Below are 56103 nucleotides of genomic sequence, written 5' to 3'. Positions count from 1 at the left end.
GCCATCCAGAACAGGGCCAGTGACACGGCAGCGATGAAGACAGACGTCAGCAAACAGATCCCCCCAGATCCCAGAACCCCCAGTGGTGACAGTGGGCCTGTGTGGCCCCATCCGTCACATCACTGTGCAGAGATTAAGGGGGAACTGTGAAGCTCGGGGGCCGTTCAGATAAAGAGCACGTTTCCGTTGATTCGCGACTTCAGCTGCTCAACACCGCACGCAACCTTTCAACTTCGGTCGTCGGGGCGTCACATGTGAAGTTACGGCAGACATACGCGGCCGGTTCACCGCCAACCAGCGGACGGCCCGTGAGCAGCGGGAACTCGTCGCTCTCCGGAGCGCCGACGGCGACGACCGCGCCCGGCGCGGTGCCCAGAAGCGCCGTGCGGTGCAAGGTCCTCGTGCCCTCGTGATCGAGGGACGGCCCCACGATCGCGACCTCGCGCGGCCCGTCCAGCGCGGCCTCCGCCGCGGCGAGCCCCCAGCCGACGAAGCGGGGCACGCGCGGCCCGAGTGCCTTGACGACACCGAGGGCCTTCTCGGCGGCGGTGCGGTGGGGCTCGGATCCGGTGTGCGCCGCATAGCCCAGCAGGGCGTTCGCCGCCGCGGTCCAGCCGGACGGTGCGGCGTTGTCGGTCGGGTCCTGCGGGCGGCGGATCAGCTGCTCGGCGTCGGCGGCCGTGTCGTACAGCGAGCCCGACTCCGGGTCGGTGAAGCGGACCAGGACGTGGTCGAGGAGGAACCCGGCGAACTCCAGCCAGACGCCCTCACCCGTGACGGACGCGAGCGCGAGGAAGCCCTCCGCCACGTCGGCGTAGTCCTCCAGCACGCCCGCGTTGGCGCCGGCGTGGCCGTCCTTGCTGGTGCGGGTGAGCCGGGCCTGTTCGTCGAGGTGCAGCCGCACCAGGAGATCGGCGGCGGCCCCGGCGGCCTCGACGAGGTCCGGCCGGTCGAAGTAGGCGCCGGTCTCGGCGAGCGCGGCGATCGCGAGCCCGTTCCAGGCGGCCACGACCTTGTCGTCCCGGCCGGGCGCGGACCGCTCGGCCCGCGCCGCGAGCAGCCGCTCCCGCACCGAGGCGATCTTCCCGGCGTCGACCAGCCCCTCCTGCTGCTGGGGCAGCTGGAGGACGGAGGCGCCCGCTTCGAAGGTGCCCTCCTCGGTCACGCCGAAGTACTGCGCGGCGAGCTCGGCGTCCTGCTCACCGAGCACCTCACGGAGCTGCTCGGGCGTCCACACGTAGTACGCGCCCTCGACGTGCTTGCCGGTCCCGTCGTCACTGTCGGCATCGAGGGCGGAGGAGAACCCGCCCTCGTTCGTGCGCAGTTCGCGCACCATGAAGTCGGCGGTCTCCAGGGCGACCCGGCGCGCGAGCTCCGAGCCGGTGGCACGCCACAGGTGGGCGTACACCCGGCACAGCAGGGCGTTGTCGTACAGCATCTTCTCGAAGTGCGGCACGACCCAGTCGCGGTCGACGGAGTAACGGGCGAAGCCGCCGCCGAGCTGGTCGTAGATGCCTCCCCGGGCCATGCGCTCGCAGGTGTCGGACGCCATCTGCAGGGCACCTTCGGCGCCGGTCCGCGCGTGGTGCCGCAGCAGGAACTCCAGCACCATGGACGGCGGGAACTTCGGCGCCCCGCCGAAACCGCCGCGCTGCGGGTCGTACTCCCGGGTCAGCCCGAGCAGCGCCTGCGCGAGCTCCTCCTCACCGGGGGTCTGCGCGTCGCCGTAGGAGATCTCCCGGCCCGCCAGATCCCGGACGATCTTCCCGGCGACCTCGGTGACCTCGTCCCGCCGCTCCTCCCAGGCCTGGTGCACGCCCTGGAGCACCTGCCGGAAGGACGGCATGCCCTGGCGGGGGGCGGGCGGGAAGTAGGTGCCGAAGTAGAACGGCTCGGCGTCCGGGGTGAGAAACACGGTCATGGGCCAGCCGCCCTGCCCGGTCGCCGCCTGCACGGCCTCCATGTAGACGGCGTCCACGTCGGGGCGCTCTTCGCGGTCGACCTTGATGCTCACGTAGTGCGCGTTGAGGTCGTCGGCGGTCTGCTGGTCCTCGAAGGACTCGTGCGCCATGACGTGACACCAGTGACAGCTGCTGTAGCCGACGCTGAGCAGTACGGGCACGTTCCGCTCGCGGGCCTCCTCGAAGGCCTCCGCCGACCAGGGCCACCAGTCGACGGGGTTGTCGGCGTGCTGAAGGAGGTAGGGGGACGTCTCGTGCGCCAGTCGGTTCGGCATGGTGTCCATCCTGCCGCAGTACCCCGCTGGCCACGCGTCAGGCGCTGCCCGGGCGACGCTCCCGCCGCACGCCCGCCGAGCACGCGGCGCGCCGCCGGGCCCGTGTCTTCACACAATCGGGCGGGGCACGCCCCCTCGCAACGATGCGCCGTCCGCAGCACACTTGACCAAGAAACGACCGAGCACACGACCGAGGTGACCGCGGAGAACGCCGTTGCCGCCGGAGGGGGACGTGACATGCGGGACAGTCATCGGGCGGAGGCCGAGGGGCTGTTGGCGCGGGCCGTGGAGGAGGAGGTCCGGCGGACGGGCGGGCGCGGCGACGGGAAGGTGCTGCTCGCGCGGGCGCGCGGCGGCCTCGACGGGATGGCGCGGAGCGCGGCCGAGGAGTACGAGGCCTACACACGCGCCCTGGACGAGGCGGCGGCCGGGCAGCTCACCTTCGGGCAGCGGTACGCCCGTGAGGGCGCCGGGACTCCGCTGCTGGTGGCCGGGGTCGCGGCGGTCGCGGCCGTCGTCGCCGACATGGCCCTCGGTACGGGCACCGGGACGGCATTGGGCGCGGGCGTGGCCGTCGGGGCCGTGGGCGCCGCGGCGACGGTCGTGAAGGTGGTCGGCTCGCATCTGCCGGCCGCGAGCCGCCGCGCCGGGGCCGTGAGCCAGCCGGGCGGCCCTGAACAGCTGCGGCTGCAGTGGCTGACGGCGCTGGAGGTACGGGGCATCCGGCCGTTCCTGGACCAGCAGCGGGTGCTCGCCGCCTCCACCGGGCCGAAGAAGACCGGGCCGCGGCTGCGGGGCGCCGACAAGAGCGCGGCGGCGCGCGGGCGCAATGTGCTGGAGCAGTCCTTCGCGCAGCTCCCGGATCCGGCGGAGCCGTTCGCGGGACGGCGGCCGGAGCTGGCGCAGATCCGGCAGTGGGTGCAGGCGGCCCGCGCGAGCACGGAGACCCAGCCGACGGTGGTCGTGCTGCACGGCACGCCCGGCAGTGGCCGTACGACGCTCGCGGTACAGGCCACCCACGATCTGCGGGACTACTTCCGCGGCGCCTGCGTCGTCGATCTGCGCGCCGAGGGCCCGGCCGGGTCCCCGCTGTCCGTCCGCGACGCCCTGCTGCATCTGCTCAACCGGCTCGGCGCGCCCCGTGAGCAACTGCTGTTCCGTGAGCGCTCCTCCCCCGACCAGCAGGTCAAGCGGCTGAGCGAGCTGTACCACCAGCATCTGACCGGCCTGCCCGTCACGATCGTCCTGGACGACGCCTCGGACGCCGAACAGGTCCGCGCCCTGGTCCCGGAGCGGTCCGACAGCCTGGTGCTGGTGACCGCGCGGGGCCCGCTGGAGCCGGCCGAGCTGCCCGCGCGGGTGCATCAGCTCGCGGTGGAGCCGCTGGACGCGGCAGGGGCGGAGGAGCTGCTGGGCGCGGCGGCCCAGGACCGTTCCGGGCCGTACGACGCGGAGTCCGCCGACCGGGTGCGGGAGCTGTGCGGCGGGCTGCCGCTCGCGCTGCGCATCGTCGGCTCGTGCCTCGGCCCGCGCTCCCCGCGCGCGCTGGCCACGGACCTCGGCGCGTACGGCCCCGTCGAGCCGGTCGAGCGCGCCCTGTGGCTGCGCTACACCGACCAGTCCGACACCGTACGGCGGCTGCTGCGCCGGCTGGCCCTGGCCGGCCGGGCCTCGCTCGGCGCCGCCGCGGCCGCCGCGCTGCTGGCGACGGACGAGGCGGAGGCCAAACGCCACCTCCAAGCCCTGACCCGCGCGGGCCTGATCGACCACGTCCGGGGCGACCGCTACCGGCTGCACGACCTGGTCCGCGCCTTCGCCCAGGCCCGGCTCCTCGACGAGGAGGAACCCGCCGAGCGCACCGCGGCGCAGGAGCGGCTGATCGTGAACTACGCCGAGCTGGCGGACTCGGTACTGCGCATGGTCGACGGCAACATGTCGACCCGCACCAACCGCTTCAGCCCGTACGGCTTCACCTCCCTCGACGAGGCGCTGCGCTGGCTGGACGACGAGTCGAGCTTCATCACGGCGGCGCTGCGGCACGCCGAGGGCGTGAACCAGGCGGCGGTGCTGAACCTCCTGGGCGCCCTGTGCGACTACTGCCTGCTGCGCGGCGACCTCTACCGGCTGGGCGAGATCAGCGAGCTGGCGCAGGCGGTGGACGAGGGGCTGCTGGTCCGCTCGGTGCAGTGGCGCACCGGCATCGCGGCTCGGCAGCTCGGCGAACTCGACAAGGCCCGCACCACCCTCGCCTCGGTCGTCGACCTGTACCGGGAGGCCCATCACGACGCGGGTGCCGCCCGCGCCCTGTGCTCCCTCGGCATCACCCTGCACCATCAGGGCAATCTGACGGAGGCGTCGGCGAAGCTCCGTGAGGCCCTGGCCCTGCAGTCGTCCGCCGAGCTGGCGACGGACCGGGCGTGGACGATGCACGCCCTGGCGGCGGTGGAGCGGGACCGGGCCCGGGTCGCGGAGGCCCTGGAGCTGCTGACCGAGTCCCTGGTCCTGCACCGCGCCGGCGAGTCCGTGCACGGCCAGGCCTGGGCCCACTTCCAGCTCGGCCAGCTGGGCCTGCGCATGGGCGACGTCCCGCGCGCCGAGTCCGAACTGCGCGCTGCCCTCGACCTCTACGGCCGTACCCGCGACGCCCGAGGCGAGGCCTGGGCCCTGACCCAGCTGGCCCGGGCCCTGCTGGTCGCCGGCGACGCGTCCCCGGCCGTGGAGGAGCTGCGCGGCGCCGCGGCCCGGCACCGCGACAACGAGGACGCGCGAGGTGAGGCCTGGACCCTCTACTACCTGGGCCAGGCCCTGGAGGAGACGGGCAACCTGGACCAGGCGGTCCGCGAACTCGAACGCTCCCGCACGATGTTCTCCCGTATGCGCGACGTCTACGGCCTGGCCTGCGCCCGCCACCACTCGGCCCGCGTCACCCGCGACCAGCGCGCCGCCCAGACGGGCTCCCTGCGCAACTCCGGCTTCGCCCGCCAGCTCCTGGTGGACGCCCGCGCCGACTTCCAGCGCATCGGCGTCGCCCACGGCGAGGCGTGGACCTGCCTGGAACTGGCGGTCGTGGACGCGGGCAACGCCCGCACCCAGCAGGCGCTCGCCCTGTGCGACGAGGCGGCGGACCTCTTCACGTCCTACGGCGACCGCCGGGGCGAGGACTGGGCCCGCTTCCTGCGCTGCACCCTCCTGCCGTACGCGGCCCCGGGCGGCGCGGAGGTCGGCACGGCCGTCGCCCAGGAGGAGCTGTCCCAGCTCTCCCGCGCACGCCATCCCCTCCGGGACGACAAGCTCGACGAGTACATCGACGCCTGGGCCCTGCTGCTGGAACGGGGCGCGAGCCTGGAGGCGGGGTGGCAGGCGTGGGGTCTGGGGATGACGCCGAGCCGGCATGCGCGGGAGGTGATGGGGGTGGTGGTCTCGACGGAACGGGGGTGAGGCGGGCCCGGAGGGGTCATTGTCGGACGTTTCGCTGACGGCGGGACCTGGGGACTGCAACCGTTGACGGACAGTGCCGAGGGGCGGGCCGACGGGGGGAAGCCATTGGTACAGGACCCGCGCGATCCGACACCGCCGCCGATGTTCGGGGAGTTCTTCGGGCGGGCGGAGGAACTCGGCCGCATCGGGACGTGGCTGGAGCTGCGCACAGCCCCGCCCCCGCCGTCCGGCCGCAGCCTCCCCACCCTGATGGTGCTGCACGGCCCGGCAGGCGTCGGCAAGTCCGCCCTGGCCGCCCAGGCCGCCCAGCGGTGCGCCGTGCGCACGCACTGGATCTCCCTCCACGACGCCACGCTCGCTGACGCGGAACCCGCGCTGTTACGGCTGCTCGGCGAGAGCGGCGGGTCACGCGCGGCCATCGTGGATGCGGCCCTGGGCGGCGACCGTGCTTTCCGGCGCACCCTGCGCGGCGAGCTCACCCGGCAACTGCGCGACCGCCTCGTCGTACTGGACGGTCCCGCGCACCAGGTGGTGCGGGCCCTGCTGCCCTTCCTGCGTGACTGCCGCGGCCTGGCGGTGCTCGTCACCTCACGGAAGGAGTCCGGCTGGCGGCGCATCGGGGCGCGGCTGCTCGCCGTCGATCCCCTGGGCCTCGAGGCGAGCAGGGATCTCGTCGCCTGGATGGTCGCCGGAGCGCCCTGGAGGGACCACGGCACCTGGTACGGGACCGCGTCCTGGCCGGCCTCCTTGGTGGACGCGACGCAGGGGCTGCCCGCACTCGCCCGGATCGCGCGCTTCCTCATCGCCCAGAGGGCGGCGCCGCGGTCGGAGCCGCGGCCGGGCGAATCAGGGCCCGGGCTGCTCGTGCGGCTGGCCCTGGAGGACTGTACGGCCGAGCAGCGGGCATTGCTGAGACTCCTGGCGGCGCGGAACTCCGGGGCGCCGTTCACCCCGCGCACCGCGGAGTTGCTCTGCTCGCCGGACGGCGACACCAGCGACGTGCGATCCGTGCTGAGCGGTCTGCTGGCCAAGGACCTGGTGCAGCGGTGGGACGGGATCTACTGCCTGCCCCAGCCGGTGGCGGACGTCGTACGGGCGGCGGAGCCGGTGGCTTCGGCAGAGGTGGAGACGGTCACGGCCCGGTGGGCGGAGCGCGCCTTGCAGGGCGCCGCCGCCGCACTGGACGGCCGCCCCCTGCCCGAGCACCAGGTCGGCCCTACACCCGAAGGACTCGACCCTCGGGAACTCGTCCCCCACCTGGACGAGTTCCTGTCCCTGCTCACCCACAGCGCGCACCGGGGACGACAGCAGGACGCCATCGCGGACGGCCTGGCCCTGCTGCTGGCCGTCCTCGGTGACACGCACCGGCTCGTGGCGCTGCACCGGCTGTGGCCCATCCTCTCCGTACGCCGGGCGCTCAGCTCGCTCGCCGCCGACCTGGGCCTGCCGGCGCAGGCCGGAGCACTGTACGACACCGACAAGTGGAGCAACCCGGACGCCGTCCACCACGCCGCCGCCCTCTGCCACCGCTCGGGGCAGCTGTCCGCCGCGCTGAGAGTGCTGGACGGACTGCTCGGCGACGATGCCCGCCCCGACGACCGGCACACGGCCTGGGCACTGCTGGTCCTCGGGGCCGTCCGGTGCGACCAGGGCGAGGTGGCGGAGGCCGAGCGGGCGCTCCTGCGGGCAGCCGCCCTGCACCGGGCCTCAGGGTGCCGGCGCGGGCTCGGCTGGACGCTGCTGCACGGTGCCCGGGTGTGCCTGCTGAGCGGCCGGGACACCGAAGCCGGCCGCCTGCTCGACGAGGCCGACGAGTTGCTGCTGTCCGTGGCGGACACCCGCGGCGGGAACTGGGTCACGACGGGGCGGCTCCGGCTCGCGCTGCGGCGCGGGGAACTGGAGACCGCCGATGAACTGGGCCGGCAGGCACATGCACAGCACCACCGCGCCGAGGACGTCCGCGGAGTGGCGTGGACGACTCTGTACAGGGCCCTCCCGAGTGTGGAGCAGGGCGACCTCCGCCATGCCCGTGGGGCGCTGGCGAGAGCCGCGCAGCTCTTCCAGGCGTGCGGAGACGACCTCGGCAGCGCCTGGACGGAGCACCGGGAGGTTCTCCTGCCCTCCGTCGGCGACGGTGCTCACTCGGCACCCGTACTGGTGTCGCTGGGGCCCGTCTGGGCGCGGTTCGGGGAGATCGGATGCCCGCTCGGGACGGCGTGGACCGAGCTGGAGATGGCGGCCCGCCGCAGGCCCAGCGACGTCAACGTGCCTCTCCTGGACTCGGCGGAGGAACGCTTCCGGGCCCTGGGAGACGCGTACGGCCTGGCGTGGACGGCCACCGTCAGGGCCGCACACCGGAACCACCTGCACGGGGACGGTCCGCGCACGGTCGGGGCCCTCGTCGCCTCCCTCCGGCACGACATCCCGGTCCCGGACCCGGAGCGACTGGTTCGGGACATCACGCTGTTCTGGGAGGCCGGGGGCGTGCTGGGAGGCCGGACCATCCCCTCCCACGCTCGCGACACCGTCGCCGTCCGTCACACCGGCCCCTGGTTCCTGGAAGTGCCCGGCCGGACCGGCCCCCACTGCCGCGTCCGCGTCACCCTCCTCGACGACAACCCCGCCGAGGACACCACCGCCCGCCTGCTCCTGCGGGTCTCCCCGGAGGACGGCCACCCCTGGGGAGCCTCAGGGGCGGACCGGCCCTGGCTGACGGTGACCGCCTCGCCCCTCACCGCCGCGTCCGTCGACCCCGCAAGCGCCCTGCTGCGCCCCTCGGAACAGGCCGCGCACGGCGCCGAGTTCACCTTCACCGCGCACCGCACCGGCACCCACCGCATCCGCTTCACCATCGCCCTCGAACGCACCGGGACGGTCCTGCAACAGGTGGAAACAGAACTCGACATCCTGGATCACGACGAGCACGGCGGCCTGTCCTCGCCCGAAGCCGTCACACACCGAGGCCGCTAGGAACGCCCCGCGCATGCCAAGAGAGCTTCACGTACGCATCGTCCAGGACCCCAGCCGCGGCTTCACGACCCTGCCCGACGCGCTGACCGAGGGGCCGGACATCACGGTGTCCCTGGACGTGCTGGGCGACGACCGTCTCAGGGCACGCCTGTACGGCCCCGCCGTGCCGTCGTTGCACGGCACCGAGCACAAGGTGGACCTGGCGGTGCATCCGGCCGAGGTGCGGTCCGCCGCGGCCCGGCTGTGCCGGATGTGGAAGGAGGTCCTCGTCGACCACCGTCCCCTGACGGCCGACGGCCGGCCGGTGCCGGGCGAGCCGGAGACGCCGTACGCGTCCCTGGTCGACCTGCGCTCCCGCCCGGTGGACGAGCTGACCACGCTCGTGGAGGAGCTCGCCCTGGTCGGCTCGGAGTTGCTGTACGGCACCCTGCTGGGCGGCACCGACCCGCGGATCGACCGGTTCCGCAGCTATCTGACGGAGGCACTGGCCGGGGGCGAGGGCCTGCGGGTCCGTTTCGACTCGGACCTGCATCTGCCCTGGCCCATGGTGTGCCTGGCGGCGGAGGACCTGCCGCCGGGCACCGGGCACCCGGCGGAGACCCTCCCCGCGCTCTTCCGCCGCTTCCTCGGCCACCGCCATCAGATCGAGCAGACCGGCGGTGCCTATCCCTGGCTCGACGGACTCCGTGACGCCCCCGAGGTGCCGGCCGTGAGCCTCAACCACGACACCCGCGTCGACCGGGCCGGCCGCACCCGGGCCGCCGACGTGGCGGCCCTCCTCGCCAAGGGCACCCGGTTCGTCGAGCGGTCCACCTGGCGGGAACTGGTGAGCGCGCTGGCCCGATCCGATCTGTGCGAGCAGTTGATGTACTTCTGGTGCCATGGCCGCTTCGCCTCCGACGGGCCCCAGCCGCCGTCCCTGGTGCTCAGCCTGACGGACCAGAAGAGCATCGACGCGCACACGATCCGCGACCGGCGGCGCCGCTTCGGCGTCGACCACCCGTTCCAGCCGTTCGTCGTCCTCAACGCCTGCTACGCGGGGCTGCCCGAGGGAAGCACGGACGCCAAGTTCCTGAGCCGGGCGTTCGTCGACGCGGGGGCGCGGGGTGTGCTGGGCCCGCAGATAGAGATACCCCAGGTCTTCGCGGCCGAGTACGCGCTGGAGTTCCTGACCCGCTATCTGGACGGGGCACAGACCGCGGGCAGCATCGCCCTCGCGGTGACCAGGCACTTCGCCGACGAACTGCACAACCCCCTGGGCCTGGCCTACGCCCTCCACCACGGCATGGACACCCGGCTGGAACGGGCCGCCGCGCCCGACGCGGACGCCGAGCGGGAGGTGCCCGTATGAGTCTTCTGGATGTGCCGGTGCGCATCGTCGACCTGGGGCCGGACGGCTGGCTGCTGGAGGAGACGCACCGCGGCCCGCGTCCGGTACCCGCCGACCGGCTGGCCGACCACTTCCACGAGGAGCTGTCCCCGCCCGCCTGGGCGACGGACCTCCTGGTCTATGTCCACGGCTGGCAGACCGACCCCGAATCGGCCCTGGTGGCGGTCCGCCGCCTGCTGGCCCTCGCCACGGCCGAGTACGAGCGCCGCCCGGTCATGTACCGGGGGCTGCGGCCGTGGCGGCCGTGGACCGTCCTGGTGCGCTGGCCCTCCCGCTCGCTGCCCTCGCTCGGGGGCTACCGGCGCATCCGCGACCGGGCGCACGCCATGAGCACACGGGGCCACGCCGCCCATGTCATCGGCCGGCTGCTCGGCTATCTCGACGGCCGGCGCGGGGACCCGGCCGCCCCGCCCGTCCTCGCCAACCGCGAGGGCCAGTATCTGCATCTGATCGGCCACTCCTTCGGCTGCCGATTCCTGTGCGAGGCCGTGCAGTGGGCCGCCGACGAGCCGCTCACCCTGGGCTGGAGCACACCGGAGCCGCCCGGCCGGCCCTTCACCGTCGACTCGATGCTGCTGTTGCAGATGGCGGCTCCGCGCGACGCCTTCGCGACCGGCTTCCCGGCCCTTTCCGAGGCGCCGCTGCGCGGCCCCGTGGTGGCGACGTACTCCCAGCACGACCGCGCCACCGGCTTCTGGCACCTGCGGGCCGAGAAGCGGGCGGGTCTCGGCCACGCGGGCATCGGAACCGCGCCCGCCCCCGTCTCGGCGGTCCGGATGCTGCCGCCCGCCGAGCCCTATCCCCTCAGCGCGCTCGACCATCGCTTCGTCAGCGTGGACGCGAGCGACGTCTTCGTCCGGGGGCACGGCCCGGCGGGCGCCCACTCCGACCATCTGCGGCCGGAGACGGCGCACCTGCTGCTCTCACTGGCCGATCACAGCCGGTGACAGCGCGCTGCCGCCGAGCGGCCGCCGGGTGGTCAGCCGTTCGCGGACGGCTTCTTCGCGGACCCGGCGGCGCTCTCGGCGGACTCCTTCGACTCGGACTCCGAGGCCGGCTCCGCACCCGCCTCCGCCTGCTCGGCCTTGGGGTCCGGGACCTGGGTGAAGTCGACCCTGTTCATGTGCCGGCTCATGGACTTCATCAGGGCCCACACCGCCAGGGCCATCGCCGCGAAGACGATGAAGCCGAGGACGCCGGGGGTGACCTTGTCCTCGTCGACCTCCTTGGCGAAGGAGACGAGGTGCGTCATTGCCAGGCTTGCGCTTCCGCTCATGTCAGGCATTGTCGCGGACGCCCGCGAAGAGGTCGTCCTCGGGGAGGGAGGTATCGGCGAGAGACTTCGCCAGCTCGTACTCCTCCGTCGGCCAGACCTCCTTCTGGATGTCCATCGGCACCCGGAACCAGCCCCCGTCCGGATCGATCTGCGTGGCGTGCGCGATCAGCGCCTTGTCGCGGATCTCGTAGAAGTCGGCGCAGGGCACGTGCGTGGTGAGTGTGCGCTGCTTCATACCGAACTCGTCCCAGCGCTTGAGCCAGTCCCCGTACGGCGACTCCAGGCCCCGGTCCAGCATCGCCTGGTGCAGCGCCTCGGTGCGGGGGCGGTTGAAGCCCTGGTTGTAGTACATCTTCAGCGGCTGGTACGCCGGGCCGTACTCGTCCTCCGGGTACTTCTCGGTGTCCGCCGCCCCCTCGAACGCGACCATCGAGATCTTGTGGGTCATGATGTGGTCGGGGTGCGGATAGCCGCCGTTCTCGTCGTACGTGGTGATCACCTGCGGGCGGAAGGCGCGGATCTTCCGCACCAGCTCCCCGGCCGCCACGTCGACGTCCTCCAGGGCGAAGCAGCCCTCCGGCAGCGGCGGCAGCGGGTCCCCCTCGGGCAGCCCCGAGTCGACGAAGCCGAGCCACTCCTGCTTCACCCCGAGGATCTCCCGGGCCTCGTCCATCTCCTTCTTGCGTACCTCGTGGATGTGCTCCTCGATGTACTTGTCGCCCTGAAGCTTGGGATTGAGGATGGAGCCGCGCTCCCCGCCCGTGCAGGTCACGACCAGCACGTCCACCCCCTCGGACACGTACTTCGCCATGGTCGCCGCGCCCTTGCTCGACTCGTCGTCGGGGTGGGCGTGCACGGCCATCAGTCGCAACTGGTCAGTCAAGACTCAATCCTCAGTAAGTCGGCGCCCTGTGTGCGTCGGCGCAATCAGCGGCTTCTATAGTGACCGAACCGGGAGGCGAATAATTCCGGGACCGGGTCACGGGGCCCCTGCCGGGACCCTCGCCCGGGCCTTGTCTGGAGGACGATCATGAGTACGGCGAGCACGCGACCGCCCGAGGGCCGTTACGGCCGTACCTCGGACCAGCGCGCCGACCGCAAGCTCAAGATCATCGGTGCCGTCCTCTCGGTCGCGCTGCTGGGCCTGGTCGGCTGGTTCGGCTATCACTACGTCGTCCAGAACGAGATCAGCGCCGAAGTGATCACCTTCGAGCCCGGCAAGGAATCCGTGAAGGTGCATCTGGAGGTCCGCAAGGACGCCGATGTCACCGGCTACTGCACCGTGCGCTCGCAGGCCGAGGACGGTTCCGTGGTGGGCCGGGCCGAAGTGCGCTTCGACGGGGACGCCACCGTCATCGACAAGGTCTTCACCCTGCGCACGACCGCGCCCGGGACGACCGCCGAGCTGCAGGGCTGCCAGGCCGACTGAGGCCGCTCGGACGTCACCAGCAATACGCAGCGTCTGACCTGCGTTGACATGAATCTGGTGGCTTATGTCCTCCCCCTTCTGCCCCTGAATTGTTAGGCTCGTGGTTTCGCCCATCCGTGAAGGAACATTCTTCTGGGTAGGGCGATGCTTTGTATTCCCAGTACCTACGAGGAGCACCTGTGACCCAGACCAGCGAGAACGTCACCTGGCTGACCCAGGAGGCGTACAACAAGCTCAAGGCTGAGCTTGCGCACCTTACTGGTCCCGCGCGAACGGAGATCTCCGCGAAGATCGCCGCTGCGCGCGAGGAGGGCGACCTGCGTGAGAACGGCGGGTACCACGCGGCCAAGGAGGAACAGGGCAAGCAGGAACTCCGTGTGCGCCAGCTCACCCAGCTCCTCGAGAGCGCGAAGGTCGGTGAGGCGCCCGCGGCGGACGGTGCGGTGGCGCCCGGCATGGTCGTGACGATCGCGTTCGACGGCGACGAGGACGACACGCTGACGTTCCTGCTCGCCTCGCGCGAATACGCGAGCTCCGACATCGAGACGTACTCGCCGCAGTCCCCGCTGGGCACCGGCGTGCTCGGCCACAAGGTCGGCGAGGACGCCGAGTACGAGCTGCCGAACGGCAAGAAGGCCTCGGTGAAGATCATCAAGGCCGAGCCGTACGACGGCTGAACCAACCGTCGAGCCCTGACCTGCCCCCGGCGTCGCTGCGGCGCCGGGGGCACTGTCATGCCGTCGCGGAGCGGTACTTGCGCACCGCCAGCGTCCGGAAGACGACCAGGATGAGGATCGAGTAGATCAGCGAGGCCCAGACGGGGTGCTGCATGGGCCAGGCGTCCGACGGTGACTGGCCCGGGTTGGCGAAGAGCACACGGCAGGCCTGGACCGTGGCACTGAAGGGGTTCCACTCGGCGATGTGGCGCAGCCATGGGGTCATGTGGCTGGTGTCCACGAACGCGTTCGAGATGAACGTGACCGGGAAGAGCCAGATGAGCCCGCTGGACGTGGCCGCCTCGGGGGTTTTGACGGACATGCCGATCAAGGCGCCGATCCAGGTGAACGCATACCCCAGCAGGAGCAGCAGGCCGAAGGCCCCGAGCACCTTGCCCGCGTTCGTGCTGCCGTCCGACCCGACGCGCCAGCCCACCAGGAGGGCGACCACCGCGAGCACCACCAGGGTCAGGGCCGTCTGCACCGAGTCGGCGAGGGTGCGTCCGGTGAGCACCGCGCCGCGCGCCATGGGCAGGGAGCGGAAGCGGTCGATGAGGCCCTTGTGCATGTCGTCGGCGATGCCCGCGCCGGAGCTGGCCGTGGCGAACGTGACGGTCTGCGCGAAGATGCCGGCCATCAGGAAGTTCTTGTAGTCGACGGCGCTGGTGCTGCTGCCGATCTGCATGGAACCGCCGAAGACATAGGTGAACAGCACCACAAACATGATGGGCTGGATCAGCCCATAGATAATCATCTCGGGAATGCGGGACATTCTGATCAAATTGCGTTTCGCAACGACCATCGAGTCCCGGATCGACTGACTGACCGGGTTCGCGGCCGGCGCGACCCGCACGGTGTCGGTGACGGCGCTCACTTGGCGGCCTCCTTGTCGATCTTCTTGTCGATCTTCTCGTCGATCGCTTCGTCGCTCTCCTCGTCCTTGACCTCGGCCACATGTCCCGTCAGGGACAGGAAGACATCGTCGAGGGTCGGCCGGCGAAGGCCGATGTCGTCGATCTCGATGCCGCGGGTGTCCAGTTCACGGATGACCTCGGCGAGGAGCTTGGCGCCGCCTGTCACGGGCGCGGTCAGCTTGCGCATGTGCTCCTCGACCGTGGTCTCCCCCTTGCCGAAGCCGGCGAGGACCTCGACGGCGGCCTGGATGTGCTCGCGCTCGTGCACCACGACCTCGACGCGCTCGCCGCCGGTGCGGGCCTTGAGCTGGTCGGAGGTGCCCTGGGCGATGACCCGGCCCTGGTCGACCACCGCGATGTCGTGCGCCAGATGGTCGGCCTCTTCCAGGTACTGGGTGGTCAGCAGCAGCGTCGTACCGCCCGAGACCAGTTGCTTGATCACCTCCCACAGCTGCTGGCGGTTGCGGGGGTCGAGGCCGGTCGTCGGCTCGTCCATGAACATCACGGGCGGCGAGACGACCAGGGCCGCCGCGAGGTCCAGCCGACGGCGCATGCCTCCGGAGTAGGTCTTGGTGGGCCGGTCGGCGGCGTCCGTGAGGTGGAACTGCTCCAGCAGTTCGACCGCGCGCTCCTTCGCCGCCTTCGCCCTCATCTGGTAGAGCTGGCCGACCATCTGGAGGTTCTCGCGGCCGGTCAGGTATTCGTCGACGGCCGCGAACTGGCCGGACAGGCCGATCGAGCGGCGGACGGCGTCGGGCTGCTTGAGCACGTCGATGCCCGCGACGACCGCCCGTCCGCTGTCGGGTCGCAGCAGGGTGGTCAGACAGCGGACGGTGGTCGTCTTGCCCGCGCCGTTCGGCCCGAGCAGGCCCAGGACCGTGCCCTCGGGCACATCGAGGTCGACACCGTCCAAGGCTTTGACGTCACCGAAGGTCTTGACCAGACCTTCGGCATAGATGGCGCCTGGCATATGAGTCTCCACGTCTTCGGGGATCGCCGGACAGATGGCTGATGCTTCGCACGAACTCACCATAACGCGATGTATCGCGTCTCACAATAAGTTTTCTCGGTGTCGCGTTCCGTGAGAAGAAGGGATCTTGGCCGGCTCCGGCGGCGGCTCAGCTCATGACCGTGTAGCCCGCCTCGCGGAGCGCCTGGCCGACCTCGACGCAGTGCGCCGGGCCCTTCGTCTCCAGGTGCAGCTCGACCTCCGCCTCCGTGAGCCCGAGCCGTGGGTCGGTCCGTACATGGCTCACATCGAGGACGTTAGCGTCCACCACTGACAACGCGCCCAGAAGTGTGGCGAGAGCGCCGGGACGGTCGGTCAGCCGCAGCCGGACGGCCAGGTAGCGGCCCTGCGCGGCCATGCCGTGCCGCAGCACCCGCTCCATCAGCACCGGGTCGACGTTGCCGCCCGACAGCACCGCGACGACCGGCCCCTCGAACGCGCCGGGCTCGCTCAGCAGCGCCGCGACCGGACTCGCCCCGGCGGGCTCCACGACCAGCTTGGCCCGCTCCAGACACAGCAGCAGCGCGGCGGACAGCTCGTCCTCGCTGACCGTGCGCACCTCGTCGACCAGCTCGCCGACCAGCCCGAACGGCACGTCGCCGGGCCGCCCGACCTTGATGCCGTCGGCCATCGTCGCCGGGTTCTCGACCGTCACGGGCCGTCCCGCCGCCAGTGAAGGCGGGTAGGCCGCCGCGCCCTCCGCCTGGACGCCCACGATCCTGAGGTCGGGCCGCAGGGCCTTCACCGCCACCGCGATCCCGGCGGCGAGACCGCCCCCGCCGATGCCGACGACGATCGTGCGCGCCTCGGGGCACTGCTCGAGGATCTCCAGACCCACCGTGCCCTGGCCCGCGATGATGTCGGGGTGGTCGAAGGGGTGGATGAACACCGCGCCCGTCTCGGCCGCGTGCTCCTGCGCGGCGGCCAGCGTCTCGTCGACCACCTGGCCGTGCAGCCTCACCTCGGCCCCGTAGTCCCGGGTGGCGCTGACCTTGGGCAGCGGGGCGCCCTTCGGCATGAACACCGTGGAGCGCACACCGAGCAGCGAGGACGCCAGGGCGACGCCCTGCGCGTGGTTTCCGGCGCTCGCGGCGACGACACCGGCGGCGCGCTCCTCGGGCAGCAGACCGGCGATCCGGACGTACGCGCCGCGCAGCTTGAAGGAACCGGTCCGCTGGAGGTTCTCGCACTTGAGGTGCACCGGCGCGCCGACCATCTGGGAGAGATGCCTGCTGCCTTCCATCGCGGTCACCCGCGCCACACCCGACAGCATCTTCTGGGCGCCGCGCACATCGTCGAGGGTGACGGGTCGCAAGGAGTCAGCCGTGCTGTAGCTCATGACACCAGCATCGCAGTTCACAGGCGGGAACGACGGTTGTGACCAACCTCCGAGACCCGCTTTGTGAAGCGCCGGTACGACCCGCCTCCCGGCCGCGTACCCTGTCCCCCAATCAGCCAGCCCTCCACGAAGTGAGCCCCCGGCGATGCCCACAACACCTGAAATGTCGATGGACATGACGACCGTCGGTGACACCGGTCTTCTCGACACGCTGCAGCACGAGGTGGCGCTGTTCGCACGCCGTGCCGAACAGACCCGGCTCGGCGGAGTCGGGCAGGTGCGCAACTCCATGGACCGCGCCGCGTACCTGCTGCTCAACCGTCTCGACAAGGAAGGCCCGATGGGCGTCAAGGCGCTCGCCGCGAGCATGGGGATCGACTCGTCGACGGTCACCCGGCAGGTGGCTCCGCTGGTCGACACCGGCCTGGTCAAGCGCACCTCGCACCCCGAGGACGGACGTGCGGTGGTGCTCCAGCTGTCCCCGCGCGGGCAGGCCCGGCTGGAGGAAGTGCGCTCGTCGCGGCGGCAGTTGATGGCCGAGCTGACCGAGGAGTGGGAGCCGGAGGAGCGCGAGGCGTTCTGCTCGCTCCTCACGCGCTTCAACAGCGCGCTGTCCGCCAGGATGGCGGTGCCGGGGGTGCCGGGGCCGGAGACACAGCCGCAGTCCTGAGCGCCGACCGTGCGCGGCTCTTGACCTCGGGGCCGACCCTGGCCTGATATGAGACCGGGTCCTGTCGTACATGCGTACGCGGCCGGGCCCGCATCCTCGGGGTCGCCGGCGGGCGGGAGGCGTGATGCGACAACGGCATGCGTCCCAGGCGACCCGTCGGGCCCGGGAGTTCGAGGCGTTCGTCGCGGGCGCGGCGGGGCGGCTGCTCCAGACCGCCACCCTGCTCACCGCCGAGTCCCCGGACGACAACCCCCGCGCGCGGCGCCTGCTGACCCTGTCCCTGGCGCACACGTACGCGTGCTGGGACCGGCTGCGCGGTGAGGATCCGTACGACCGCACCCGCCAGTACCTCGCCACCCGCTTCGCGCGCGGCACCTGGCACCACTACGGCGGCCTCGGCCGCGCCCGCCCGCACCCCGCCAGCCCCCTGGCTCCGCTCACCCCGCAGGAACGCCTGATCCTGGTCCTCAGGCTCTACGAGGGCGTCGCCGAGGAGCAGACCGCGGCCCTGCTCGGCCTGTCCGTGGAACGCGTTCGGGCCATCTGCCACCGGGCGACATCGACCCTGCTGCACCGGCCGCGCGGCCCCGCACCGGCGGTGACGGCCGCGAAGGCGGTGCCGTCATGAGCCTTCCGGCGACCGGAGGCCGACACGAGCGGCAACGACGGGGAGGCGGCCGTGCGGCAGCCAGCGGAGCCGGTATGAGGTCTTCCGGCGACCGGAGGCCGACGCGGCAACGACCGCGAGACGGCCGTGCGGCAGCCGAGGGCGGTGCCGGGATGAGCCCTTCCGGCGACCGGAGGCCGTCATGAGAGGGAACGACCGCGAGGCGACCGTGCGGCGGCTGATGGAGCGGGCGCCGCGGCCCGTGCCGCCCGAGATCCACACGGAGGCGGTGCGCAGGGGCGGCCGTATGCTGCGGCGCAGGGCACTGGCCCGCCGACTGCTGTGGCTGCTGCTGCTCACAGCGGCCGTGGCGTTCACGGTGTGGGCGCTGACGGCCCGCCCCTGGGTGGAGCCGCCGTCGCACACGACTCCACCCCTCACCGGCTGGTGACCCCCGGAGGGCCGTGCCGTCCGAGGCCGTGTCCGCGAAGTCCCGCCTGCCTCGCGAGGGGCCCCGCCCGGCACGCCGGGCACGCACCGGCCGCCGGTCCGCCCTCCGGGGCGGACCGGCGGACTGTGCGAACACGACCTAGCCGAGCGCCTGCTGAAGGTCTTCCAGCAGGTCGTCGGCGTTCTCGATGCCGACGGACAGGCGCACCAGGTCGGCCGGGACCTCGAGGGCCGAGCCGGCGGCGGACGCGTGCGTCATGCGCCCGGGGTGCTCGATGAGCGACTCGACGCCGCCCAGGGACTCGCCAAGCGTGAACACCTTGGCGCGGTTGCAGACCTCGACGGCCGCCTCCTCGCCGCCCTCGACACGGAACGAGACCATGCCGCCGAACGACTTCATCTGCTTGGCGGCGATCTCGTGGCCGGGGTGCTCCGGCAGGCCCGGGTACAGCACGCTCGTCACGCGCGCGTGCCGGGTGAGCATGTCGGCGACCTTGACGGCGTTCTCGCTGTGCCGGTCCATGCGGACCGAGAGCGTCTTGGTGCCGCGCAGCACCAGCCAGGAGTCGAACGGCCCGGCGACTGCGCCCATCGCGTTCTGGTGGAAGGCCAGTTCCTCGCCCAGGTCGGCGTCGCTGGTGATCAGCGCGCCGCCGACGACGTCCGAGTGGCCGCCCATGTACTTGGTCAGCGAGTGCACGACGACGTCCGCGCCCAGCGCCAGCGGCTGCTGGAGGTAGGGCGTGGCGAAGGTGTTGTCGACGACGAGGCGGGCGCCGGCGTCCCGGGCGATCTGAGCGACGGCGGCGATGTCGGTGATGCCGAGCAGCGGGTTGGAGGGGGTCTCCACCCACACCACCTTGGTCTTCGGGGTGAGGGCCGCCCGTACGGCCGCCGGGTCGCTCGTGTCGGCGACCGACCACTCCACGCCCCAGCGGGCGACGACCTTGGCGAACAGCCGGAACGTGCCGCCGTAGGCGTCGTTGGGGATGACCACGTGGTCGCCGGGGCTGAGCAGCGTCCGCAGCAGGCAGTCCTCGGCCGCCAGCCCGGACGCGAACGCGAGACCGCGGCGGCCGCCCTCGAGGGCGGCGAGGTTCTCCTCCAGCGCGGTCCTGGTGGGGTTGGCGCTGCGGCTGTACTCGTAGCCGCCGCGCAGGCCGCCGACGCCGTCCTGCTTGTAGGTCGAGACCTGGTAGATCGGCGGGACGACCGCGCCCGTCAGGGGGTCGGCGGTGTTGCCCGCGTGGATCGCGAGCGTCTCGAAGTGCTGACTGAAGTGCCTGTCGCTCATGAGGACCGAGGGTAGTGCGCCGACGCGAAGAGTGCCGGAGTACGAGTCGAAGCGCGCCCGGCACCGGGTTTTCCACAGGGTGGCGGGGGCTGCTCGGCCGGGTTTTCCACAGGTTCGGGGAGCAGGTTGGCCAATTGTCGGCGCGGTCTGGTTCGCTTGTTGCATGGAGATTCTCTGGGTCCTGATCGCACTGGTCATGCTGGGCTTCGTGCTGCTTCCCTTCCTGCGGCGCAGGCGCGGTGCGGTCGGACTGGTCTCGCCGGACCACCCGGACGCCGCGGACCCGGCGAACTACGGCTTCGTCCGCGAGGAGGAGCTCGACATCCGCATGCCCGGCCCCGACCAGGACCTGCTGGACGTCCTGGACGTGGTGCAGCGCTCGCAGGACTACCGCGCGGCGCAGCAGCTCCTCGCGGGCACGGAGACGGAGGGCGAGCGGCGCTGGCAGCGGGTGCAGGCCTTCGCGGGTGCCGCCTCGCTGGAGCTGGCGCAGCGGCCCGGCGGGGTCGGTGAGGCGCCGGGCGGGCAGTGGCTGCGGGTGTGGCGTGCCGAGGCACCCAAGGACGCGGGCGGCGCGGCTGTGCAGGCCGAGTTCCTGGTGCAGCAGGCATGGCGGACGGCGACGCCGGGGACGGACGAGTTCCGGATCATCATGGAGGAGGCCAGGTCGGCGTGCGGCGACGCGGCGCTGCTCTCCCCCGGCGATCCGGTCCCGTACATCGTCGAGCTGTCGGTGGCCCGCGGGCTCGGCTACTCCCGGAAGGACTTCGAGCAGCTCTGGCTGAAGATCCTGGACCGCGACCCGGCGCACATGGGAGCGCATCTGGCAGCGCTGCACTACTGGTGCGAGAAGTGGCACGGCTCGCGTGAGCTGGCGTACTCGTTCGCCGAGGCCGCGGCGGCCCGCGCGCCCCAGGGCTCCCTGCTGGCGGCGATGCCCCTCTTCGCGGTGTTCGAGCACCTCCCCGAGGTGACCCTGGTCAGCAGCTTCTGGCAGTCCGAGGTCGTCACCAAGGCGATGCACGGCGCGCTGCACGCGGTGCACTCGGCCCGCGCCGACGACCCGATGCTGGCGCACGCCCGGCACCTGCTGGTCTTCTTCCTGGTCCGCGGCGAGCGCTGGGCGGAGGCCATGAGCCAGCTGATACAGGTCGACGGCCATGTCGGCGCCCTGCCCTGGACGCTGTCTCAGGACCCGGCGGCGGAGTTCGCGGTGTACCGGGCCCTGGCGGTGGCGGGCTACGAGGCGAACGGCGGCAGCCCGGCGAGCCTGCCGCACTGAGGCACGGGCCCCGGCCGGAATTCCCCCCGGCCGCCGCACGTTGTAGGGAGCGTCGCCCCGGCGCGGCGTCGCCCCGATTGGAGACCGCATGTTCCTGCACAGCCGCAAGCCCCAGCTGCCGTCCCCCGAGCAGGCGCTGCCCGGCCGCCCGGTCCCGGCGTTCACGGTCCCCGACCGCCACACCGTCCTCGGCAACCCCCTGCTCGGCCCCTACCCGGAGGGCCTGGAGGTCGCCGACTTCGGTCTGGGCTGCTTCTGGGGCGCCGAGCGCAAGTTCTGGCAGCTCCCGGCGGGAGTGTGGACGACCCTGGCCGGCTACCAGGGCGGCCAGACCGAGAACCCCACGTACGAGGAGGTCTGCTCGGGCCTGACCGGCCACACGGAGGTCGTGCGCGTGGTCTTCGACCCGGAGCTGATCTCGTACGAGCGCCTGCTGAAGACGTTCTGGGAGGCCCACGACCCGACGCAGGGCTTCCGCCAGGGCAACGACGTGGGCACGCAGTACCGCTCGGCGGTCTACACCCACACCCCCGAGCAGGCGGCCACCGCCAAGTCCTCCCGCGAGTCCTACCAGAAGGTCCTCACGTCCTCCGGCCACGGCGAGATCACCACGGAGATCGCCCCGGCGCAGGACCGCCCCTTCTACCCGGCCGAGGGCTACCACCAGCAGTACCTGGACAAGAACCCGGCGGGATACTGCGGCATCGGCGGCACGGGCGTGTCCTGCCCGATCGGTGTGGCCAAGGCCGAGGGCTGAACCCCGGTACCACTGAACAGACGGGGGCTCCCTGGCAATAGGGTGCCTCCGTGACTGCCCCCTTGAATTCGACCCTGAGTTCGGCGAAAGCCCGTCACGCGCTGCGGCTGTCGGCGCGGGTGTCCGCGGAGTTGCTGCTGGTCTTCGTGATGCTGGCCGTGTCTCTGTGGCTGCTGGGCCGGATGTGGTCGGTGGTGTGGCCGCTCGTCGTAGGTCTGCTGCTGACCACGCTGACCTGGCCCGCGGCCCGCGCCCTGCGTCGTCGCGGATGGCCGCCCGCGCTCGCCGCGTCGCTCGTGACCGTGCTGTTCCTGCTGGTGGCCGGGGGCGTGGTGGCGCTGATCGCGGTGCCGGTGGCGTCGCAGTCCGGCGAGCTGACGGACGGCGTGGTCGAGGGCATCCAGAGGCTGCGCGAGTGGGCCGCCGGGCCGCCGTTGAACATCGGTGACGCGCAGATCAACAAGGCCTTCGACACCGCGGTCGCCCGCGCCCAGGAGGGCGTCGGCAGCATGGTCGGCACGGTCGTCACCGGCGTCAGCACCGTGGTGAGCGGAGTGGTCACCGCCGTCCTCGCGCTGTTCCTGATGTTCTTCTTCCTCAAGGACGGGCCGAAGTTCCTCCCGTGGCTGTCCCGGCAGCTCCCGGGCCGGTTCGCCACCGACGTCCCGATCGTGTTCGCGCGCGGCTGGGCCACCCTGGGGTCCTTCGTACGGTCCCAGGCGGCCGTCGGCATGCTCGACGCGGTCCTGATCGGGCTGGGGCTGTGGATCCTGGGCGTGCCGCTGGTGCTGCCGCTGGCGGTGCTGACCTTCGTCTCCGCGTTCGTGCCGATCATCGGCGCCCTGTTCGCCGGTTTCGTCGCGGTCCTCATCGCGCTGGTCTCCAACGGCCTGACGGACGCGCTGATCGTGCTGGCCATCATCGTGGTGGTGCAGCAACTCGAGGGGAACGTCTTCCAGCCCATGATCCAGAGTCGTGGGCTCGGCCTCCACGCGGCCGTGGTGCTGCTGGCGGTGACGCTGGGCGGCAGTCTGGCCGGCATCGTGGGCAGCCTGCTCGCCGTCCCCATCGCCGCACTGATCGCGGTGGTGTGGAACTACGTGCGCGAACAGCTCAGCGACCCGCCACGGGAACCGGACGGCACCGACGAGCCGGACACCACCGCCCCCGTGCTGTCGTAACGGCCCCGGGCGCGCGACCGGTCCTTGACGCGCGAACGGTCCCGGACGCGCGAACGGCCCTTCCCAGGTCGCGGGGCTCCTCCTCGCTTGCGAATCTGCAGGCGAAAGGAGTCCCGCCACATGAACCCTGTCACCGCGTCGCCCGTGCGCATCGAGGCGTCTGTCGACGCCCGGCTGTCCCGATGGCTGTGGCTGGTGAAGTGGCTGCTCGCCATCCCGCACTACATCGTGCTGTTCTTCCTGTGGATCGCGTTCGCGGTCGTGACGGTCATCGCGTTCTTCGCCATCCTGTTCACGGCCCGGTACCCGCGGTCCCTCTTCGACTTCAACGTCGGCGTGCTGCGCTGGAACTGGCGGGTCGGCTACTACGCCCACACCGCGCTCGGCACCGACCGGTACCCGCCGTTCACCCTCGCCGACGTGCCCGGCTATCCGGCGCGCTTCGACGTCGTCTATCCCGAGCGGCTGTCGCGCGGACTGGTCCTGGTGAAGTGGTGGCTGCTGGCGATCCCGCAGTACATCGTCGTCGGGATGTTCGTGGGCGGCGGCTGGGGCTCGGGGTGGCACGACGGGGGCGGCTGGCGGGGCGGCGGGCTGATGACCTGGCTCTCCCTGGTCGCGGTGGTCATCCTGCTGTTCACCGCCCGCTATCCACGGCACCTCTTCGACTTCCTGCTGGGCCTCGCCCGCTGGTGCGCGCGGGTGGCCGCCTACGCCGCCCTGATGACCGACCAGTACCCGCCGTTCCGGCTCGACCTGGGCGGGCAGGAATCCCCGGGCCAGGGATTCCCTCACCAAGGACCCCCTGACCAAGGGCCCCTGACAAAGAGCCCCTGACAACGTCTGAATCGTCAGCTGAGTCGCCGGCTGAATCCCCAGCGGAACCGATTCCTCCCGCTCTACGCTCCTTCGCATGGTTCTCAGACGAGCGTTACAGGTGATCATGGTCGTCACTCTGGCCCTCGCGGGGGCGGTCCAGGGCGGAGTGAGTGCGGCGCGGACCACAGACGCCGGACGGCAGTTGCTGTTCTACAACCACGCCTACGGCGTCCTCGACCGGGAGACCGCCGACGCCATCGAGCACTCCGCCTATCTGCGCGACTTCGCCGACTTCCAGGTCCGCACCACGACCGGTTCCGGCGGGCAGACCTGGACCGGCCGCTATCTGATGGGGCGTGAGACCTACCTGGAGCTGTTCGGGGTCGGCGACCTGCCCGGCAAGGACGGCACCCTCGGCGCTGCCGGCACGGCCGTCTCGACCGAGCGGAAGGACGACCTGACGACGGTGCTCGCGCGGCTGCGCGAGCAGGGGGTCGGCGACCCCGTCGAGTTCCGGCAGACGCGCGACTTCGGCGACGGCGTCCCCGTGCCGTGGTTCGACGCCGTCTTCACCACCGACCAGTACGACCTCTTCGGTGCCTGGGGCATGGAGTACCGGCCGGAGTACTTCGCCGACCCGCGCGGCAACACCGAGCCCGCCGCTCACCCGGGTGACGTGGGCCGGGAGCGCTATCTGCCCGACGCCTACCGCGATCACCTGATGCGGGACGTGACCGGCATCCGGCTCGCGGTGACCGCACGCGACCTCGCCAACACGGTGCCGCTGCTGAAGGCCGGCGGGTTCGCCGTGCGCTCCCTGGCGGACGGGGGCGTCGTCGCGAAGGGCGGCGGCACCACGCTGCGGTTCGACGCGGTGCCCCTCGACCAGGTGGGCCTGCGGCAGGTCGAGATGTCGCTGAACGGGCCGGTGTCGTACCGGCACGAGGAGCGCATCGGTCACTCGACCCTCGCCGTCGGCCCGGGACCCCGTGCCGTGTGGACCTTCGACGACCAGGACCGGCCGGCGTCCCGGTAATCACAGAAAACCCGCTAGCCCAGCCGCTCCGCCAGGAACTCCTCCCAGGCCCGCTTCCCCTCCTCCGCACCCCGCAGGGTGAGGTTCGCCCCCGCCCGGTACGCCCGCCCCGCCTTGCCGGGGATGCGCACCGGCACCATCGGGCGGCGCCGCCCCCGGAGGCGGAGGTAGGGGCGGGCCAGGTCGGCGAGGCCGTGGACGTGCGGCCCGGTCAGGTCCGGGACGAGGCCGGCCGGGGCGCCGAGGGTCAGCTCCGCGAGGCGGGCGGCGACTTCGCGGGCGTCGACCGGCTGGAGCCGGAGGCCGCCGGGGACCGGGAACACCGGCAGCTTCGCCATCTTCTCGACCATGGCCAGCGCGAGGTCGTGGAACTGGGCGGCCCGCAGGGTGGTCCACGGGATGCCCGAGTCGGCGACGGCCCGCTCCGACTCCAGCTTCGTCCGCATCCAGGCCAGTGGTACCCGGTCCGCGCCGATGACCGAGATGTAGACCAGGTGCCGTACCCCGGCCCGGGACGCCGCGCGCACCAGATTGCGGGTCGCCTCGTCGTCGCCCTTGGGGCCGCCCGCGAGATGCAGCACGGTCTCCGCGCCGTCGAGAGCGGCCTCGACGCCCTCGCCCTTCAGTAGATCGCCGGTGACGTACCCGATGCCGTCCGCGGCGGGGCGGGCGTTCCTGCTGAGGATCCGCACGTCGTGTCCGGCCGCGCGCAGCAGCGGGACGACATGGCCGCCCAGGGTGCCCGTACCGCCGGTGACCAGGATGGATGACGTCATGACTACTCCCCGATGTCGACTTCCGCTTCGCCTTCGCCGGTATGACGGAGGACGGCGGGGAGATGTGACAGCCGGCGGAGATGCAACAGCGAAAGGAGGCCCGGGAGATCAGCCGCCGCTGCCGTACGGCCTCGTGATGATCTCCAGTCGGTGGCCGTCGGGGTCGTCGAAGTACGCGCCCCGACCACCGTCGTTGTGGTTGATCTCGCCGGGGCGGCTGTGGAACGGGTCCGCCCAGTACGTCAGACCGGCCTCCTGGATACGGCCGAAGATCACGTCGAACTCGTCCTCCGAGACGAGGAAGGCGTAGTGCTGCGGCGTGATGGCACCGGGGGTGTCCATGTAGTCGAGCGTCACCCCGTTGGGGATCTCGACCGGGAGGAACGGGCCGTAGGGCGGGCTCACGTCGAGTCCCAGGATGTCGGCGAGGAACCGGGCCGAGGCGCGCTTGTCGTGCGCGACGACGATGGTGTGGTTCAGCTGCACGGTCATGGTGGGCCTCCCCTCCCGCTCCACGATACTCCCGCACCGATTAAGGTAAGCCTCACCTAATTTGATCGATCGGAGTACGTGGTGCGCGCAGTGGGATCGAGGGCCGCCCTGGCCCTGGCCGTCGCCGGAGGGCTGCTGGCCGGTTGCTCGTCGCCGGGCGGGGGCAGCGGGGGCGGCCAGCGGGAGGACGGCTCGCGCAGCCAGGTCATCGGCGCCGCCGAGGGCTCCGCGGGACCCTCCGCCGCACCCGGTGCCCTCGCGAAGGGCATGGGCGCCGACACCGGCGAGGACGGGGTCTTCCCGCGCACCGTCAGGCACTTCGAGGGCAGTACGGCGATCAAGGCCCGGCCGCGGAAGATCGCCGTCCTCAGCACCGGGCAGCTCGACGACCTGCTGTCGCTGGGGATCGTCCCGACGGCGACCACCCGCGCCGACAACGCCGGCCTCGTTCCCGAATACCTGGCCGACGCCTTCCCGCGCCACAAGGACCGGCTCGCCGGCATGACCGACGCGGGCACCCGCTCCGCCCCCAACCTGGAGACCCTGGCCGCCGCCGAGCCGGACCTGATCCTGGCCAACGACTCGCTCGGCGAGCTCTACCCCAAGCTGTCGAAGATCGCGCCGACCGTGATCACCGCGGGCAACGGCATCAACTGGAAGCGCGACCTGCTGCTCGTCGGCGAGGCGGTCGGCAAGGGGCAGCGGGCGCAGCGGCTGCTCGACGGCATCGCCGCGGACGCACGCGAGCAGGGGCAGGACGTGAAGGGCGACCCGGCCGTCTCCATGGTGCGGTTCACGCCCGACCGGACCCGGATGTTCGGCGTCTCCTCCTTCACCGGGTCCGTCGCCGTGGACATGGGGCTGAAGCGGCCGGAGTCCCAGCGGTTCACGGCGATCTCCGAGGACGTGGGGCCGGAGAGCATCGATGTCGCCGACGGTGACTGGATCTTCTACTCGGTGCAGGGCGATCCGGGCCGGACCGACGCCGGGAGCGTGCTGGCCGGGCCGCTGTGGAAGTCGATGAAGGCCGTCGACGCCGGGCACGCCGTGCAGGTCGACGACGACCCCTGGTACCTCAACGCCGGTCCCACCGCCGCCCGCCTCGTCGTACGGCAGCTCGCCGAGCACCTCGGCAGGTGACCCCGCGTCTCACCGTCCGGCCGCCGGCCGCGGTCGCCGTGACGGGTGCCGTGCTGGTGGTGGCCGTCGCCGGTCTCCTCTCCCTCGCCGTCGGCACCCGGCCGGTGGCGCCGGACCGCGTGCTCGACGCGCTGCTGCACGGCGGCGGCTCCCCTGACGCGCTCGTCGTACGGTCCCTGCGGATACCGAGGACGGCGGTCGGGCTGGCCGCGGGCGCGGCGCTCGGCATCGCCGGGGCCGCGTTGCAGGCGGTCACCCGCAATCCGCTGGCCGACCCGGGGATCCTCGGGCTGAGCCAGGGCGCTGCGGCCGGGGTCGTCGTGGCCGTCGCGTCCGGGCTCGCCGGCGGCTTCGGCGGCTACGTCTGGTTCGCCTTCACCGGCGCGGTCGTCGCCGCGTGCCTGGTGTACGGCATCGCCGCGCGCGGGCGGGGCGGGGCCTCACCGGTGAAGCTGGCGCTGGCCGGGACGGCCCTGTCGGCGATGACGGCGGGGGCTACGACCGTCGTACTGACGGCGAGTTCGGCGACGCTGGACCAGTTCCGGTTCTGGCAGGTCGGAGCGCTCAGCGGCCGGGACGCGGACACGGTCGGGGCGATGCTGCCGTTCCTCGGCGCGGGGCTGCTTTCGGTGCTGTTGTGTGCCCGGGGGCTGGACGCGCTGGCGCTCGGTGACGAGGCGGCGCGGGCCCTGGGGCACCGGGTCGGGCTGGTGCGGGGTGTGGCCGCGGCGGGGGCGACGTTGCTGACGGCTGCGGCGGTGGCCGCGGCGGGGCCGATCGCGTTCGTGGGGCTGGCCGTGCCGCATCTGGCACGGCGGGTGGTGTCCGGGGGGCATCGGGTCGTGCTGCCGCTGTCCGGGCTGCTCGGGGCGGGGCTGCTGGTGGGGGCCGATGTGGCGGGGCGGGTGGTCCGGGCTCCCGCGGAGGTGCCGGCGGGGGTCATGACGGCGGTGGTGGGAGTGCCGGTGCTGGTGGTGCTGGTACGGCGCAGGGGAGCCGTGGCGTGACCCGTACCGCACGACTGCCCTCGGCCGGGCCGTCGCATGTCACCGTCCTGCGGCCCCACCCGCGTCTCTCCCTCCTCCTCCACCGCCGTTCCGCCGCCGTCGCCCTGGCGCTCGTCCTGCTCCTGGGCGCCGTGATGCTCGTCTCCGCCTGCGTCGGGCAGGCGTACGTACCGCCCGGCGAGGTGTGGCACACCCTGCGTACCGGGAGCGGGCCCCACGAGCTCGTCGTGGGCGAGTTGCGGGTGCCCCGGATCGTGCTGGGGGCGCTGGTGGGCGGGGCGCTGGGCGTGGCGGGGGCCTTGGTGCAGGCCGTGACGCGCAATCCGCTGGCCAGTCCGGATGTGATCGGGGTCGGGCACGGGGCCGCCGCCGCGACCGTGCTCGCGCTGGCGACGGGGGCGGTGGGTTCGCCGGGCGCGCTGCCCGCCGTGTCGGTCGCGGGCGGGCTGGCCGCCGCCGCGCTGGTCTATGTGCTGGCCTGGCGGCACGGCATGCAGCCGAGCCGGTTCGTGCTCACCGGGGTCGGGATCGGCGTCGCGCTGTCCGCCGTGGTGCAGCTGTATCTGACGGACAGCGAGCTGGAGGCCGCCGAGCAGGTCAAGCTGTGGCTCACCGGGAGTCTGAACGGGCGGGGCTGGGAGCAGGCCGGGCCGCTGACGGTGGTGTGTCTGCTGTGTCTGCCGGGGCTGGTGTGGGCGAGCCGGGCCGTACGCCCGCTGGGGCTCGGGCCCGAGACCGCGGCCTCGCTCGGCGTACGGGTGGGCCGGGCCCGGCTCGGACTGACGGTCCTGGGGGTGGTGCTCGCGGCGACGGCGACCGGCGCGGCGGGCCCGATCGGCTTTGTCGCGCTGACCGCTCCCCAGCTGGCGAGGCGGCTCACGCGCACGCCTCAGCTGCCGCTGCTCTCCTCGGCTCTGACGGGTGCGGTGATCCTGGTCGGCGCCGATCTGGCGGCCCGGACGCTGCTGCCACCGCTGGAGATCCCGGTCGGCGCGCTCACCGCGCTGGTGGGCGGGCCGTACCTGCTGTGGCTCCTGGGACGACGCTGAGGGCCCCGGCCCACGGCCGGGGCCCTCACTCTCGGACCGTCCGGTCTCAGATCGTCGCCGTGTCGATCACGAACCGGTACCGCACATCGCTGCCCTGCACCCGCTCGTACGCCTCGTTGATCTGGTCACCGCGGATCAGCTCGATCTCGGCACCGAGGCCGTGCTCGGCACAGAAGTCCAGCATCTCCTGGGTCTCCGGGATGCCGCCGATCATGGAACCGGCGAGCGACTTGCCGCCGCCGATCACCGAGAAGAGGCTGAGGGAGATCGGCTCCTCGGGGGCGCCGACGTTCGCCAGGGTGCCCTCGGGCTTCAGCAGCGCCAGGTAGGCGTTGAAGTCCAGCGGGGCCGACACCGTGGACACGATCAGGTCGAACGAGCCGTTCAGCTCCTCGAAGGTCTTCGGGTCGCTGGTGGCGTAGTAGTGGTCGGCGCCCAGCCGCAGGCCGTCCTCCTGCTTGCGCAGGGACTGCGACAGCACGGTCACCTCGGCACCGAGGGCGTGCGCGATCTTCACGCCCATGTGGCCGAGGCCGCCCAGGCCGACGATCGCGACCTTCTTGCCGGGGCCGGCGCCGAAGCGCTTGAGCGGGGAGTAGAGGGTGATGCCGGCGCAGAGCAGCGGCGCGGCGACATCGAGGGAGAGGCCGTCGGGGATGCGGACGACGAAGTTCTCGTCGACGACGACCTTCTGCGAGTAGCCGCCGTAGGTGGGCTCGCCGTCCCTGCCGACGGCGTTGTACGTCTGGATGTTGCCCTCGACGCAGTACTGCTCGCGTCCGGCCTTGCAGTTCTCGCACTCGCGGCAGGAGTCGACCATGCAGCCGACGCCCACGCGGTCGCCGACGGCGAACTTCGTCACGCCCGGGCCGACCTCGGTGACGACACCGGCGATCTCGTGGCCGGGGACCATCGGGAAGATCGCCTCACCCCAGCCCTCCTGGGCCTGGTGGATGTCGGAGTGGCAGATGCCGGCGAACTTGATGTCGATCAGGACATCGAACTCGCGGACCTCGCGGCGGTCGATGGTGGTGCGCTCCAGCGGAGCCTTGGGGGCGGGTGCGGCGTACGCGGCGACAGTGGTCATGCCGGGGTTCTCCTAGCGGGGGTTGTGTGCCCGGCTGCCTTCTGGATCCTCTGACCGGGCACGATCACCAGCGTGCCGAAAACGCGAGCGTCTACCCAGACCACGGTTTTGCGTACGCACACGGTGCGTACCACTGGCGGGGTCAGGCTCGTGTGCGTACGACCATGAATACTGGAGGGCATGGACGAACAGCCCGAACCCGTACAGGAGCCCGCAGCGCAGTCCGGCGGGGGCCTGGACCGGCGTGCCGAGCTCAGTGAGTTCCTGCGCACCCGGTGTGCCCGGCTGAAGCCGGAGGACGTGGGGCTGCCCGAGTTCGGGCGGCGGCGGGTGCCGGGGCTGCGCCGCGAGGAGCTGGCGCAGCTGGCCGGGGTGTCCGTGGCGTACTACACACGGCTGGAGCAGGGCAACGGGCGCAACGTCTCGGCGGAGGTGCTGGACGCGATCGCGCGCGCCCTGCGGCTGAACGACGCCGAGCACGCCCATCTGACGCACCTGGCGAAGCCGAAGCAGCACAAGAAGAAGCCGGTGGCGCGCACCCAGCAGGTGCGGCCGACGCTGCGGCATCTGCTGGACTCGATCGACACCGTCCCGGCGTACATCGTGGGGCGCCGCTCGGACGTCCTGGCGTGGAACCGGATGGCCGCGGCCCTCTTCGGCGACTGGGCGGAGCTGCCGGCTCCGGAGCGGAACTGGGCGCGGCTGGTGTTCCTGCGGCCCGGCTACCGCGATCTGTTCGTCGAGTGGGACCAGAAGGCCAAGGACATGGTCGGCTACCTGCGCATGGACGCGGGCTGCCACCCGGACGACCCGCAGCTGTCGGCGCTGATCGGCGAACTGTCGGTGAAGAGCGAGGAGTTCCGCCGTCTCTGGGCCGCCCACGACGTCAAGGAGAAGAGCTACGGCGTCAAGCGCATGCGGCACCCGCTGGTCGGCGATCTGACCCTGTCCTTCGAGACGTTCCGCCTGGTCGACGACACCGAGCAGTCCCTGATCACCTACCACGCGGAACCGGACACCCCGTCGGCCCAGGCCCTGCGCCTGCTGGCCAGCTGGGGGGCGGACGCGACACGTGCGGGGGCCGAAAGCCCGGCACCACCGGCCTGACACCGCCTGACACCGCCTGACACCGGCCTGAAATGCACGAACGGCCCGCCGGAAGCCGAGGCTTCCGGCGGGCCGCCCGCTAACGGCTGCTCACTTGCCGTAGTACGCGTTGTAGATCGAGATCGTCGACTTGTTGCCCTTCTTGTCGGCGATCTTGGCGTGGAAGGAGATGGCCTTCCCCTTCTCCGGGTTCTTGACGCTCACCTTGCCGTCCTTGACGGTGAGCTTCTTCCAGGTCTTGCCATAGTCGTACGACACGTACACCGACAGCGACTTCAGGTTGCTGCCCTTGGCCGCGCCCTCGACGGTGACCGGGATGCTGACCGTCTTGCCGGCCGGGACCTTGCTGTCCAGGCCCGTGGCCGCGTTGAAGCGGGCCGTGGAGGCGGGCAGCTGCTTGAGGTCGGTGGTCTTCTTCGAGCGGAACGTCCAGCTCGCGTCGATGCGGGTGGAGGCCGCCGCGACCTTGACGCTGCGCTTGACCGACGTCGTCAGCTTGTACTCGGCGTCACCGGCCGGGACCTTGAACGCCTCACCGCCGGTCAGCGGGTCGTCGTTGCTGCCGACCTTGGTGCCGTTGCGGTAGAGGGTCGTGTTCGCCGAGGTGAACAGCGAGGAACCCGGGTTGCCCTTGCCGTCGGCGAACAGCGGCAGGGAGCCATGGATCTGGTTGCCGTCACGGAACAGACCGAAGCCGGCGTTGATGCGCGGCCCGAAGACGGCCGTGTTGAACGTCTTCGAGTAGCTCTTGCCGCCGGCGAACTTCTGGCCGTCCAGCGAGTAGCCGGCCTCGAAGATCGGGAATCCGTCGGCGTCGACACCGCTGCTCTGGACGAAGTCGAGGTCCCACTTCACTCCGCCCAGGGTGGACAGGTGCAGCGTGCGCGTGCCCGGCAGGGCCTGGTCGACGTTGATCGAGGAGGCGCTGTTGCTCCACGGCAGCCAGCCGGTGGCGCCGATCGAGCCCTTCTTGCCGCCGGCCGCGGCACCGAGGCCCGCCTTCACCGTGGCGAGGTCGCCGGCCTTGTAGTGCTTGGTGTAGCCGGTGGCGAGCTGCTTGACCGAGCCGCCGCCGGTGACGCTGTACTGCTCCTTGTCACCCTTGGTCCAGTGACTGTCCCACTGCTGGGTCAGCGAACCGTCGGTGATCTGCGGGCCGACATGCGCGGTGCGGATGTCGGCGTAGGAGTCGAGGAACCAGCCGAACCCGTAGCTGGAGTCCCCCGCCGTCACGGTGTAGTCGGGCGAGGCGAACTCCGGCTTGGCCGCGGCGTCCGGCACGGTGATGCCGACCGGCTTGGCCTTGCGGGCGTCCAGCGTGATCGTCTGGTTCTTGGTGACGCTCAGCTTGGGCTGGGCGAGCCAGTCGGCGCCCGTGAACTGCTCCGGGTCGTCGCTCACGTAGATGTTCGTGTTGAGGACGTAGCCGCCCTTGGGCACCCGGGTGGTGACGGTGCCGTCCTCGTCGTACGGCGCGTAGAACTTGCCGCTGCCCGTGCCGGAGATGCCGGCCAGGTCGGCGGTGTAGCTCTTGGCGGGCTTGCCGTCCCGGTCGAGGAACTTCAGCGTGACGTCGTACGACTCGACCTCGCGCTGCACGGCGGCGGCCGTGCGGACACTGTGGCCGCCGCCCGTCGCCGTCACATACGCCGAGTACGCGCCGTCGACCGTGCCGCCCAGCTTGGTGTTCACGGTGAACGGGACGGAGGCCTTGCCGCCGGCCGGGACGGTCACCGAGGTGGCGCCCAGCTTGAAGAAGCCGGCCGGGACGGCCTGGCCCTTGGGGTTGGTGGCGGTCGACGTCAGCTTCAGCGTCACGTCCTTCGTACCGAGGTTGCGGTACGTCAGCTCCTTGGTGACCGGCTTGTCGTCGGTGTGCGGCCACTGCTGGACGCCGAAGCTCACCGAGCCCGGCTCGGCGATCACGGACTGCTTGATGGCCTGGTCGACCTGGATACGGCCCGAACCCTGCTGGTACGGGGTGTACTTGCCGCCCTTGGTGGAGCCGGTGAGGGCGCCCTTCAGCTCGGCGTACTTCCACGTCGGGTGCTGCTGCTTGAGGATCGCCGCCGCGCCCGCGACATGCGGGGTCGCCATCGACGTACCGGAGATCGACATGTAGCCGGCCGGGTTCTCGCCGACCTCCTGGGCTATCTGGTTGCCCGGGGCGGAGGCCGCGGTGATGTCCACGCCGGGCGCGGTCACGTCGGGCTTGAGAGCGCCGTCCATGCCGGGGCCACGGCTGGAGAAGTCGGCCAGGGCGTCCTTGTCGTCGACAGCGCCGACGGTCAGGGCCGCCGCGGCGCTGCCCGGGGAGCCGATGGTCTGTTCACCGTCGCCCTCGTTGCCTGCGGCGATGGCGAACAGGATGCCCTTCTCCTCGGAGAGCTTGTTCACCGCCGCTTCCAGCGGGTCGATCGCGGGTGTGTCGCCGCCGCCCAGGCTCATGTTGACGACGTCGGCGCCCTCGGCGGCGGCCCACTCGATGCCGGCGAGGACCTCGGAGTCGCTGCCGAATCCGCCGTCGTCGAGCACCTTGCCGTTGAGGATCTTCGCGCCGGGCGCGACACCCTTGTACTTGCCGCCCGACTTCGCGCCGGTGCCCGCCGCGATCGAGGCGACGTGCGTGCCGTGGCCGACCTTGTCGGTGGTGTCGGGCGAGGTGGTGAAGTTCTTGGCGCCGATCACCTGGCCCTTGAGGTCGGCGTGGGTGGCGTCGACACCGGTGTCCAGGACGGCGATCTTCACGCCCTTGCCGTCATAGCCGGCCGACCAGGCCTTGGGGGTGCCGATCTGCGCGACGGACTTGTCGAGGCTGGCCTTGCGGACGCCGTCGAGCCAGACGTGCGCGATGCCGGAGGCGGTCTTGTCGCCGTTGGTGACCGCGTCCCACAGCTCGGGCGTGTCCTCCTTGGGCGTCTGCACCGCGTCCGCGTTCACGGACTTCAGCGAGTGGCTCAGCGTGCCCGCGTCGCGGACGTCGGCCTTGGCGGCCGTGGCGCTGCCCCGGTAGCCGACGATGACCTTCAGGCCCTTCTTCTGGGCCTTGCGGGTCGTGGACTTGTTGAGCTCGGTGACGTCGAAGAGCCGCTGGTCGAGCTTGCCGGTGGCGACCAGGCGGGCCGCGTCGGCGGGGATGACGAGGGTGTGGCCGTCGAGCTTGCGGACCTGGACGGGAATGTCCTCGCGTCCCTTGGCCCGCTCCAGGCCGACGACGCGCCCCTTGGCGTCCAGGACGACCCGGTCGCCGGTGATCAGAGTGACGCGCTGCTTGGCGGTGAGCGAGGTGGACTTGGAGGCTGCGGCCGTCTGCTCGCCGTTCGCCGACGCCGGGCTGGTCATTCCCGCCGCCAGGGCTACGGCCGCCGCTGTGGCGACCGTGGCCGCGCACGCCTTTTTCACTTGTCTGCGCAAGTTTCCCCCTTGCCGAAGAACCAGGTGAATTCCCCGTTCACCCGGCCGGGGGTGGTCTCGTACGCATGGCCGTACACCCCCCGGAAAACGAAGTATGCCGAGGGGTGATCAGGTGCTCAATAGATGAGAAGAGGGTAAGAATTCCGTCGGCCGACTGTTACACGGCCGCCGGAACTCCGTTACAGCACCGCAGGGTTACGCCGCCCGGGCGGGACAAGACGGAAGCCGCCGCCCGGCCCCGTTCCGGGGCGGGCGGCGGCTTCCCTTCAGGAGCTGCCGGAGCTATCGGGCCGTCAGGCCTCCGAACCGGCCTTCCAGTCGGCCCAGCTCATGTTCCAGCCGTTGAGGCCGTTGTCCGGCGCGACCGTCTTGTCGCCGGTGTTCTGGACGACGACCACGTCACCGAGGATCGAGTTGTTGTAGAACCACGCGCCCGGCGTCTTCGGGTCACCGGCGCCCTTCACGTCCTGGAGGCCGACGCAGCCGTGGCTGGTGTTCGCGCTACCGAAGATGGACTTCGCGCCCCAGTAGTTGCCGTGGAGGAAGGTGCCGCTGGCGGAGAGGCGAATGGCGTGCGGCACGTCCTTGATGTCGTACTCGCCCTTGCCGTCGTCGTCCGTGAAGCCCACGGTCGCGCCGTTCATGCGCGTCTCCTTGAACTTCTCGGACATCACCATGATGCCCTCGTAGGTCTTGTTCTCGGGCGAGCCGGCGGAGATCGGGATGGTCCGCACGGTCTTGCCGTCCTGCGTGATCTTCATCTGCTTGGTCTTCGCGTCGACGTACGAGACCTGGTTGCGGCCGATCTTGAAGGTGACCGTCTTCTGCTGGACCCCGTAGACACCCTCGGCTCCCTCGACACCGTCGAGCGCGAGCTTCAGCGTGACGGTGGAGCCTTCCTTCCAGTACTCCTCGGGGCGGCAGTCCATGCGGTTGGCGTTGAACCAGTGGCAGGCGACCTCCTGGCCACCGGTCGTGCTGACCTTGATGCCCTTCTGGACGGCGGCCTTGTTGGTGATCGCCTTGTCGAAGTTGATCGAGACCGGCATGCCGACGCCGACGGTGGTGCCGTCGTCCGGGGTGAAGTTGCCGATGAAGCTGTTGGCGGGGGAGACCGTGGTGAACGAGGCGTTCTCGTGGGCGACCCGGCCGTCGGAGTCCTTGGCCTCGGCGGCGAGCTTGTAGTTCGTGGAGCGCTCCAGCTGGGTGTTGGGCTTCCAGCTCTTCTTGTCGGCGGATATCTCGCCGCTGACCTCCGTGCCGTCGGACGTCGTCATCGTGACCTCCGTGAGCGTGCCCTTGCTCACGGTGACGGCGGCGGAGTTGTTGATGGAGGCGTTGTCGGAGCCGTCCTCGGGCGTGATCTTGATCTGGGCCGCGGAGGTCTTCTTGGCCGCGGCCTCGTCGACCTTCGACTGGGAGCTGTCGCCCCCGTCACTCCCGGAGGCGTTGTCGTCGCCGCCGGTACAGGCCGAGAGCGCCAGCACTCCACCGAGCAGTGCGGACGCGACCGCCAGGCCCTTGCGCCGCTTACTGACCGTTATCACACGCTTCTCCATCGTTGCCGATTTCCCCAAGACCCCGAGTGTGTCCCCGTCAAAGACCAAGTGCCCCCGCGTGAACTCGTGAGTCCTCGTCGAGACCTTTCAACGCTACGACCGGTTCGTCCGGTTCCCCATGTGACACAGGTGTGGGGATCACCACGTCCGCGGCGCGGAGGGTGATGGCACGCATCCATGGTGCGGATGGTGCTGGTGCGGTCGGTGCGTCGCTTGAGACGACACAACCCCGGGCGGCGGTTGCCACCCGGGGTCATGTTTCCCCGAGCCGCCTCAGCCGGCCGCGCGCGCCCGGCTTCCGCCGTCCCCTTCGCCGCTGTCCTCACCGTCGATCAGGTCGTACTCGCCCTCATCATCATCCTCGTCGTAGTCCCAGTCCGGCGAATCGGGGTCGTACTCGATCCGCTCGCTGCTCCAGGAGGCCTGCTGGAGTTCGACCCCCGGGACCTGGCTGACCAGGTCGAACGGGTCCACGAGGTACGCGAGTGCCTCCGCGGTGTCTTCCGTCACAGCGCTCTCGGCGTGTACCCGTTCCGACGCCGGCAACTCGGCGTCGTCGGCGATCCGGCGGAGCGCGGACTTGGTGACCGCGTCCGCGTCGCCGACCTCCAGAACGAGTTCCACCCGAACCCGTACAAAACGTGATGTCTCAGGAGTGCTCATGGCGGGAGCGTACGTCCAGGATCTCCCGTGACTTTCCCGTGACCCGCGCCTTTTACTAACATCACCCCACACGGCCAATTCGCCAGTGCCACAAGGGGATCGATATTCCGTGTCATCCGCTCGCCGCCCGTTGCTGACCACCACCGCCGCAGCGACCCTGCTGGGCGCCCTGTGGTTCGTCCCGTCCGCCAACGCGACGTCGGACTCCCCGGTGAGAGACGCGGTCTCGGCGAGCCCGTCGCCGCAGGTCACAGAGCAGGCGCGGATCGCGGCCACGACAGCGGGCGACTCCGTCACCGACACCCGGCTCGCCGACACGGGCAGCTTCGACAGCACGCCCTACGTGGCCGGCGGCACGATGTTCCTGATGCTGGGCGCGGGCTTCGTCGCCTATTCGGTCCGCCGGGAACGACTCGGCCTCTGAGCGCACTTGGCGCGGGGCCCCGCCGGACAGCGGGACCCCGGCCGCGTTCGTCGTACTACTGGAGCGGTCCGGTGACCGTCTCGACCGCGGCGAGCAGCCGCCCGTCGCGCACGAACGCGTCCGCTCCGGCCAGGTCGGGCGCCAGGAACCGGTCCGGCCCGGGACCCTGAACTCCCGCTTCCCGTACGGCGTCGATGACCGCCCGCGTCGCGGGCGCGGGCGTCAGTCCCTCCCGCAGCTCGACGGCGCGCGTGGCGGCGTACAGCTCGACGGCGAGGACCCGGGTGAGGTTGTCGACGGCCGTGCGCAGCTTGCGCGCCGCCGACCAGCCCATCGAGACATGGTCCTCCTGCATCGCGGAGGACGGGATCGAGTCGGCGGACGCCGGTACGGCGAGCCGCTTCAGCTCGCTCACCAGGGCGGCCTGCGTGTACTGAGCGATCATCAGGCCCGAGTCCACACCGGCGTCGTCGGCCAGGAACGGCGGCAGGCCGTGACTGCGGTTCTTGTCGAGCAGCCGGTCGGTGCGCCGCTCGGCGATGGAGCCGAGGTCGGCGACGGCGACGGCGAGGAAGTCCAGGACGTAGGCGACCGGCGCCCCGTGGAAGTTGCCGTTGGACTCCACTCGCCCGTCGGGCAGCACCACCGGGTTGTCCACCGCCGACGCCAGCTCGCGGTCGGCGACCAGCCGGGCGTGGGCCATGGTGTCCCGCCCGGCCCCGGCGACCTGCGGGGCGCAGCGCACCGAGTAGGCGTCCTGGACACGTGGGGCGTCGTCCTGGTGGTGCCCGGTCAGGCCCGAACCCTTCAGCACGGCGAGCATGTTGGCGGCGCTGGCGGCCTGCCCCGGGTGCGGCCGGATGGCGTGCAGTTCGGGCGCGAGGACCCGGTCGGTGCCGAGCAGGGCCTCCATCGACAGGGCGGCCGTGATGTCGGCGGACCGGTAGAGCGTGTCCAGGTCGGCCAGGGCCATGATCAGCATGCCGAGCATGCCGTCGGTGCCGTTGAGGAGGGCGAGGCCCTCCTTCTCGCGCAGTTCGACGGGCTGGATGCCGTGTGCGGCGAGGAGTTCGGCGGCCGGGCGTACGACACCGTCCGGGCCCTCGGCGTCCCCCTCGCCCATGAGCGCGAGCGCGCAGTGGGACAGCGGTGCGAGGTCGCCGGAGCAGCCGAGGGAGCCGTACTCGTGCACGACCGGGGTGATACCGGCGTTGAGGAGGTCGGCCATCGTCTGCGCCACCTCGGGCCGTACGCCGGTGCGCCCGGAGCAGACGGTCTTCAGCCGCAGGAACATCAGGGCCCGTACGACCTCACGCTCCACCCTCGGCCCCATCCCCGCGGCGTGCGAGCGGACGATGTTGCGCTGGAGCTGTGCGCGCAGCTCCGGGCTGATGTGCCGGGTCGCCAGGGCCCCGAAGCCGGTGCTCACGCCGTACACGGGGTCCGGCTTGGCCGCCAGCGCCTCCACGATCTCGCGGGCCGCGGCGAGGGCGGCCACCGCCTCGGCGGAGAGCTCGACGCGGGCACCGGCACGCGCCACGGCGAGCACGTCGGACGCGGTCACGCCGGACGTCCCCACCACCACAGTGTGCATATCCATATTCAGGAGCGTACGCAGTGAATTCGATGATGTCACCACTGGGGGCGGGGTTCACCCCTTACCGATACGTCACACGGCCGCTCCCTACGGCGCGTGCCGCCCCCGGAAACGCCGGCGCTCCCCGTCGGCCCCCTTGGACGGCTCGTCCGCCAGCCGCATGACGGGATCATCCGGCCCGGCCCGGCCCGCGACCACCGGCCGGGCGGCCCGCTCGGCCTTGGCCCGGTACTGGGCCGCGTCCGCGAGCCGGAACAGCCGCCGCGCGGAGCGTACGGGCCCGATCGGATCCTCGGTGGAGGCGACCCCGCAGGCCACTCCGTCCCCGAGCTCCAACTCGGACGCCCGGCGGCACAGTTCGCCGGCCGCCTTCACGACCTGGTCGGCGGGCGGCCCGACCGCGAGCAGACAGAACTCGTCCCCGCCGAGCCGCGCCGCGAGCGCCCCCGGCAGCATGGCCCCGCACAGCGAAAGCACCGAGCCGAAACGCTCCAGGAGCCGGTCGCCGACCTCGTGCCCATGGGTGTCGTTGACCCGCTTGAGCCCGTTCAGATCGCAGACCACGAGACTGACGACCGTGCTGTCCCTGCGGTGCCGCTCGATCGCCTGCTCCAGGCGTACGTCCACGGCACGGCGGTTGGCGAGTCCCGTCAGCGCGTCGGTGAACGCGAGCCGCCGGGCCTCCTCAAGCCGCTCGGCCTGGGCTATGCCGGCGGCCACCACGGAGGCCAGGACGGTCGCGAAGTCGGCGTCGGCCCGCTCGAAGACGACCTCACCGGCCGGGCGGGCGACGTACAGCTCGCCCCAGGCCCGCCCGTGCAGCACGATCGGCGCGACCACGCAGCAGCTCCGGCCCCGTCGGCGCAGGGCGGCGACGCGCTGATGGCAGTACCCGGGACGCCGCCCGGCGGCGGGCCCTTCGGCGGTCTCCACCCACGCGTCGGGCTCTCCGCCCTCCGCCGCCCACCGCTCGTGCAGGAACTCGGTGATCTCCGCGAACTGGTGCACCGGATAGGCCTCGTCCTCCGGGAACTCCTCCTCCCCGTCGGCCAGCACACCCACGTTCACGAGGACTTTCAGCCGCCCGAGCTCCCGCTCCCACACCGACAGCGCGGCGAAACTCCCGCCCAGCGCCCGGCACGCCCCGGCAGCCGCCGCACGCCACGCCTCACGCGGCCCGTGCGCGGCCGCCATCCCCTGAGCCAACGCGACGACGGCCACCAGCCGTCTGTCCTCACCCATCACTCCAGGCTAGGGACTTTTCAGCCAATCCGTTCAGTGGACGACGCGAACGGGGCGGCCCCAGCTGCCCTAGCTGCGGGCATGCGCCGCCCCAGCTGCGGGCATGCGTGCCGCTAGGGGCGGCACGGGTGGGCGGTGGGGGTCCCCCCGCTCGAGCGAAGCCGAGAGTGGGGGAGGCACCCCGCAACGCCGGGCTGCGCACCCACCCGCCCCCCAGCAGCAACGCCGAGTACCGGACAACAACCCCCAGCTCACTCCCCCGGCCACTCCGGCTTCCGCTTCTCATTGAACGCGGCAACCCCCTCCGCCCGATCCCCGGAGAACGCCACCGCCCTCCACGCCGCGTCCTCCACCTCGAGCCCGGCCCGCAGATCCAGCCCCTGCCCCAACCGCAACGCCCGCTTCGCCGCCCGCAACCCCACCGGCGAATTCCCCGCGATCCGAGAGGCCAGCTCCAGCGCCACCTCCCGATCCCGCCCCTCCTCCACCACCTGATCGACCAGCCCCAACTCGCCCGCCTCCACGGCCTCCACCCGCCGCGCCGAGAAGATCAGCTCAGCCGCCCGTGCCGCCCCCACCCGACGCGGCAGCAACTGCGTGCCCCCACCCCCGGGAATCACCCCCACCGACACCTCCGGCAGCCCCACCACCGCCGTACGGTCCGCCACGATCACGTCACACGCGAGCGCCAGCTCGAACCCGCCCCCCAGCGCGAACCCGTGCACCGCCGCCACCGTCGGCACCGGCACCTCCAGCACCCCGGTGTACGCCCCACGCGCCACCGGCCGCTGCCGCACCAGCTCCGCGTCGCTGAACGAGTTCCGCTCCTTCAGGTCGGCCCCCACGCAGAACGCCCGCTCATGCGTCGAGGTCAGCACGACCACCCGTACGTCCCGGTCCTCCCCCAGCGCCGCGCACGCCCCGGCGATGGACCGCGCCATCCCGGTCGACACGGCGTTCATGGCCTTGGGCCGGTCGAGGACAAGCTCCGCGACATGCCCCTGCTCATGCCGCCGCACCAGCACGAACTCCCCGAACCGTTCCTCGTTCATGACACCCTCCGGTTAACGCGGGTTAACAACCTCACCGCCCCGATCATCCCAGCCGCACCCCACGCACGAAAGAGCGGACGCGACCGGTTCCCACACCCTCGCCCGCCCACCCGTTCGAGTGACATCACCTCAATTCCGGCCCGACCGCCCATGGGAGCGCATAGCGTGCGTCCGCCAACGGCGCACAGGGGGTGCGTGCGCTACGGGGAGGGACCGTGATGAGGGCGAACACACCGACCAGGCCACAGTGGGACACCGGGGCTGCCACGGCGCCCCGCCGAACGGGGCCGACCGCACCCGCCGAGCCGCCGCCCCAGGCGGAGACCGGCCCCTTCACCCCCCGGGTCCGGGGCCGCCACCGCAAGCCCCGCTCCCACAAGGCCCTCCTCGCCGCAGGCGGCCTCGCCCTGGCCGCCGGCGCCCTGAGCCTCGTACGTCTGGCCCCCGGCCCGAGCCCCGACGGCGTCGGCACCGTCGAGGCCGAACCCCGCCCGGACCCGGTCACCACCGGCACGGACACGGACCGGACCGCCGACACGGCCGCGACCTTCCCGGCCGCCACCCCCGAGGTCAGCCCCTCGTCACCCACGGTCCTGGGCGGCCTGACCCCGTCCCCGGCCACCAGGGGCGCACGCCCGGCCCCGCCCGCCGCGACCGGCACCCGAGGGACCGGCACGACCGCCGCTCACCGCCCCACGACCATCCCGGACACACCGAACACGCCGAACACCCCGGCACCGGCCACCCAGGACAACGCCCCACGCCCGGCCCCGGCCGCGCCCGCTCCTCCGAGCCGGACCACGCCCGCTCCGGCGCCCGAGCCCGAGAAACCGAGGAAACCGGACGACCCCGGCCTCTGTGTGCCGGTCATCGGCCTGTGTGTGGACACACCGGGCCGCCCCGGCTGACCGCCCCTGTCAGCTCAGCCCAGGTCCCGCCGCGTGAGCAGCCACGGCTCCACGACGCCCAGCCCACGCACGGGCCGCTGCCACATCGGCTGCAGCCCGAACCGGTACGCCGGAGGCTCCTCGCCCTCCTTCTCCGCCGCCGCTGCCTCCTCGGCCGCCTCCGCCTCGGAGGAGGGGGCGTCCTGCGTGCGGATCAGCTCCTCGGCGAAGGCGGTGTCGACGAGGACGGCGTCCTTCGGAGCTATCGAGGTGAGCCGGGAGGCCAGGTTCACGGTCGTACCGAAGACATCGCCCATCCGGGTGGTCACGGTGCCGAACGCCATGCCGACGCGCAGCTCCGGCATCGTCTCGTCGTGCGCCATGGTCTCGATCAGCCGCAGGGCGATCTCGGCGGCGACACCCGCGTCGTCGGCGGCGTACAGCACCTCGTCGCCGAGGGTCTTGATCAGCCGTCCGCCGTTCGCGGCCACCAGGTCGGCGGCCGTGGTCTCGAAGGCCTCGACCAGCTCGCCGAGCTCCTCCTCCTCCATCCGGCGGGTGAGCCGGGTGAAACCGACCAGGTCCGCGAAGCCCACGGCGAGGCGCCGGTCGACCATCTCCTCGTCGTCGGCTGCCTGCACGACCCGTCCGGCCGAGGCGGCCAGCTGACGCCGCCAGACATAGACCAGGAACTCCTCCAGCTCGGGCAGGAGCAGCTCGACGATCGGGTACGTCACCTCGGTGCGCGTCATGCCCGGCTCGGGCGGCTCGGTCAGCCCCTCCAGGAACGAGTCGATCTGCCACTCGGCGAGCCGTGCGGTGGTCTGCCCCGTGGACCGGGCCACCTGTACGGCCATCGCCTCGCTCAGCAGCCCGGCCTCGACGAGACCGGCGAGACGCCGCAGGGCGAGTACGTCCGCCTCGGTGAGGGCCTTGGCCTGCCCGATGTCGGCGAAGCCCATCGCCCGCCAGAAGCGGGAGGCCAGTTCCATGGAGACACCGGCGCTACGGGCCGCCTGAAACGGCGTGTACCGGCGCTCGGCCCCCAGAATGAGCCCTTCGAGGCGCAGGGCGAGCGGGTCCTCGCCGGGGTCGGCGCCCTGCGCGTCCGTGCCGGAATCCGGGTCTTCGACGGTCACGCGTGCTGCCCTTCCGATCTGTCACGGTCATGTATCGACCGGCCTCAACTCTACGGCAGGTGTGCGCCAGCTCACTCCGTCAGGCCCAGCTGCGGGCATGCGTGCCGCTAGGGGCGGCACGGGTGGGCGGTGGGGGTCCCCCCGCTCGAGCGAAGCCGAGAGTGGGGGAGGCACCTCGTCGCGCCGAGCTGCGCACCCACCCGCCCCCAGCCCTCACGCCGAGCACCTGTCAAGCAGGCCGCAAGTGGACAATGTCCCCGGCCCCCACCGGCTCCTGCACCCCGTCCTCCGTAGCCAGCACCAACCGCCCGTCCCCATCCACAGCCACGGCCTCCCCCACCACGCCCCGATCCCCCGGCAACTCCGCCCGCACGGTCCGCCCGAGCGTCGCGCACGACGCCGCATACGCCTTCTGCAATCCGCTCACCCCCGGGTCACCCCCCGCCGCGCGCCACTTCCCGTACCACTCCTCCAGAGAACGAAGGACCCCCCGCAGCAGCGGATCCCGATCCGTACTCACCGCACCGGCCAGCCCCACCGACCCCGCCGTAGGCACCGGCAGCTCGTTCTCCCTCAGCGAGACATTGAGGCCGACCCCGATCACGACCCCGTCGTCACCGGCCCGCTCGGCGAGGATCCCCCCGGCCTTGCGTTCCTCGCCCCGCACCGTGACCAGCACGTCGTTCGGCCACTTCAGGGCCGTGTCCACACCCGCCGCCCGCGACAGCCCCGTCGCCACCGCCACACCGGTGAGCAGCGGCAGCCACCCCCACCGCCCCACCGGCACCTCGCCCGGCGTGAGCAGCACGGAGAAGAACAGGCCCGACCGCGGCGGCGCCGTCCACTGCCGGTCCAGCCGGCCGCGCCCGGCCGTCTGCTCCTCGGCGACGAGCACCGCCCCCTCGGCGGCCTCACCCTTCGCCGCCCGGGCCACGAGGTCGGAGTTGGTGGAGCCGGTGCGCTGCACCACGTCCAGCTCCGACCACAGCCCTCCCTCCCGCACCAGCCCCCGGCGCAGGGCGGTGACATTGAGGGGCGGACGGTCCAGGTCCGACCAACGGCTGCCGTTCGGCTCTTGCGGCTCTGCTGCATCTCGCGGCGTCATGCAAGCCACCCTAGGTGTGGTAAACGCCGCACTGCCGACCTGGAGGCACCGCACTACTCTACGGATGAGTAACCGTCCCCCCTTTTGAGCAGGCAGGGAGCCGCATCCCGATGTCCGAGCCGGAAGAGCTGCAGCAGCCCGACATCCACACGACCGCGGGCAAGCTCGCGGATCTCCAGCGCCGTATCGAGGAAGCGACGCACGCCGGCTCCGCACGCGCCGTCGAGAAGCAGCACGCCAAGGGCAAGCTGACGGCCCGTGAGCGGATCGAACTCCTCCTGGACGAAGCCTCCTTCGTCGAACTGGACGAGTTCGCCCGGCACCGGTCCACCAACTTCGGACTGGACAAGAACCGCCCGTACGGCGACGGCGTCGTCACCGGGTACGGCACCGTCGACGGCCGCCCCGTCGCCGTCTTCTCGCAGGACTTCACGGTCTTCGGCGGGGCGCTCGGCGAGGTCTACGGCCAGAAGATCGTCAAGGTCATGGACTTCGCCCTGAAGACCGGCTGCCCGGTCATCGGCATCAACGACTCCGGCGGGGCCAGGATCCAGGAGGGCGTCGCCTCACTCGGCGCCTACGGCGAGATCTTCCGCCGCAACACCCACGCCTCGGGTGTCATTCCGCAGATCAGCCTGGTGGTGGGCCCGTGCGCGGGCGGAGCCGTGTACTCCCCGGCCATCACCGACTTCACGGTCATGGTCGACCAGACCTCGCACATGTTCATCACCGGGCCCGACGTCATCAAGACCGTCACCGGCGAGGACGTCGGTTTCGAGGAGCTCGGCGGCGCCCGCACCCACAACGCGACCTCGGGCGTGGCCCACCACATGGCCGGGGACGAGAAGGACGCCATCGAGTACGTCAAGCAGCTGCTGTCGTATCTGCCGTCCAACAACCTCTCCGAGCCGCCGGTCTTCGCGGAGGAGGCCGACCTCGAGATCACCGACGAGGACCGCGAGCTGGACGTCATCGTCCCGGACAGCGCGAACCAGCCGTACGACATGCACGCGGTGATCGAGCACATCCTGGACGACGCCGAGTTCTTCGAGACGCAGCCGCTGTACGCGCCGAACATCGTCACCGGCTTCGGGCGGGTCGAGGGCCACCCCGTCGGCATCGTCGCCAACCAGCCGATGCAGTTCGCCGGCTGCCTCGACATCACCGCCTCCGAGAAGGCGGCCCGCTTCGTGCGCACCTGCGACGCCTTCAACGTCCCGGTCATCACCTTCGTGGACGTCCCCGGCTTCCTGCCCGGCGTCGACCAGGAGCACGACGGCATCATCCGCCGCGGCGCCAAGCTGATCTACGCCTACGCCGAGGCCACCGTCCCGCTCATCACGATCATCACGCGCAAGGCCTTCGGCGGCGCCTACGACGTCATGGGCTCCAAGCACCTGGGCGCCGACCTCAACCTCGCCTGGCCCACCGCCCAGATCGCCGTCATGGGCGCCCAGGGCGCGGTCAACATCCTGCACCGCCGCACCCTCGCGGAGGCGGAGGCTGGCGGCGAGGGCCTGGAGGCGGTCCGGGCCCGGCTGATCCAGGAGTACGAGGACGCCCTGCTCAACCCCTACGTCGCGGCCGAGCGCGGCTACGTCGACGCGGTGATCATGCCGTCCGACACCCGCTGCCATGTCGTACGGGGTCTGCGTCAACTGCGCACGAAGCGGGAATCCCTGCCTCCGAAGAAGCACGGCAACATCCCCCTCTAGCCCGCAGCGACCCCAGGAGGCGCACATGACGATCAAGGTCGTACGGGGCAACCCGACCCCGGAGGAGCTGGCCGCCGCACTGGCGGTGGTCAGGGCCCGCGCCGCGGCGGCGACAGAGACCCCGCCCGGCGCACCGGCCCCCCGTGACTCCTGGTCCGACCCGTCCCGCATCGCGGCCCACCGCCTGCCCCAGCCGGGCCCGGCGGCCTGGGGCCGCACGTACTGGCCGAGCTAGAGCTCTCGCCCTCAGGGGCGCGGGGAACCGCGCACGGCGGAACAACGCGGGGCGCCGATTTGAGTACCCCTACTCAGGCGCCCCGCCCTGCCAAGCCGCACGCTGGACTCATGCTGTGGTCCGACCCCGAGAACGAACCGCCGAAAGAACTCCGCGACATGCAGGACATGCTTCGGCGGCTGGGCGTTCTCATGGCACTGGCCATGTTCGTGGGCATGCTGGTGATCGGCATCAGGTGAGCCGGCCTCGCCCGATTGACTAACCTGACCGCATGACCGCTCAGCGCCGCAGGCGACTCGTCCTCGCCTCCCAGTCCCCCGCCCGGCTCGGACTGCTCCGCCAGGCCGGACTCACCCCCGAGGTGATCGTGAGCGGCGTCGACGAGGACGCCGTCACCGCCCCCACCCCCGCCGAGCTGGCGCTCGCCCTCGCCGAGGCGAAGGCCTCCGTCGTGGCGGCCCGGCCGGAGGTCAAGGGCGCGCTGGTGATCGGCTGCGACTCGGTGCTCGACCTGGACGGCCAGGCCCTCGGCAAGCCCGCGGACGCCGAGGAGGCCACCGCCCGCTGGAAGTCGATGCGCGGCCGCGCCGGCACCCTCCAGACCGGCCACTGCGTCTACGACACGCTCACCGGCCGCTACGTCTCCGCCACCGCGTCCACGGTCGTCCACTTCGGCGACCCGACGGACGAGGAGATCGCCTCCTACGTCGCCTCCGGCGAACCTCTCTACGTCGCCGGGGCCTTCACCCTGGACGGCCGCTCGGCCCCGTTCATCAACGGCATCGACGGCGACCACGGCAACGTGATCGGCATCAGCCTGCCCCTGGTCCGACGGCTCCTCGCCGATCTGGGCGTCGGCATCACGGAGTTGTGGGCGCCGGCGGAGCGATGACCGGCTCGGCCGGGCGGTCGTACGTCATCAGCAGCAGGACGATCAGGCCGAGCACCAGCATCATGAACAGGAACGCGGGCCAGCCGACGAGACCCCAGGTGAAGGCGCCCAGCAGTCCGTGGACGACCGCCGCGCTGATCAGCAGCACCCGCCCGAGGCCCGCCGGGGGGCGGTCCCGCAGCGCCACGAGCAGGGCGACCAGGCCGCACAGGGCGAAGTAGAGGCCGAAGGCGATCCCGCCGATCTTCGACGACACCGACATCATGTGCGGATCGAGCCCGGCCAGCGACATGTCCTGCCGGTCGACGACGACCCCGAGGAACCAGTTCAGCGCGGCGATGCCGAACGCCTCACCGAAGAGCACCAACGCCACGACCCACGCCACCGGCCTGCGCACCACCGGGCCCACCCTCTTACCCCTAGTACGTTCGAGACATCGCGAACGCTACTGACAGGTAAACCCTGGGACAAGGGTTCCGCGGCGGGCAAAGAATCATTGGGCCATTCGTAGGGACTCCACAAAGAAACAGAGTGGCCCGCAGCACGTGATGACAGAGACCTTGACCACAGGAGACGGCTAGGGTTTCCCGCAGGAGTGCTGCGTACCGCGGTGCGACAAGGGATTTCGCGGGTCGAGCGAGCCTCGCATCACGCTCCGTGTGGGCAAGCTCACCACTGGGGACGGGTCGAAGTGCCGTGTCGGCAGTCCCTAAACTCGGCTTGTTTCAAGGAGGGAGCCTCATCGTGCGCAAGGTGCTCATCGCCAACCGTGGCGAAATCGCTGTCCGTGTGGCCCGGGCCTGCCGGGATGCCGGCATCGCGAGCGTGGCCGTCTACGCCGACCCGGATCGGGACGCTCTGCATGTCCGCGCCGCGGATGAGGCGTTCGCCCTGGGCGGTGACACCCCGGGCACCAGCTATCTCGACATCGAGAAGGTGCTGAACGCCGCGCGGGAGTCGGGCGCGGACGCCATCCACCCGGGCTACGGCTTTCTCTCCGAGAACGCTGACTTCGCCCAGGCTGTCCTGGACGCGGACCTGATCTGGATCGGCCCGCCCCCGCAGGCGATCCGCGACCTCGGTGACAAGGTCGCCGCCCGGCACATCGCGCAGCGCGCGGGCGCCCCGCTGGTGGCGGGCACGCCCGACCCGGTCTCCGGCGCCGACGAGGTCGTCGCCTTCGCCGAGGAGCACGGTCTGCCGATCGCCATCAAGGCGGCCTTCGGCGGCGGCGGCCGCGGCCTGAAGGTCGCGCGCACGCTCGAAGAGGTGCCCGAGCTCTACGACTCGGCGGTGCGTGAGGCGGTCGCCGCCTTCGGGCGCGGCGAGTGCTTCGTCGAGCGCTACCTGGACAAGCCGCGGCACGTGGAGACCCAGTGCCTGGCCGACCAGCACGGCAACGTCGTCGTGGTCTCCACCCGTGACTGCTCCCTCCAGCGCCGGCACCAGAAGCTGGTGGAGGAGGCGCCCGCCCCCTTCCTGTCCGACGCGCAGGTGGAGGAGCTGTACTCGGCCTCCAAGGCGATCCTGAAGGAGGCCGGCTACGTCGGCGCCGGCACGGTCGAGTTCCTCGTCGGCCTGGACGGCACGATCTCCTTCCTCGAGGTCAACACCCGCCTCCAGGTGGAGCACCCGGTCACCGAGGAGGTCGCGGGCATCGACCTCGTCCGCGAGATGTTCCGCATCGCCGACGGCGAGGTGCTCGGCTACGACGACCCGGTGCTGCGCGGTCACTCCTTCGAGTTCCGCATCAACGGCGAGGACCCGGGCCGCAACTTCCTCCCGGCTCCCGGCACGGTCACGAAGTTCGACCCGCCGGCCGGCCCGGGTGTCCGCCTGGACGCGGGCGTGGAGTCCGGCTCGGTCATCGGCCCGGCGTGGGACTCCTTGCTGGCCAAGCTGATCGTCACCGGCCGCACGCGCAAGGAGGCCCTGGAGCGGGCCTCCCGCGCGCTGGAGGAGTTCCAGGTCGAGGGCATGGCGACGGCGATCCCGTTCCACCGTGCGGTGGTGAAGGACGCGGCGTTCGCTCCCGAGCTCACCGGCTCGTCCGACCCGTTCACGGTCCACACCCGCTGGATCGAGACGGAGTTCGTCAACGAGATCAAGCCCTTCGCCGCGCCGGCCGACGCCGCCGAGGAGGAGGAGCTGGACCGCGAGACGGTCGTCGTCGAGGTCGGCGGCAAGCGCCTGGAGGTCTCCCTTCCGGCCTCGCTGGGCATGTCCCTGGCCCGTACGGGCCTGGCGGCGGGCGCCAAGCCCAAGCGCCGCGCGGCGAAGAAGTCGGGCCCCGTCGCCTCCGGCGACACCCTCGCGTCCCCCATGCAGGGCACCATCGTCAAGGTGGCCGTCGAGGAGGGCCAGGAGGTCAAGGAGGGCGACCTGGTCGTCGTCCTGGAGGCCATGAAGATGGAGCAGCCCCTCAACGCGCACAGGTCGGGCACGATCAAGGGCCTGAGCGCGGAGATCGGCGCGTCGGTCACGTCCGGCGCGGCCATCTGCGAGATCAAGGACTGAACCGGCCACGCGTAACACCTACGGCGCGGCCCCGAGTCGGGGCCGCGCCGTAGGTGCGGGTTCTCGTAGCTGCGGGCATGCGCACCGCCCCAGCTGCGGGCATGCGTGCCGCTAGGGGCGGCACGGGTGGGCGCAGCGGCACCTCGCCGCGCCGAGCTGCGCACCCACCCGCCCCCAGCACCCACGCCGGGCACCTGCGCAGCCACCAGCAGGACCCACCCACTCGGCGGCTCCTACCGCCGCCGCATATCCGCCACCCGAGCCCGCTCCGCCCCAGGCCCCTGCTCACCCAGGATCGACGCGGACCGCAACTGCCCCCCGGCCCCCGGAACCTGACGCCGCGGCCCGGGCAACGGCACATCCCTGCGCTGCTGACGCGCCGGGACCGAATCACCCCCCGGTCCCCCCGCCCCCGCTCCAGCGGAACCCCCTTGCCCCCCGGCGACAGCGATCTGCACGCCCTGATCGGCAAGCGCCTGAAGCTCCGTGGCCGCACGGTCGTCATGCGCGGGCGGCTCATCGGTCACAAGCCGGGTGATGAGATCCGTAGGCACGGTCTGGAACATCGTGTCCGTCCCGAGCTTCGTATGGTCGGCAAGCACCACCACCTCCGCCGCCGCCTGCACCAGCGCCCGGTCGACGGACGCCGACAGCATGTTGGACGTGGACAACCCGCGCTCGGCGGTCAGACCGCTCCCGGACAGAAACGCCCGCGACACCCGCAGCCCGTGCAGGGACTGCTCGGCACCACTGCCGACCAGGGCGTAGTTCGAACCGCGGAGCGTACCGCCGGTCATCACGACCTCGACCCGGTTGGCATGGGCCAATGCCTGTGCCACCAGCAGCGAGTTGGTGACGACGGTCAGTCCGGGCACCCGGGCGAGCCGGCGCGCCAGCTCCTGGGTGGTCGTACCCGCCCCGACCACGATCGCCTCCCCCTCTTCCACGAAGTTCGCGGCGAGGTCGGCGATGGCGGTCTTCTCGGCGGTCGCGAGATGGGATTTCTGCGGAAAGCCGGACTCCCGCGTGAAACCGCCCGGCAGTACCGCACCGCCGTGCCGGCGGTCGAGGAGTCCTTCTGCCTCCAGCGCGCGCACGTCCCGCCGTACGGTCACTTCGGAGGTCTGGACGACGCGGGCGAGCTCACGGAGCGACACGGCCCCGTTCGCTCGCACCATTTCGAGGATCAATTGGCGACGTTCTGCAGCGAACACGAAACTGACAGTAACGCCAGCGACCGTCTGCTTTCAGCAGTTTGCGCTGAATAGCAGAAGATGTTCGCACGGAGCAGCGGGAAGTGGTATAGAGCCTAGTCCCGCCGCCTATGCCACACACATGGTCGAATACTCCCCGTGACCAGGGAGGAGCCGGTTTCGGCCTCAGCCCTCGCCGGTCTCCTTGCGCGTGTGCAACTGCCGTGCCACCTCGGCGATCGAGCCCGAAAGCGAGGGGTAGACGGTGAAGGCGTTCGCGATCTGCTCGACGGTCAGATTGTTGTCGACCGCGATCGAGATCGGGTGGATCAGTTCCGAGGCACGCGGCGCCACGACGACACCACCGACCACGATCCCGGTCCCCGGCCGGCAGAAGATCTTGACGAAGCCGTCGCGGATGCCCTGCATCTTGGCGCGCGGGTTGCGCAGCAGCGGCAGCTTCACGACCCGGGCGTCGATCTTCCCGCCGTCGACATCGGCCTGCGTGTAGCCGACGGTGGCGATCTCCGGGTCGGTGAAGACGTTCGACGACACGGTCTTGAGGTTCAGCGGGGCCACGGCGTCACCGAGGAAGTGGTACATCGCGATCCGCCCCTGCATGGCGGCCACGGACGCGAGGGCGAACACCCCGGTCACGTCACCGGCGGCATACACCCCCGGAGTGGTCGTACGCGACACCTTGTCGGTCCAGATGTGGCCGGACTCGCGCAGCCTGACCCCGGCGTCCTCAAGACCCATGCCCGCGCTGTTGGGCACGGCGCCGACGGCCATCAGACAGTGCGACCCGGTGATGACACGCCCGTCGGAGAGGGTCACCTCGACCCGGTCCCCGACCCGCTTGGCGGACTGCGCCCGGGTACGCCCCATGACGTTCATGCCGCGACGCCGGAAGACGTCCTCCAGCACGGCGGCCGCGTCCGGGTCCTCGCCCGGCAGCACGCGGTCCCGCGACGACACGAGCGTCACCCTGGAACCCAGCGCCTGGTAGGCACCCGCGAACTCGGCACCGGTCACACCCGACCCGACCACGATCAGCTCCTCGGGGAGCTCGTTCAGGTCGTACACCTGGGTCCAGTTCAGGATCCGCTCACCATCGGGCAGGGCATCGGGCAGCTCACGCGGATGCCCACCGGTGGCGATGAGCACGGCATCCGCCGTCAGGGTCTCCTCACTCCCGTCAGCGGCGCGCACCACCACCTTCCGCGACCCGTCGAGCGCCTGCATGCCCTCCAGCCGCCCGCGCCCACGCATGACACGCGCCCCGGCACGTGTCACGGAGGCGGCGATGTCGTGCGACTGGGCGAGCGCGAGCCGCTTCACACGCCGGTTGACCTTCCCCAGGTCGACCCCCACCACCCGGGCGGACTGCTCCATGGGCGGGGTGTCGTCGGCGACGATGATCCCCAGCTCCTCGTACGACGAGTCGAAGGTGGTCATCACCTCGGCCGTCGCGATCAGAGTCTTCGACGGCACGCAGTCGGTGAGCACCGACGCCCCGCCCAGACCGTCGCAATCGACGACGGTCACCTCCGCGCCGAGTTGAGCGGCCACCAGCGCCGCTTCGTATCCGCCGGGTCCGCCACCGATGATCACGATCCGAGTCACGTACTCCATTGTCCCGCACCCCTCAACCCGATACCGCCCGGGGGCCCGCCGCGATGCGGCTCCGTTACGCGAGTGACGCGAGTCCGCCTGCCGTACCCTTCCCCCATGTCGCTCTACGCCGCGTACGCCGGCAACCTCGACGCGCGGCTGATGTCCCGCCGCGCCCCGCACTCGCCGCTGCGCGCCACCGGCTGGCTGAACGGGTGGCGGCTGACCTTCGGCGGCGAGCACATGGGCTGGGAGGGCGCCCTGCCGACGATCGTCGAGGACCCCGTCTCCCAGGTCTTCGTCTCCCTCTACGACATCGCCCCCATGGACGAGGACTCGATGGACCGCTGGGAGGGCGTCGGCCTGGAGATCTACCGGCGTACCCGCGTACGGGTCCACACCCTGGACGGCGAGGAGCCGGCCTGGTCCTACGCCCTCAACGCCTACGAGGGCGGCCTCCCCTCCGCCCGCTACCTGGGCGAGATCGCCGACGCGGCCGAATCGGCGGGGGCCCCGCACGACTACGTGATGGAACTCCGCAAGCGCCCCTGCTGAACCCCGTCTGTCGGAAACGACAAGACAACGATCGCCACCCCGTCGGCTCCACCATCTACGCGCGTAGGCATTCACCGGCTACCCTCGTCCGCGTGAACGCATCTCTTCTTCCGGACGACATCCAGGGCGCCGCCCCGATCGATCCCAGGGCCGCCGCCGACGCCGCCGCGGCCCGTCTGCGCGAACTGACGGGCGCCGAGACCCACGACGTCGCCCTCGTGATGGGCTCCGGCTGGGCTCCGGCCGTGGACGCCCTGGGCGCCCCCGACGCCGAGTTCCAGGTCACCGAGCTGCCCGGCTTCCCGCCCCCGGCGGTCGAGGGCCACGGAGGCAAGATCCGCTCGTACAAGATCGGCGACAAGCGCGCCCTGGTCTTCCTCGGCCGCACGCACTACTACGAGGGCCGCGGCGTCGCCGCTGTCTCCCACGGCGTCCGCACCGCCGTAGCGGCCGGCTGCAAGACGATCGTCCTCACCAACGGCTGCGGCGGCCTGCGCGAGGGCATGCGCCCCGGCCAGCCGGTCCTGATCAGCGACCACATCAACCTCACGGCCACCTCCCCCATCATCGGCGCCAACTTCGTCGACCTCACCGACCTCTACTCCCCGCGCCTGCGCGCCCTGTGCAAGGAGGTCGACCCCACCCTGGAGGAGGGCGTCTACGCCCAGTTCCCCGGCCCGCACTACGAGACTCCGGCCGAGATCCGTATGGCCCGCGTCATCGGCGCGGACCTGGTGGGCATGTCGACGGTCCTCGAGGCGATCGCCGCGCGGGAGGCGGGTGCGGAGGTTCTCGGTATCTCCCTGGTGACGAACCTCGCCGCGGGCATGACGGGCGAGCCCCTCAACCACGAGGAGGTCCTCCAGGCGGGCCGTGATTCGGCGACGCGGATGGGTTCTCTGCTGGCTCAGGTACTGGGACGCCTGTAAGGCACCACCCGGCGTCAGTGCTGGGGTCGGGGGCGTCCGCAACCCGGCGCGGCCCCGACCCACCACCCGGCGCCAGGCGCTGCGCACACCCCCGACAACCGAGAGGCTGACCCCGACCGTGCACGACGAACTCATCGCACAGGCCCAGGCGTGGCTCACCGAGGACCCCGACCCGGACACCCGCACCGAGCTCGCCCGCCTCATCGACGCCCAGGACCACACCGAACTCGCCGCCCGCTTCTCCGGCACACTCCAGTTCGGCACCGCCGGCCTACGAGGCGAACTCGGCGCCGGCCCCATGCGCATGAACCGCTCGGTCGTCATCCGCGCCGCCGCGGGCCTCGCCGCGTACCTCAGGAAGCAGGGCCACGACAACGGCCTGGTCGTCATCGGCTACGACGCCCGCCACAAGTCGTACGACTTCGCCCAGGACACCGCCGCCGTCATGACCGGCGCCGGCCTCCGCGCCGCGGTCCTTCCCCGCCCGCTCCCCACTCCCGTCCTCGCCTTCGCCATACGGCACCTCGGCGCCGTCGCCGGCGTAGAGGTCACCGCCAGCCACAACCCGCCCCGCGACAACGGCTACAAGGTCTACCTGGGCGACGGCTCCCAGATCGTTCCCCCGGCCGACATCGACATCGCCGCGGAGATCGCCGCCGTCCCGTCCCTCACCACCGTCCCCCGCCCCACCCACGGCTGGGACACCCTCGACGACAGCGTCCTCGACGCCTACCTCACCCGCACCGACGCCGTACTGGCCAAGGGTTCCCCCCGCACGGCCCGCACGGTGTACACGGCGATGCACGGCGTCGGCAAGGACGTCCTCCTGGCGGCCTTCGCCCGCGCGGGCTTCCCGCCCCCGGCCCTCGTCACGGAACAGGCCGATCCCGACCCGGACTTCCCGACCGTCGCGTTCCCCAACCCGGAGGAACCCGGCGCGATGGACCTGGCCTTCGCCACCGCCCGCGCGACCTCCCCCGACCTGATCATCGCCAACGACCCGGACGCGGACCGCTGCGCCGTCGCGGTGCAGGACGGCACCGACTGGCGCATGCTCCGCGGCGACGAGGTCGGCGCGCTCCTCGCCGCCCATCTCGTCCACCGCGGAGCGACCGGCACGTTCGCGGAGTCGATCGTCTCGTCCTCGCTCCTCGGCCGTATCGCCGAGAAGGCGGGCAACCCTCACGTCGAGACCCTCACCGGCTTCAAGTGGATCGCCCGCGCCGAGGGCCTGCGCTACGGCTACGAGGAGGCCCTCGGCTACTGCGTGGACCCCGACGGCGTACGCGACAAGGACGGCATCACGGCCGCGCTCCTGATCACGGAACTGGCCTCTCAGCTCAAGGAGGAGGGCCGGACCCTCCTCGACCTCCTCGACGACCTGGCCGTGGAACACGGCCTGCACGCCACGGACCAGCTGTCGGTCCGCGTGGAGGACCTCTCCCTCATCGCCGCCGCGATGCACCGCCTGCGCGAACAGCCCCCGACCGAACTCGCCGGCCTGCGCATCACCCGCACGGACGATCTCACCCAGGGCACGGAAAGCCTCCCGCCCACGGACGGCCTGCGCTACACGCTGGACGGCGCCCGGGTGATCGTCCGCCCGAGCGGCACGGAGCCGAAGCTGAAGTGCTACCTGGAGGTCGTGATCCCGGTGGCGTCACACACCGACCTCCCCACGGCCCGCGCGAAGGCGACGGCGCTGCTGGAGTCGATCAAACGCGACCTGTCGGCGGCAGCGGGCATCTGACCACATGAAAAGGGGTGCCCCTCAAAGGGCACCCCGCCACACCCCCCGAGCCCCGGCCCCCACCCCCCCCCCCCCAGAATAGCCCGACCCCCCCCCCCGCCCACACGCGCCCACCCCCCCCCCCGCCCCCCCCGGCCCCCCCCCCACCGA

General features: G+C 71.6%; 50 protein-coding genes (1 of these 50 only partly in view). 28 read left to right on the top strand and 22 right to left on the bottom strand.

Annotated elements, in window-relative coordinates:
• Both ACIBK5_RS35845 and ACIBK5_RS35840 read right to left on the bottom strand, forming a co-directional pair.
• Positions 1–53, bottom strand: the 5' portion of a protein-coding gene (locus tag ACIBK5_RS35845) for a glycosyltransferase (RefSeq protein ID WP_399026355.1). Its footprint begins 1267 nt before the window's first position; 53 of the gene's 1320 nt are visible here — the first part of the coding sequence; its start codon is at positions 51–53; its stop codon lies off the left edge, out of view.
• Between the two features lie 146 nt (positions 54–199).
• Positions 200–2236, bottom strand: a complete 2037-nt coding sequence (locus ACIBK5_RS35840; RefSeq protein WP_399026353.1) for a thioredoxin domain-containing protein — start codon at positions 2234–2236, stop codon at positions 200–202.
• A 237-nt stretch (positions 2237–2473) separates the two neighbouring features.
• Between ACIBK5_RS35840 and ACIBK5_RS35835 the strand changes: the two genes are divergently transcribed.
• From ACIBK5_RS35835 to ACIBK5_RS35820, 4 genes are all read left to right on the top strand, one after another.
• The gene (locus ACIBK5_RS35835; RefSeq protein ID WP_399026351.1) at positions 2474–5674 is read left to right on the top strand and encodes a tetratricopeptide repeat protein; all 3201 of its coding nucleotides are present in this window, start codon (positions 2474–2476) and stop codon (positions 5672–5674) included.
• 141 nt (positions 5675–5815) lie between these two features.
• Entirely contained in the window at positions 5816–8644 is a 2829-nt protein-coding gene (locus tag ACIBK5_RS35830; protein WP_399026349.1) for a hypothetical protein, read from the top strand.
• Positions 8645–8657: 13 nt separating this feature from the next.
• Entirely contained in the window at positions 8658–9995 is a 1338-nt protein-coding gene (locus tag ACIBK5_RS35825) for a CHAT domain-containing protein (protein WP_399026347.1), read from the top strand.
• Positions 9992–10981 carry a hypothetical protein gene (locus tag ACIBK5_RS35820; protein WP_399026345.1) on the top strand — a complete coding sequence of 330 codons (990 nt, stop codon included), beginning with the start codon at positions 9992–9994 and terminating at the stop codon, positions 10979–10981. Before ACIBK5_RS35825 ends, ACIBK5_RS35820 begins: the two co-directional genes overlap by 4 nt.
• 32 nt (positions 10982–11013) lie before the next feature.
• Here ACIBK5_RS35820 and ACIBK5_RS35815 read toward each other — a convergent pair whose 3' ends face one another.
• Complete coding sequence (locus ACIBK5_RS35815; protein WP_399026343.1) at positions 11014–11319, bottom strand: hypothetical protein; 306 nt, start codon at positions 11317–11319, stop codon at positions 11014–11016.
• Positions 11312–12193 (bottom strand): mycothiol conjugate amidase Mca, encoded by an 882-nt coding sequence (gene mca, locus ACIBK5_RS35810; RefSeq protein WP_399026341.1) that lies wholly within the window; start codon positions 12191–12193, stop codon positions 11312–11314. Before mca ends, ACIBK5_RS35815 begins: the two co-directional genes overlap by 8 nt.
• 147 nt (positions 12194–12340) lie before the next feature.
• On the opposite strand from mca, the gene ACIBK5_RS35805 reads away from it, so the two are divergent.
• A complete protein-coding gene (locus tag ACIBK5_RS35805) occupies positions 12341–12739 on the top strand; it encodes a DUF4307 domain-containing protein (RefSeq protein ID WP_399026339.1) in 399 nt (132 codons plus the stop codon).
• Positions 12740–12918: 179 nt separating this feature from the next.
• Positions 12919–13416, top strand: a complete 498-nt coding sequence (gene greA / locus ACIBK5_RS35800) for a transcription elongation factor GreA (protein ID WP_382490090.1) — start codon at positions 12919–12921, stop codon at positions 13414–13416.
• Positions 13417–13471: 55 nt separating this feature from the next.
• Here the strand turns inward: greA and ACIBK5_RS35795 are convergent, their stop codons facing one another.
• The 3 genes from ACIBK5_RS35795 to ilvA form a co-directional block, all read right to left on the bottom strand.
• On the bottom strand, positions 13472–14329 hold the full coding sequence (locus ACIBK5_RS35795) for an ABC transporter permease (protein WP_399026337.1): 858 nt from the start codon (positions 14327–14329) through the stop codon (positions 13472–13474).
• Positions 14326–15339 (bottom strand): ATP-binding cassette domain-containing protein, encoded by a 1014-nt coding sequence (locus tag ACIBK5_RS35790; protein ID WP_399026335.1) that lies wholly within the window; start codon positions 15337–15339, stop codon positions 14326–14328. The genes ACIBK5_RS35795 and ACIBK5_RS35790 overlap by 4 nt, the downstream gene beginning before the upstream one ends.
• A gap of 148 nt (positions 15340–15487) precedes the next feature.
• Positions 15488–16717: a threonine ammonia-lyase gene (gene ilvA, locus ACIBK5_RS35785; RefSeq protein ID WP_399026333.1), complete on the bottom strand. Its 1230-nt coding sequence runs from the start codon at positions 16715–16717 to the stop codon at positions 15488–15490.
• Positions 16718–16880: 163 nt separating this feature from the next.
• On the opposite strand from ilvA, the gene ACIBK5_RS35780 reads away from it, so the two are divergent.
• The 3 genes from ACIBK5_RS35780 to ACIBK5_RS35770 all read left to right on the top strand — a co-directional run bounded on the left by ACIBK5_RS35780 (position 16881) and on the right by ACIBK5_RS35770 (position 18445).
• The gene (locus ACIBK5_RS35780) at positions 16881–17387 is read left to right on the top strand and encodes a MarR family transcriptional regulator (protein ID WP_382490749.1); all 507 of its coding nucleotides are present in this window, start codon (positions 16881–16883) and stop codon (positions 17385–17387) included.
• A 124-nt stretch (positions 17388–17511) separates the two neighbouring features.
• Complete coding sequence (locus tag ACIBK5_RS35775) at positions 17512–18015, top strand: sigma factor-like helix-turn-helix DNA-binding protein (protein WP_399026331.1); 504 nt, start codon at positions 17512–17514, stop codon at positions 18013–18015.
• Positions 18016–18196: 181 nt separating this feature from the next.
• The gene (locus ACIBK5_RS35770) at positions 18197–18445 is read left to right on the top strand and encodes a hypothetical protein (RefSeq protein WP_399026329.1); all 249 of its coding nucleotides are present in this window, start codon (positions 18197–18199) and stop codon (positions 18443–18445) included.
• Between the two features lie 138 nt (positions 18446–18583).
• On the opposite strand, the gene ACIBK5_RS35765 is transcribed toward ACIBK5_RS35770, so the two are convergent.
• A complete protein-coding gene (locus tag ACIBK5_RS35765) occupies positions 18584–19738 on the bottom strand; it encodes a cystathionine gamma-synthase (RefSeq protein WP_399026327.1) in 1155 nt (384 codons plus the stop codon).
• A 163-nt stretch (positions 19739–19901) separates the two neighbouring features.
• Between ACIBK5_RS35765 and ACIBK5_RS35760 the strand changes: the two genes are divergently transcribed.
• From ACIBK5_RS35760 to ACIBK5_RS35740, 5 genes are all read left to right on the top strand, one after another.
• The gene (locus ACIBK5_RS35760) at positions 19902–21020 is read left to right on the top strand and encodes a hypothetical protein (RefSeq protein ID WP_399026325.1); all 1119 of its coding nucleotides are present in this window, start codon (positions 19902–19904) and stop codon (positions 21018–21020) included.
• 88 nt (positions 21021–21108) lie between these two features.
• Positions 21109–21777 (top strand): peptide-methionine (S)-S-oxide reductase MsrA, encoded by a 669-nt coding sequence (gene msrA / locus ACIBK5_RS35755; RefSeq protein ID WP_399026324.1) that lies wholly within the window; start codon positions 21109–21111, stop codon positions 21775–21777.
• 74 nt (positions 21778–21851) lie between these two features.
• Complete coding sequence (locus ACIBK5_RS35750) at positions 21852–22958, top strand: AI-2E family transporter (protein ID WP_399026571.1); 1107 nt, start codon at positions 21852–21854, stop codon at positions 22956–22958.
• A 120-nt stretch (positions 22959–23078) separates the two neighbouring features.
• Positions 23079–23795, top strand: coding sequence for a DUF4389 domain-containing protein (locus ACIBK5_RS35745; RefSeq protein WP_399026323.1), 717 nt, complete (start codon positions 23079–23081; stop codon positions 23793–23795).
• Positions 23796–23871: 76 nt separating this feature from the next.
• Positions 23872–24813 carry a DUF5829 family protein gene (locus tag ACIBK5_RS35740; RefSeq protein ID WP_399026321.1) on the top strand — a complete coding sequence of 314 codons (942 nt, stop codon included), beginning with the start codon at positions 23872–23874 and terminating at the stop codon, positions 24811–24813.
• A 14-nt stretch (positions 24814–24827) separates the two neighbouring features.
• Here ACIBK5_RS35740 and ACIBK5_RS35735 read toward each other — a convergent pair whose 3' ends face one another.
• On the bottom strand, positions 24828–25589 hold the full coding sequence (locus tag ACIBK5_RS35735; protein ID WP_399026319.1) for an SDR family oxidoreductase: 762 nt from the start codon (positions 25587–25589) through the stop codon (positions 24828–24830).
• Positions 25590–25697: 108 nt separating this feature from the next.
• On the bottom strand, positions 25698–26081 hold the full coding sequence (locus ACIBK5_RS35730) for a VOC family protein (RefSeq protein ID WP_399026318.1): 384 nt from the start codon (positions 26079–26081) through the stop codon (positions 25698–25700).
• Positions 26082–26162: 81 nt separating this feature from the next.
• On the opposite strand from ACIBK5_RS35730, the gene ACIBK5_RS35725 reads away from it, so the two are divergent.
• The 3 genes from ACIBK5_RS35725 to ACIBK5_RS35715 are packed head-to-tail and all read left to right on the top strand — an operon-like array spanning position 26163 to position 29277.
• A complete protein-coding gene (locus ACIBK5_RS35725) occupies positions 26163–27221 on the top strand; it encodes an ABC transporter substrate-binding protein (RefSeq protein WP_399026316.1) in 1059 nt (352 codons plus the stop codon).
• A complete protein-coding gene (locus ACIBK5_RS35720; protein ID WP_399026314.1) occupies positions 27218–28228 on the top strand; it encodes a FecCD family ABC transporter permease in 1011 nt (336 codons plus the stop codon). Before ACIBK5_RS35725 ends, ACIBK5_RS35720 begins: the two co-directional genes overlap by 4 nt.
• Complete coding sequence (locus ACIBK5_RS35715; RefSeq protein WP_399026313.1) at positions 28225–29277, top strand: FecCD family ABC transporter permease; 1053 nt, start codon at positions 28225–28227, stop codon at positions 29275–29277. Before ACIBK5_RS35720 ends, ACIBK5_RS35715 begins: the two co-directional genes overlap by 4 nt.
• Before the next feature lie 46 nt (positions 29278–29323).
• Here ACIBK5_RS35715 and ACIBK5_RS35710 read toward each other — a convergent pair whose 3' ends face one another.
• On the bottom strand, positions 29324–30364 hold the full coding sequence (locus ACIBK5_RS35710; protein WP_399026311.1) for an NAD(P)-dependent alcohol dehydrogenase: 1041 nt from the start codon (positions 30362–30364) through the stop codon (positions 29324–29326).
• 180 nt (positions 30365–30544) lie between these two features.
• Here ACIBK5_RS35710 and ACIBK5_RS35705 point away from each other — a divergent pair, with 180 nt between their 5' ends.
• Entirely contained in the window at positions 30545–31471 is a 927-nt protein-coding gene (locus ACIBK5_RS35705) for a helix-turn-helix domain-containing protein (protein ID WP_399026309.1), read from the top strand.
• A 90-nt stretch (positions 31472–31561) separates the two neighbouring features.
• Here the strand turns inward: ACIBK5_RS35705 and ACIBK5_RS35700 are convergent, their stop codons facing one another.
• The 3 genes from ACIBK5_RS35700 to ACIBK5_RS35690 form a co-directional block, all read right to left on the bottom strand.
• Positions 31562–34885, bottom strand: a complete 3324-nt coding sequence (locus ACIBK5_RS35700) for a S8 family peptidase (protein WP_399026307.1) — start codon at positions 34883–34885, stop codon at positions 31562–31564.
• 293 nt (positions 34886–35178) lie between these two features.
• On the bottom strand, positions 35179–36444 hold the full coding sequence (locus ACIBK5_RS35695) for an Ig-like domain-containing protein (RefSeq protein WP_399026305.1): 1266 nt from the start codon (positions 36442–36444) through the stop codon (positions 35179–35181).
• A 273-nt stretch (positions 36445–36717) separates the two neighbouring features.
• The gene (locus ACIBK5_RS35690) at positions 36718–37107 is read right to left on the bottom strand and encodes a hypothetical protein (protein WP_399026303.1); all 390 of its coding nucleotides are present in this window, start codon (positions 37105–37107) and stop codon (positions 36718–36720) included.
• A 109-nt stretch (positions 37108–37216) separates the two neighbouring features.
• Here ACIBK5_RS35690 and ACIBK5_RS35685 point away from each other — a divergent pair, with 109 nt between their 5' ends.
• On the top strand, positions 37217–37531 hold the full coding sequence (locus ACIBK5_RS35685; protein WP_189722908.1) for a hypothetical protein: 315 nt from the start codon (positions 37217–37219) through the stop codon (positions 37529–37531).
• A gap of 55 nt (positions 37532–37586) precedes the next feature.
• On the opposite strand, the gene hutH is transcribed toward ACIBK5_RS35685, so the two are convergent.
• The 3 genes from hutH to ACIBK5_RS35670 form a co-directional block, all read right to left on the bottom strand.
• Positions 37587–39125, bottom strand: coding sequence for a histidine ammonia-lyase (gene hutH / locus ACIBK5_RS35680; protein ID WP_399026569.1), 1539 nt, complete (start codon positions 39123–39125; stop codon positions 37587–37589).
• A gap of 90 nt (positions 39126–39215) precedes the next feature.
• Positions 39216–40370 (bottom strand): diguanylate cyclase domain-containing protein, encoded by a 1155-nt coding sequence (locus tag ACIBK5_RS35675; RefSeq protein ID WP_399026300.1) that lies wholly within the window; start codon positions 40368–40370, stop codon positions 39216–39218.
• A 251-nt stretch (positions 40371–40621) separates the two neighbouring features.
• Positions 40622–41422: an enoyl-CoA hydratase/isomerase family protein gene (locus ACIBK5_RS35670; protein WP_399026298.1), complete on the bottom strand. Its 801-nt coding sequence runs from the start codon at positions 41420–41422 to the stop codon at positions 40622–40624.
• Between the two features lie 218 nt (positions 41423–41640).
• Between ACIBK5_RS35670 and ACIBK5_RS35665 the strand changes: the two genes are divergently transcribed.
• On the top strand, positions 41641–42330 hold the full coding sequence (locus ACIBK5_RS35665; protein WP_399026295.1) for a hypothetical protein: 690 nt from the start codon (positions 41641–41643) through the stop codon (positions 42328–42330).
• 14 nt (positions 42331–42344) lie between these two features.
• Here ACIBK5_RS35665 and ACIBK5_RS35660 read toward each other — a convergent pair whose 3' ends face one another.
• Complete coding sequence (locus ACIBK5_RS35660; RefSeq protein WP_399026293.1) at positions 42345–43448, bottom strand: adenylate/guanylate cyclase domain-containing protein; 1104 nt, start codon at positions 43446–43448, stop codon at positions 42345–42347.
• 229 nt (positions 43449–43677) lie between these two features.
• Positions 43678–44553: a biotin--[acetyl-CoA-carboxylase] ligase gene (locus tag ACIBK5_RS35655; RefSeq protein WP_399026291.1), complete on the bottom strand. Its 876-nt coding sequence runs from the start codon at positions 44551–44553 to the stop codon at positions 43678–43680.
• Between the two features lie 110 nt (positions 44554–44663).
• Here ACIBK5_RS35655 and ACIBK5_RS35650 point away from each other — a divergent pair, with 110 nt between their 5' ends.
• The 4 genes from ACIBK5_RS35650 to ACIBK5_RS35635 all read left to right on the top strand — a co-directional run bounded on the left by ACIBK5_RS35650 (position 44664) and on the right by ACIBK5_RS35635 (position 47395).
• Entirely contained in the window at positions 44664–46268 is a 1605-nt protein-coding gene (locus ACIBK5_RS35650) for an acyl-CoA carboxylase subunit beta (RefSeq protein ID WP_399026288.1), read from the top strand.
• A gap of 25 nt (positions 46269–46293) precedes the next feature.
• Positions 46294–46503 (top strand): acyl-CoA carboxylase epsilon subunit, encoded by a 210-nt coding sequence (locus tag ACIBK5_RS35645; protein ID WP_399026286.1) that lies wholly within the window; start codon positions 46294–46296, stop codon positions 46501–46503.
• A 110-nt stretch (positions 46504–46613) separates the two neighbouring features.
• On the top strand, positions 46614–46742 hold the full coding sequence (mmpB, locus tag ACIBK5_RS35640) for a morphogenic membrane protein MmpB (RefSeq protein ID WP_382490036.1): 129 nt from the start codon (positions 46614–46616) through the stop codon (positions 46740–46742).
• A 32-nt stretch (positions 46743–46774) separates the two neighbouring features.
• Complete coding sequence (locus ACIBK5_RS35635) at positions 46775–47395, top strand: Maf family protein (RefSeq protein WP_399026283.1); 621 nt, start codon at positions 46775–46777, stop codon at positions 47393–47395.
• On the opposite strand, the gene ACIBK5_RS35630 is transcribed toward ACIBK5_RS35635, so the two are convergent.
• The gene (locus tag ACIBK5_RS35630; protein ID WP_399026281.1) at positions 47364–47795 is read right to left on the bottom strand and encodes a hypothetical protein; all 432 of its coding nucleotides are present in this window, start codon (positions 47793–47795) and stop codon (positions 47364–47366) included. The genes ACIBK5_RS35635 and ACIBK5_RS35630 overlap by 32 nt on opposite strands.
• A 344-nt stretch (positions 47796–48139) precedes the next feature.
• Here ACIBK5_RS35630 and ACIBK5_RS35625 point away from each other — a divergent pair, with 344 nt between their 5' ends.
• Positions 48140–49912 (top strand): acetyl/propionyl/methylcrotonyl-CoA carboxylase subunit alpha, encoded by a 1773-nt coding sequence (locus ACIBK5_RS35625; protein ID WP_399026279.1) that lies wholly within the window; start codon positions 48140–48142, stop codon positions 49910–49912.
• A 233-nt stretch (positions 49913–50145) separates the two neighbouring features.
• On the opposite strand, the gene ACIBK5_RS35620 is transcribed toward ACIBK5_RS35625, so the two are convergent.
• Complete coding sequence (locus ACIBK5_RS35620; RefSeq protein WP_399026277.1) at positions 50146–51126, bottom strand: DeoR/GlpR family DNA-binding transcription regulator; 981 nt, start codon at positions 51124–51126, stop codon at positions 50146–50148.
• A gap of 165 nt (positions 51127–51291) precedes the next feature.
• Positions 51292–52740 carry an NAD(P)H-quinone dehydrogenase gene (locus tag ACIBK5_RS35615; protein WP_399026275.1) on the bottom strand — a complete coding sequence of 483 codons (1449 nt, stop codon included), beginning with the start codon at positions 52738–52740 and terminating at the stop codon, positions 51292–51294.
• A gap of 96 nt (positions 52741–52836) precedes the next feature.
• Between ACIBK5_RS35615 and ACIBK5_RS35610 the strand changes: the two genes are divergently transcribed.
• From ACIBK5_RS35610 to ACIBK5_RS35600, 3 genes are all read left to right on the top strand, one after another.
• Positions 52837–53274, top strand: a complete 438-nt coding sequence (locus ACIBK5_RS35610; RefSeq protein WP_399026273.1) for a gamma-glutamylcyclotransferase — start codon at positions 52837–52839, stop codon at positions 53272–53274.
• Between the two features lie 92 nt (positions 53275–53366).
• Positions 53367–54203: a purine-nucleoside phosphorylase gene (locus tag ACIBK5_RS35605; RefSeq protein ID WP_382490028.1), complete on the top strand. Its 837-nt coding sequence runs from the start codon at positions 53367–53369 to the stop codon at positions 54201–54203.
• 118 nt (positions 54204–54321) lie between these two features.
• The gene (locus ACIBK5_RS35600; protein WP_399026271.1) at positions 54322–55953 is read left to right on the top strand and encodes a phospho-sugar mutase; all 1632 of its coding nucleotides are present in this window, start codon (positions 54322–54324) and stop codon (positions 55951–55953) included.
• Positions 55954–56103 lie beyond the last annotated feature (150 nt).

Origin of the sequence: Streptomyces sp. NPDC050546 (assembly GCF_044457425.1) — a bacterium.
Taxonomy (GTDB): domain Bacteria; phylum Actinomycetota; class Actinomycetes; order Streptomycetales; family Streptomycetaceae; genus Streptomyces.
The sequence above is the reverse complement of the archived record's forward strand: the minus strand, read 5'-3'. Positions and strand labels throughout refer to the sequence as shown.

Excerpts from the sequence above, each read along its gene's own strand:
- ACIBK5_RS35840 (WP_399026353.1), bottom strand. The coding sequence starts at position 2,236 with ATGCCGAACCGACTGGCGCACGAGACGTCCCCCTACCTCCTTCAGCAC.
- ACIBK5_RS35835 (WP_399026351.1), top strand. The coding sequence starts at position 2,474 with ATGCGGGACAGTCATCGGGCGGAGGCCGAGGGGCTGTTGGCGCGGGCC.
- ACIBK5_RS35830 (WP_399026349.1), top strand. The coding sequence starts at position 5,816 with ATGTTCGGGGAGTTCTTCGGGCGGGCGGAGGAACTCGGCCGCATCGGG.
- ACIBK5_RS35825 (WP_399026347.1), top strand. The coding sequence starts at position 8,658 with ATGCCAAGAGAGCTTCACGTACGCATCGTCCAGGACCCCAGCCGCGGC.
- ACIBK5_RS35820 (WP_399026345.1), top strand. The coding sequence starts at position 9,992 with ATGAGTCTTCTGGATGTGCCGGTGCGCATCGTCGACCTGGGGCCGGAC.
- ACIBK5_RS35815 (WP_399026343.1), bottom strand. The coding sequence starts at position 11,319 with ATGCCTGACATGAGCGGAAGCGCAAGCCTGGCAATGACGCACCTCGTC.
- ACIBK5_RS35805 (WP_399026339.1), top strand. The coding sequence starts at position 12,341 with ATGAGTACGGCGAGCACGCGACCGCCCGAGGGCCGTTACGGCCGTACC.
- ACIBK5_RS35790 (WP_399026335.1), bottom strand. The coding sequence starts at position 15,339 with ATGCCAGGCGCCATCTATGCCGAAGGTCTGGTCAAGACCTTCGGTGAC.
- ilvA (WP_399026333.1), bottom strand. The coding sequence starts at position 16,717 with ATGAGCTACAGCACGGCTGACTCCTTGCGACCCGTCACCCTCGACGAT.
- ACIBK5_RS35780 (WP_382490749.1), top strand. The coding sequence starts at position 16,881 with ATGTCGATGGACATGACGACCGTCGGTGACACCGGTCTTCTCGACACG.
- ACIBK5_RS35775 (WP_399026331.1), top strand. The coding sequence starts at position 17,512 with ATGCGACAACGGCATGCGTCCCAGGCGACCCGTCGGGCCCGGGAGTTC.
- ACIBK5_RS35770 (WP_399026329.1), top strand. The coding sequence starts at position 18,197 with ATGAGAGGGAACGACCGCGAGGCGACCGTGCGGCGGCTGATGGAGCGG.
- ACIBK5_RS35765 (WP_399026327.1), bottom strand. The coding sequence starts at position 19,738 with ATGAGCGACAGGCACTTCAGTCAGCACTTCGAGACGCTCGCGATCCAC.
- ACIBK5_RS35760 (WP_399026325.1), top strand. The coding sequence starts at position 19,902 with ATGGAGATTCTCTGGGTCCTGATCGCACTGGTCATGCTGGGCTTCGTG.
- msrA (WP_399026324.1), top strand. The coding sequence starts at position 21,109 with ATGTTCCTGCACAGCCGCAAGCCCCAGCTGCCGTCCCCCGAGCAGGCG.
- ACIBK5_RS35745 (WP_399026323.1), top strand. The coding sequence starts at position 23,079 with ATGAACCCTGTCACCGCGTCGCCCGTGCGCATCGAGGCGTCTGTCGAC.
- ACIBK5_RS35740 (WP_399026321.1), top strand. The coding sequence starts at position 23,872 with ATGGTTCTCAGACGAGCGTTACAGGTGATCATGGTCGTCACTCTGGCC.
- ACIBK5_RS35735 (WP_399026319.1), bottom strand. The coding sequence starts at position 25,589 with ATGACGTCATCCATCCTGGTCACCGGCGGTACGGGCACCCTGGGCGGC.
- ACIBK5_RS35730 (WP_399026318.1), bottom strand. The coding sequence starts at position 26,081 with ATGACCGTGCAGCTGAACCACACCATCGTCGTCGCGCACGACAAGCGC.
- ACIBK5_RS35710 (WP_399026311.1), bottom strand. The coding sequence starts at position 30,364 with ATGACCACTGTCGCCGCGTACGCCGCACCCGCCCCCAAGGCTCCGCTG.
- ACIBK5_RS35705 (WP_399026309.1), top strand. The coding sequence starts at position 30,545 with ATGGACGAACAGCCCGAACCCGTACAGGAGCCCGCAGCGCAGTCCGGC.
- ACIBK5_RS35695 (WP_399026305.1), bottom strand. The coding sequence starts at position 36,444 with ATGGAGAAGCGTGTGATAACGGTCAGTAAGCGGCGCAAGGGCCTGGCG.
- ACIBK5_RS35690 (WP_399026303.1), bottom strand. The coding sequence starts at position 37,107 with ATGAGCACTCCTGAGACATCACGTTTTGTACGGGTTCGGGTGGAACTC.
- hutH (WP_399026569.1), bottom strand. The coding sequence starts at position 39,125 with ATGCACACTGTGGTGGTGGGGACGTCCGGCGTGACCGCGTCCGACGTG.
- ACIBK5_RS35675 (WP_399026300.1), bottom strand. The coding sequence starts at position 40,370 with ATGGGTGAGGACAGACGGCTGGTGGCCGTCGTCGCGTTGGCTCAGGGG.
- ACIBK5_RS35670 (WP_399026298.1), bottom strand. The coding sequence starts at position 41,422 with ATGAACGAGGAACGGTTCGGGGAGTTCGTGCTGGTGCGGCGGCATGAG.
- ACIBK5_RS35665 (WP_399026295.1), top strand. The coding sequence starts at position 41,641 with ATGAGGGCGAACACACCGACCAGGCCACAGTGGGACACCGGGGCTGCC.
- ACIBK5_RS35655 (WP_399026291.1), bottom strand. The coding sequence starts at position 44,553 with ATGACGCCGCGAGATGCAGCAGAGCCGCAAGAGCCGAACGGCAGCCGT.
- ACIBK5_RS35650 (WP_399026288.1), top strand. The coding sequence starts at position 44,664 with ATGTCCGAGCCGGAAGAGCTGCAGCAGCCCGACATCCACACGACCGCG.
- ACIBK5_RS35645 (WP_399026286.1), top strand. The coding sequence starts at position 46,294 with ATGACGATCAAGGTCGTACGGGGCAACCCGACCCCGGAGGAGCTGGCC.
- mmpB (WP_382490036.1), top strand. The coding sequence starts at position 46,614 with ATGCTGTGGTCCGACCCCGAGAACGAACCGCCGAAAGAACTCCGCGAC.
- ACIBK5_RS35635 (WP_399026283.1), top strand. The coding sequence starts at position 46,775 with ATGACCGCTCAGCGCCGCAGGCGACTCGTCCTCGCCTCCCAGTCCCCC.
- ACIBK5_RS35615 (WP_399026275.1), bottom strand. The coding sequence starts at position 52,740 with ATGGAGTACGTGACTCGGATCGTGATCATCGGTGGCGGACCCGGCGGA.
- ACIBK5_RS35610 (WP_399026273.1), top strand. The coding sequence starts at position 52,837 with ATGTCGCTCTACGCCGCGTACGCCGGCAACCTCGACGCGCGGCTGATG.